Source organism: Desulfosporomusa polytropa (assembly GCF_055380075.1).
In genome coordinates this window covers 54,807-110,958 of record NZ_AP042399.1, presented here as the reverse complement: position 1 = coordinate 110,958, position 56,152 = coordinate 54,807, and the positions used below count along the sequence as shown (strand labels likewise).

Annotated in this window: 75 protein-coding genes (2 of these 75 only partly in view); 45 read left to right on the top strand and 30 right to left on the bottom strand. The window is 40.2% G+C overall.

Going from position 1 to position 56,152, the window contains the following annotated elements; all coding sequences use genetic code 11:
* The 30 genes from ACZ449_RS00765 to ACZ449_RS00620 form a co-directional block, all read right to left on the bottom strand.
* Positions 1-2,352, bottom strand: the 5' end (the start) of a protein-coding gene (locus ACZ449_RS00765) for a hypothetical protein (RefSeq protein WP_464256889.1). 3,837 nt of this gene lie to the left of the window's left edge; 2,352 of the gene's 6,189 nt are visible here — the first part of the coding sequence; its start codon is at positions 2,350-2,352; the stop codon falls past the left edge of the window.
* Between the two features lie 14 nt (positions 2,353-2,366).
* The gene (locus ACZ449_RS00760; protein WP_464256888.1) at positions 2,367-3,173 is read right to left on the bottom strand and encodes a hypothetical protein; all 807 of its coding nucleotides are present in this window, start codon (positions 3,171-3,173) and stop codon (positions 2,367-2,369) included.
* Between the two features lie 13 nt (positions 3,174-3,186).
* Entirely contained in the window at positions 3,187-3,516 is a 330-nt protein-coding gene (locus ACZ449_RS00755; protein ID WP_464256887.1) for a hypothetical protein, read from the bottom strand.
* 65 nt (positions 3,517-3,581) lie between these two features.
* Entirely contained in the window at positions 3,582-4,211 is a 630-nt protein-coding gene (locus tag ACZ449_RS00750; protein WP_464256886.1) for a hypothetical protein, read from the bottom strand.
* Between the two features lies 1 nt (position 4,212).
* Positions 4,213-5,955 carry a hypothetical protein gene (locus ACZ449_RS00745; protein ID WP_464256885.1) on the bottom strand — a complete coding sequence of 581 codons (1,743 nt, stop codon included), beginning with the start codon at positions 5,953-5,955 and terminating at the stop codon, positions 4,213-4,215.
* Entirely contained in the window at positions 5,952-7,538 is a 1,587-nt protein-coding gene (locus tag ACZ449_RS00740) for a hypothetical protein (RefSeq protein ID WP_464256884.1), read from the bottom strand. The genes ACZ449_RS00745 and ACZ449_RS00740 overlap by 4 nt, the downstream gene beginning before the upstream one ends.
* A gap of 99 nt (positions 7,539-7,637) precedes the next feature.
* Complete coding sequence (locus ACZ449_RS00735; RefSeq protein ID WP_464256883.1) at positions 7,638-8,264, bottom strand: hypothetical protein; 627 nt, start codon at positions 8,262-8,264, stop codon at positions 7,638-7,640.
* Positions 8,265-8,320: 56 nt separating this feature from the next.
* Positions 8,321-11,221, bottom strand: a complete 2,901-nt coding sequence (locus tag ACZ449_RS00730; protein ID WP_464256882.1) for a hypothetical protein — start codon at positions 11,219-11,221, stop codon at positions 8,321-8,323.
* 23 nt (positions 11,222-11,244) lie between these two features.
* Positions 11,245-11,877: a hypothetical protein gene (locus ACZ449_RS00725; RefSeq protein WP_464256881.1), complete on the bottom strand. Its 633-nt coding sequence runs from the start codon at positions 11,875-11,877 to the stop codon at positions 11,245-11,247.
* 16 nt (positions 11,878-11,893) lie between these two features.
* On the bottom strand, positions 11,894-12,907 hold the full coding sequence (locus ACZ449_RS00720; protein WP_464256880.1) for a hypothetical protein: 1,014 nt from the start codon (positions 12,905-12,907) through the stop codon (positions 11,894-11,896).
* Positions 12,904-13,356, bottom strand: a complete 453-nt coding sequence (locus tag ACZ449_RS00715; protein WP_464256879.1) for a hypothetical protein — start codon at positions 13,354-13,356, stop codon at positions 12,904-12,906. The genes ACZ449_RS00720 and ACZ449_RS00715 overlap by 4 nt, the downstream gene beginning before the upstream one ends.
* A gap of 6 nt (positions 13,357-13,362) precedes the next feature.
* Positions 13,363-14,010, bottom strand: a complete 648-nt coding sequence (locus ACZ449_RS00710; RefSeq protein WP_464256878.1) for a hypothetical protein — start codon at positions 14,008-14,010, stop codon at positions 13,363-13,365.
* Positions 14,011-14,781, bottom strand: a complete 771-nt coding sequence (locus tag ACZ449_RS00705) for a fibronectin type III domain-containing protein (protein ID WP_464256877.1) — start codon at positions 14,779-14,781, stop codon at positions 14,011-14,013.
* Between the two features lie 11 nt (positions 14,782-14,792).
* Positions 14,793-15,320: a hypothetical protein gene (locus tag ACZ449_RS00700; protein WP_464256876.1), complete on the bottom strand. Its 528-nt coding sequence runs from the start codon at positions 15,318-15,320 to the stop codon at positions 14,793-14,795.
* A gap of 77 nt (positions 15,321-15,397) precedes the next feature.
* Positions 15,398-16,627 (bottom strand): phage major capsid protein, encoded by a 1,230-nt coding sequence (locus ACZ449_RS00695; protein ID WP_464256875.1) that lies wholly within the window; start codon positions 16,625-16,627, stop codon positions 15,398-15,400.
* Positions 16,628-16,711: 84 nt separating this feature from the next.
* Positions 16,712-18,322 (bottom strand): hypothetical protein, encoded by a 1,611-nt coding sequence (locus ACZ449_RS00690; protein ID WP_464256874.1) that lies wholly within the window; start codon positions 18,320-18,322, stop codon positions 16,712-16,714.
* A 15-nt stretch (positions 18,323-18,337) separates the two neighbouring features.
* Entirely contained in the window at positions 18,338-19,651 is a 1,314-nt protein-coding gene (locus ACZ449_RS00685; RefSeq protein ID WP_464256873.1) for a hypothetical protein, read from the bottom strand.
* Between the two features lie 4 nt (positions 19,652-19,655).
* The gene (locus ACZ449_RS00680) at positions 19,656-21,794 is read right to left on the bottom strand and encodes a hypothetical protein (RefSeq protein ID WP_464256872.1); all 2,139 of its coding nucleotides are present in this window, start codon (positions 21,792-21,794) and stop codon (positions 19,656-19,658) included.
* A gap of 18 nt (positions 21,795-21,812) precedes the next feature.
* Positions 21,813-23,429, bottom strand: a complete 1,617-nt coding sequence (locus ACZ449_RS00675) for a hypothetical protein (protein ID WP_464256871.1) — start codon at positions 23,427-23,429, stop codon at positions 21,813-21,815.
* Between the two features lie 115 nt (positions 23,430-23,544).
* Positions 23,545-25,098, bottom strand: a complete 1,554-nt coding sequence (locus ACZ449_RS00670) for a terminase large subunit domain-containing protein (protein ID WP_464256892.1) — start codon at positions 25,096-25,098, stop codon at positions 23,545-23,547.
* Positions 25,099-25,183: 85 nt separating this feature from the next.
* Positions 25,184-25,540 carry a hypothetical protein gene (locus ACZ449_RS00665; RefSeq protein WP_464256870.1) on the bottom strand — a complete coding sequence of 119 codons (357 nt, stop codon included), beginning with the start codon at positions 25,538-25,540 and terminating at the stop codon, positions 25,184-25,186.
* Positions 25,541-25,572: 32 nt separating this feature from the next.
* On the bottom strand, positions 25,573-26,034 hold the full coding sequence (locus ACZ449_RS00660; protein ID WP_464256869.1) for a hypothetical protein: 462 nt from the start codon (positions 26,032-26,034) through the stop codon (positions 25,573-25,575).
* Between the two features lie 191 nt (positions 26,035-26,225).
* On the bottom strand, positions 26,226-26,477 hold the full coding sequence (locus tag ACZ449_RS00655; protein ID WP_464256868.1) for a hypothetical protein: 252 nt from the start codon (positions 26,475-26,477) through the stop codon (positions 26,226-26,228).
* Between the two features lie 20 nt (positions 26,478-26,497).
* Positions 26,498-27,439 (bottom strand): hypothetical protein, encoded by a 942-nt coding sequence (locus ACZ449_RS00650; protein ID WP_464256867.1) that lies wholly within the window; start codon positions 27,437-27,439, stop codon positions 26,498-26,500.
* An 11-nt stretch (positions 27,440-27,450) separates the two neighbouring features.
* Entirely contained in the window at positions 27,451-27,963 is a 513-nt protein-coding gene (locus tag ACZ449_RS00645; protein WP_464256866.1) for a hypothetical protein, read from the bottom strand.
* A 5-nt stretch (positions 27,964-27,968) separates the two neighbouring features.
* Positions 27,969-28,757 (bottom strand): hypothetical protein, encoded by a 789-nt coding sequence (locus ACZ449_RS00640; protein ID WP_464256865.1) that lies wholly within the window; start codon positions 28,755-28,757, stop codon positions 27,969-27,971.
* A gap of 11 nt (positions 28,758-28,768) precedes the next feature.
* Positions 28,769-29,125, bottom strand: coding sequence for a hypothetical protein (locus ACZ449_RS00635; protein WP_464256864.1), 357 nt, complete (start codon positions 29,123-29,125; stop codon positions 28,769-28,771).
* Between the two features lie 28 nt (positions 29,126-29,153).
* The gene (locus ACZ449_RS00630; protein ID WP_464256863.1) at positions 29,154-29,852 is read right to left on the bottom strand and encodes a hypothetical protein; all 699 of its coding nucleotides are present in this window, start codon (positions 29,850-29,852) and stop codon (positions 29,154-29,156) included.
* Positions 29,849-30,130 (bottom strand): hypothetical protein, encoded by a 282-nt coding sequence (locus tag ACZ449_RS00625; protein ID WP_464256862.1) that lies wholly within the window; start codon positions 30,128-30,130, stop codon positions 29,849-29,851. The genes ACZ449_RS00630 and ACZ449_RS00625 overlap by 4 nt, the downstream gene beginning before the upstream one ends.
* 108 nt (positions 30,131-30,238) lie before the next feature.
* Complete coding sequence (locus ACZ449_RS00620; RefSeq protein ID WP_464256861.1) at positions 30,239-30,814, bottom strand: HD-GYP domain-containing protein; 576 nt, start codon at positions 30,812-30,814, stop codon at positions 30,239-30,241.
* 166 nt (positions 30,815-30,980) lie between these two features.
* Between ACZ449_RS00620 and ACZ449_RS00615 the strand changes: the two genes are divergently transcribed.
* The 45 genes from ACZ449_RS00615 to ACZ449_RS00395 all read left to right on the top strand — a co-directional run.
* On the top strand, positions 30,981-31,829 hold the full coding sequence (locus ACZ449_RS00615; RefSeq protein WP_464256860.1) for a ParA family protein: 849 nt from the start codon (positions 30,981-30,983) through the stop codon (positions 31,827-31,829).
* Positions 31,792-32,817 (top strand): hypothetical protein, encoded by a 1,026-nt coding sequence (locus tag ACZ449_RS00610; protein ID WP_464256859.1) that lies wholly within the window; start codon positions 31,792-31,794, stop codon positions 32,815-32,817. Before ACZ449_RS00615 ends, ACZ449_RS00610 begins: the two co-directional genes overlap by 38 nt.
* A gap of 289 nt (positions 32,818-33,106) precedes the next feature.
* A complete protein-coding gene (locus ACZ449_RS00605; protein WP_464256858.1) occupies positions 33,107-33,256 on the top strand; it encodes a hypothetical protein in 150 nt (49 codons plus the stop codon).
* A 264-nt stretch (positions 33,257-33,520) separates the two neighbouring features.
* A complete protein-coding gene (locus ACZ449_RS00600) occupies positions 33,521-33,679 on the top strand; it encodes a hypothetical protein (RefSeq protein WP_464256857.1) in 159 nt (52 codons plus the stop codon).
* Positions 33,680-34,109: 430 nt separating this feature from the next.
* Entirely contained in the window at positions 34,110-37,808 is a 3,699-nt protein-coding gene (locus tag ACZ449_RS00595; protein WP_464256856.1) for a hypothetical protein, read from the top strand.
* Positions 37,809-37,886: 78 nt separating this feature from the next.
* The gene (locus tag ACZ449_RS00590; protein WP_464256855.1) at positions 37,887-38,093 is read left to right on the top strand and encodes a hypothetical protein; all 207 of its coding nucleotides are present in this window, start codon (positions 37,887-37,889) and stop codon (positions 38,091-38,093) included.
* A gap of 508 nt (positions 38,094-38,601) precedes the next feature.
* On the top strand, positions 38,602-39,369 hold the full coding sequence (locus tag ACZ449_RS00585) for a hypothetical protein (RefSeq protein ID WP_464256854.1): 768 nt from the start codon (positions 38,602-38,604) through the stop codon (positions 39,367-39,369).
* 75 nt (positions 39,370-39,444) lie between these two features.
* A complete protein-coding gene (locus tag ACZ449_RS00580; RefSeq protein ID WP_464256853.1) occupies positions 39,445-39,738 on the top strand; it encodes a hypothetical protein in 294 nt (97 codons plus the stop codon).
* A gap of 1 nt (position 39,739) precedes the next feature.
* The gene (locus ACZ449_RS00575) at positions 39,740-39,997 is read left to right on the top strand and encodes a hypothetical protein (RefSeq protein ID WP_464256852.1); all 258 of its coding nucleotides are present in this window, start codon (positions 39,740-39,742) and stop codon (positions 39,995-39,997) included.
* Positions 39,997-40,449 (top strand): RNase H family protein, encoded by a 453-nt coding sequence (locus ACZ449_RS00570; protein WP_464256851.1) that lies wholly within the window; start codon positions 39,997-39,999, stop codon positions 40,447-40,449. Before ACZ449_RS00575 ends, ACZ449_RS00570 begins: the two co-directional genes overlap by 1 nt.
* Positions 40,446-40,979 (top strand): hypothetical protein, encoded by a 534-nt coding sequence (locus tag ACZ449_RS00565; RefSeq protein ID WP_464256850.1) that lies wholly within the window; start codon positions 40,446-40,448, stop codon positions 40,977-40,979. The genes ACZ449_RS00570 and ACZ449_RS00565 overlap by 4 nt, the downstream gene beginning before the upstream one ends.
* Before the next feature lie 37 nt (positions 40,980-41,016).
* A complete protein-coding gene (locus ACZ449_RS00560; RefSeq protein ID WP_464256849.1) occupies positions 41,017-41,157 on the top strand; it encodes a hypothetical protein in 141 nt (46 codons plus the stop codon).
* Positions 41,158-42,542: 1,385 nt separating this feature from the next.
* Positions 42,543-42,827: a hypothetical protein gene (locus ACZ449_RS00555; RefSeq protein ID WP_464256848.1), complete on the top strand. Its 285-nt coding sequence runs from the start codon at positions 42,543-42,545 to the stop codon at positions 42,825-42,827.
* A 2-nt stretch (positions 42,828-42,829) separates the two neighbouring features.
* Complete coding sequence (locus tag ACZ449_RS00550; protein WP_464256847.1) at positions 42,830-43,171, top strand: hypothetical protein; 342 nt, start codon at positions 42,830-42,832, stop codon at positions 43,169-43,171.
* A gap of 10 nt (positions 43,172-43,181) precedes the next feature.
* Positions 43,182-43,550: a hypothetical protein gene (locus ACZ449_RS00545; protein WP_464256846.1), complete on the top strand. Its 369-nt coding sequence runs from the start codon at positions 43,182-43,184 to the stop codon at positions 43,548-43,550.
* A gap of 16 nt (positions 43,551-43,566) precedes the next feature.
* The gene (locus ACZ449_RS00540; protein ID WP_464256845.1) at positions 43,567-43,746 is read left to right on the top strand and encodes a hypothetical protein; all 180 of its coding nucleotides are present in this window, start codon (positions 43,567-43,569) and stop codon (positions 43,744-43,746) included.
* A gap of 14 nt (positions 43,747-43,760) precedes the next feature.
* Positions 43,761-44,036: a hypothetical protein gene (locus tag ACZ449_RS00535; RefSeq protein ID WP_464256844.1), complete on the top strand. Its 276-nt coding sequence runs from the start codon at positions 43,761-43,763 to the stop codon at positions 44,034-44,036.
* Between the two features lie 11 nt (positions 44,037-44,047).
* Positions 44,048-44,251, top strand: a complete 204-nt coding sequence (locus tag ACZ449_RS00530; protein ID WP_464256843.1) for a hypothetical protein — start codon at positions 44,048-44,050, stop codon at positions 44,249-44,251.
* A gap of 125 nt (positions 44,252-44,376) precedes the next feature.
* Positions 44,377-44,553: a hypothetical protein gene (locus tag ACZ449_RS00525; RefSeq protein WP_464256842.1), complete on the top strand. Its 177-nt coding sequence runs from the start codon at positions 44,377-44,379 to the stop codon at positions 44,551-44,553.
* A complete protein-coding gene (locus ACZ449_RS00520) occupies positions 44,550-44,891 on the top strand; it encodes a type II toxin-antitoxin system PemK/MazF family toxin (RefSeq protein ID WP_464256841.1) in 342 nt (113 codons plus the stop codon). Before ACZ449_RS00525 ends, ACZ449_RS00520 begins: the two co-directional genes overlap by 4 nt.
* 134 nt (positions 44,892-45,025) lie before the next feature.
* Positions 45,026-45,406: a hypothetical protein gene (locus ACZ449_RS00515; RefSeq protein ID WP_464256840.1), complete on the top strand. Its 381-nt coding sequence runs from the start codon at positions 45,026-45,028 to the stop codon at positions 45,404-45,406.
* 725 nt (positions 45,407-46,131) lie between these two features.
* Positions 46,132-46,395: a hypothetical protein gene (locus ACZ449_RS00510; protein ID WP_464256839.1), complete on the top strand. Its 264-nt coding sequence runs from the start codon at positions 46,132-46,134 to the stop codon at positions 46,393-46,395.
* A gap of 54 nt (positions 46,396-46,449) precedes the next feature.
* Complete coding sequence (locus ACZ449_RS00505; protein ID WP_464256838.1) at positions 46,450-46,623, top strand: hypothetical protein; 174 nt, start codon at positions 46,450-46,452, stop codon at positions 46,621-46,623.
* A gap of 4 nt (positions 46,624-46,627) precedes the next feature.
* A complete protein-coding gene (locus tag ACZ449_RS00500) occupies positions 46,628-47,059 on the top strand; it encodes a hypothetical protein (RefSeq protein WP_464256837.1) in 432 nt (143 codons plus the stop codon).
* A 334-nt stretch (positions 47,060-47,393) separates the two neighbouring features.
* Positions 47,394-47,840, top strand: a complete 447-nt coding sequence (locus ACZ449_RS00495) for a hypothetical protein (RefSeq protein WP_464256836.1) — start codon at positions 47,394-47,396, stop codon at positions 47,838-47,840.
* A gap of 181 nt (positions 47,841-48,021) precedes the next feature.
* On the top strand, positions 48,022-48,213 hold the full coding sequence (locus ACZ449_RS00490) for a hypothetical protein (RefSeq protein WP_464256835.1): 192 nt from the start codon (positions 48,022-48,024) through the stop codon (positions 48,211-48,213).
* Between the two features lie 395 nt (positions 48,214-48,608).
* The gene (locus tag ACZ449_RS00485; RefSeq protein WP_464256834.1) at positions 48,609-49,040 is read left to right on the top strand and encodes a hypothetical protein; all 432 of its coding nucleotides are present in this window, start codon (positions 48,609-48,611) and stop codon (positions 49,038-49,040) included.
* Positions 49,041-49,289: 249 nt separating this feature from the next.
* Positions 49,290-49,598 (top strand): hypothetical protein, encoded by a 309-nt coding sequence (locus ACZ449_RS00480; RefSeq protein ID WP_464256833.1) that lies wholly within the window; start codon positions 49,290-49,292, stop codon positions 49,596-49,598.
* Positions 49,561-49,950, top strand: coding sequence for a hypothetical protein (locus tag ACZ449_RS00475; RefSeq protein WP_464256832.1), 390 nt, complete (start codon positions 49,561-49,563; stop codon positions 49,948-49,950). The genes ACZ449_RS00480 and ACZ449_RS00475 overlap by 38 nt, the downstream gene beginning before the upstream one ends.
* Positions 49,951-50,093: 143 nt before the next feature.
* On the top strand, positions 50,094-50,609 hold the full coding sequence (locus tag ACZ449_RS00470) for a hypothetical protein (RefSeq protein WP_464256831.1): 516 nt from the start codon (positions 50,094-50,096) through the stop codon (positions 50,607-50,609).
* 132 nt (positions 50,610-50,741) lie between these two features.
* Positions 50,742-50,945 carry a hypothetical protein gene (locus ACZ449_RS00465; RefSeq protein WP_464256830.1) on the top strand — a complete coding sequence of 68 codons (204 nt, stop codon included), beginning with the start codon at positions 50,742-50,744 and terminating at the stop codon, positions 50,943-50,945.
* A complete protein-coding gene (locus ACZ449_RS00460; RefSeq protein WP_464256829.1) occupies positions 50,942-51,136 on the top strand; it encodes a hypothetical protein in 195 nt (64 codons plus the stop codon). Before ACZ449_RS00465 ends, ACZ449_RS00460 begins: the two co-directional genes overlap by 4 nt.
* 13 nt (positions 51,137-51,149) lie before the next feature.
* Positions 51,150-51,455 (top strand): hypothetical protein, encoded by a 306-nt coding sequence (locus ACZ449_RS00455; protein ID WP_464256828.1) that lies wholly within the window; start codon positions 51,150-51,152, stop codon positions 51,453-51,455.
* A gap of 17 nt (positions 51,456-51,472) precedes the next feature.
* Positions 51,473-51,748 (top strand): hypothetical protein, encoded by a 276-nt coding sequence (locus ACZ449_RS00450; RefSeq protein WP_464256827.1) that lies wholly within the window; start codon positions 51,473-51,475, stop codon positions 51,746-51,748.
* Between the two features lie 27 nt (positions 51,749-51,775).
* The gene (locus ACZ449_RS00445; RefSeq protein ID WP_464256826.1) at positions 51,776-52,417 is read left to right on the top strand and encodes a hypothetical protein; all 642 of its coding nucleotides are present in this window, start codon (positions 51,776-51,778) and stop codon (positions 52,415-52,417) included.
* A gap of 6 nt (positions 52,418-52,423) precedes the next feature.
* On the top strand, positions 52,424-52,855 hold the full coding sequence (locus ACZ449_RS00440) for a hypothetical protein (protein ID WP_464256825.1): 432 nt from the start codon (positions 52,424-52,426) through the stop codon (positions 52,853-52,855).
* A gap of 16 nt (positions 52,856-52,871) precedes the next feature.
* The gene (locus tag ACZ449_RS00435) at positions 52,872-53,129 is read left to right on the top strand and encodes a hypothetical protein (protein ID WP_464256824.1); all 258 of its coding nucleotides are present in this window, start codon (positions 52,872-52,874) and stop codon (positions 53,127-53,129) included.
* A gap of 41 nt (positions 53,130-53,170) precedes the next feature.
* Positions 53,171-53,545 carry a hypothetical protein gene (locus tag ACZ449_RS00430; protein ID WP_464256823.1) on the top strand — a complete coding sequence of 125 codons (375 nt, stop codon included), beginning with the start codon at positions 53,171-53,173 and terminating at the stop codon, positions 53,543-53,545.
* Between the two features lie 12 nt (positions 53,546-53,557).
* Positions 53,558-54,139, top strand: coding sequence for a DUF4241 domain-containing protein (locus ACZ449_RS00425; RefSeq protein WP_464256822.1), 582 nt, complete (start codon positions 53,558-53,560; stop codon positions 54,137-54,139).
* Positions 54,140-54,153: 14 nt separating this feature from the next.
* Positions 54,154-54,501 (top strand): hypothetical protein, encoded by a 348-nt coding sequence (locus tag ACZ449_RS00420; protein ID WP_464256821.1) that lies wholly within the window; start codon positions 54,154-54,156, stop codon positions 54,499-54,501.
* A 329-nt stretch (positions 54,502-54,830) separates the two neighbouring features.
* The gene (locus ACZ449_RS00415) at positions 54,831-55,031 is read left to right on the top strand and encodes a hypothetical protein (RefSeq protein WP_464256820.1); all 201 of its coding nucleotides are present in this window, start codon (positions 54,831-54,833) and stop codon (positions 55,029-55,031) included.
* A 4-nt stretch (positions 55,032-55,035) separates the two neighbouring features.
* A complete protein-coding gene (locus tag ACZ449_RS00410; RefSeq protein WP_464256819.1) occupies positions 55,036-55,278 on the top strand; it encodes a hypothetical protein in 243 nt (80 codons plus the stop codon).
* A gap of 4 nt (positions 55,279-55,282) precedes the next feature.
* Entirely contained in the window at positions 55,283-55,645 is a 363-nt protein-coding gene (locus ACZ449_RS00405) for a hypothetical protein (RefSeq protein ID WP_464256818.1), read from the top strand.
* A 54-nt stretch (positions 55,646-55,699) separates the two neighbouring features.
* Complete coding sequence (locus tag ACZ449_RS00400; RefSeq protein ID WP_464256817.1) at positions 55,700-55,909, top strand: hypothetical protein; 210 nt, start codon at positions 55,700-55,702, stop codon at positions 55,907-55,909.
* A gap of 65 nt (positions 55,910-55,974) precedes the next feature.
* Positions 55,975-56,152, top strand: partial view of a hypothetical protein gene (locus tag ACZ449_RS00395; RefSeq protein ID WP_464256816.1) — the 5' portion only. 116 nt of this gene lie beyond the right edge of the window; the window shows 178 of its 294 coding nt (coding positions 1-178); it begins with the start codon at positions 55,975-55,977; the stop codon falls past the right edge of the window.

The following is a 56,152-nucleotide window of genomic DNA, read 5'->3' as shown; positions in this document are numbered from 1 at the left end:
GGTAGCTTTAAACTTGGTGGAGTCATTTATGCTCTTAACTAAGTCAATTGGAGTTACTGCTTTTTGCATATGTATCCAGCTGTTGTATTTTCTGCGGCCAGCTATTTCTGTATTACGACTAGCATACCCATCTGTCATCGACAATTTATCTTTGACCATGTTAACTATCGTACTTCGAAATTCATTACGGGATTCGCTTTCTTCGCCGTTATTGAATAGTTCTTCGGTGTCGGCTATTGTTTTCCACATTCGATTCGTATCGTGGGATTGAGTGTAATCAGCTCTAGCTGATATGCCAGTTATATTTTGGAAAGCAGCCCAATGACCTAAACGTTTGGCTTCCGTTTTTTCCTTACCTGTTAATCCAGACTGATTAACCAAATCTACTATCGCTTGATGTAGCCCATTTTCACCGTATCTTTGTTCATTGGCTTTGGCATGTTGCAAAAACATCTCTTTACCGAGTTCCATACGCAGGATATCGTGGAAGTTCGCAGTTTCATGGCCCCCGCCGTAACCCCCTGGCTCGAAACCGGTGCGATCTGTTTTTAATGTAATAGCGTCAAGAGATTTTTTAGGATTGGCTACAAAATCATGGATAAGCGAATCTAAGTCGGGGTTAAGCCTACTCCCCTCATGTCTTAAGGACGATCCTTCGCGAGCTAAAAGAGAGTTGACTAATTCTTCGTCGTTTAGCGATAGTCTTTCAAGGATATCATGGGCTTCGCCCGTTGTGTGCGAAAGCATTTTCTTAATAGCTTCAGGGCTTAATTCATAATTGTTCTTACTCAAGAAAGTATTAAACTTACGCATTTTACTTAAATAGTCGACTGCATAATTGCGATCGCCTACAAGTAGATTCATTGCATAGTTGCTTCTGTCTTCATTTGTTGGACTAAGCAACCTTTTAGCGATATTCCCGTACCAAGTGTCGTCGCTGTATTTGCGAACAACTGATAATCCTTTTTTTAAATAAGTATCTTCTCCGTCTTGGTTTATATCGAAAGCGCGAGCTACTATACTATTAGCTCTTTTATAATCGACGTGCCCCATCATTTGACGTAAGAGTTTAGATTGGGAACCATAGTTGCCCGATATTAAAGTTAAATTATCGGCTTCTTTTACATGCTCCAGGCCACTATCAGTAGTACGATATACTTTATTTAATACTCGGAAGAAATGATCATTCGTTTGAGAGCCTTCTGCCCGATTTGTAAGAGCAGCTAGAATAGGATCAGTTTCACCTTTGCCAATAAACTGCAGAGCAGGAGCCTTTTGTCCATACTGCACATCTCTTAACTTTAAGATCTTACCAGGGAGTGTCCCGGCTAGAAAATCCAATGCACCATCAACTATCTTGGAAGCTGCTTTGAATGAATGTATATTGCCATTTTCATCTTTTCGCAATACACCGGCATCAGGGGTAAGATTAAGAAAACGTTGTTCAAATTCATCGCCCATCCCCTTGTATTTTTCGCGTAGGCGATCAAGAGAAGCAATCGTGTCTTCATATCTTAATTCTTTACCATCTTTGTAATAGTTCCTGGATTCCCGTATCTTTTGCCTGTTGGCCAAAAGATCCCCGATGGTGGCTGCTTTATCTCCAAGAATTTTGTCCCTACGAGAATCTGAACCAGTAGTACCGTATACTTCTTCTAAGTTGTCGAGGTTTTCCGCTAAGTCTGCTACCTGCCTTACGATACGTTCATTTGCTTCTTTAAAAGAGTGACGCTCTGATGGAGTATCTAGCCCTTTCATGTGGGTGACGACTTGGTCAGCTATTAATTTTTCTTCATCTGTGAAGTGCGATATATCTATATGATCATACACAGAAATGTCATCGTTGATTTTGGTAGCTAAACCATCAAGAAAGCTGAACATTTTATTTTCAAAAGCTTTGTTGCCATTTGATAGGTTCTCTTGAAAATGAGCAAGTGTAGGATTGATAAGTTTTTCTCGATTATACATTTCTGAAACGTACTCACCAGGATTACGATCCAGCCTAGTTATCTCGCCTAATATGTTAAATATGCTGCGTTGGTCATCAGTTCGAATATCGATGCTTCGTTCTCTAACATCGTCACCTATGCTATTCCAGGTTCTTCTTAAACCTCTGGTTACATCTTTTATTTCGTTGGTATTCCAATCTTCCAGCGACCGGGCCGATATTTCAGTATGTGCATGAGAAAGAAACCTGCTGGTTCTCTCCAATCCGCCAGATAGATATTTTGCTCCGCCAGATCTGTAAAAAAGGGCAGCCCCGGCTACAGTGCCAAGAACCGCCTCTCCTACTCCTAATAGTTTATCTGTTAGAGTTTCTTGATTTTCTTCCTTTAATTCATCGGTGGCCATATGTTATCAGTCCTTTAAAAGCCCGGTCTAAGAGCCGGAGATGTAACATCGATAGATTCTTGTTCAAGTCCGTCTATGCCTTTAAAACCATCGTCTGCTTCCCAATTGATTTCAGGAAACTTTGCTTTTAATTCATTCATTTCTTTTATTTTTTCTGGGGTGAGCTTTTCTCTTTTACCCCCTCGAATAGTTTGCTCTTTGGCTTTTTCTTTTTTGACTGGTTGGATTTCTTCGGTCCTGACTGGCTCTTGTTGGTGGCTGTCTTCTCGCAACCTGGTGTCTTGCTTTTCATAAAAATCCCCCTGTGGTTCTACAAATTGGAGTCCGCGAAGGTTATGGAGTTTCCACTCTGCACGGCTTAAATACTTGGTTGTTTTGTCGATATCCCAGTTTTCAATTTCCTCAATATCGAACTGAGGAAACGCTTCATTAATAATGCAACTGATTTGATTGTCCAAATCCCACATCTCTTGCCGATAGAACTCAAGTACGTTGCGGCGGGATTCATCTTCGTCTAAATAGGAATTCTTGATAATAACTCGCATCAATACGGTCGGTATACCAGCTTCGTCACAGTCCTCGAAATCGTAATCATTTGGCCAGAGTGTACATGTCTGACATATTAGCTCTTCCTTCATCTCATTGGTAAATCGCTCGTCAGTAAGAATTTTCTTATACTCATTTCGTCCGAGTGAACGATAGATGAAGACTTGACTATCAATCTGGAATATAAACACATTTCGATACTGTTCTTTGAAGTTTAAGAATAGCTCGGTGATATCGACTTGTGGTGGAGCTACTTCTTGTGTACGTATTTTCATTTAAGGCACCGCCTTATAACTCTTCAGTATTTGTGAGATCAAATCCGGATTTGATAATGATTTCTTCGGCTACGCAAGTAGCGAATCCAGCGTTTTCTGTGATGAGCTCCTCGATGTTTTCTGGGAACAATGCTACCGCAGATACAATCAAGTCTTGTTTGGCATAGACCTTATCCCCTTCGGCTCCATCAGTAGCTTCTGGTGACATGATATACACATATTCCTTGCGGCGCAGTTTACGCCAAATAACGACATCATCACCTACAGATGTTTTGTAGATTTTGCCAAACTTGGCTTTCCACTCGTCAATTTGTTGTTGATTGATAGCTTCTTTCGTGTCCATAGTTAATAGCCTCCCAAATAGTTTTCAATCTGTTTATTACTTGATGAAATGTTTGTATTACACTTTTACTCAACGTTTTTTAAGTCTTTGGCAATAAAAGAATATATCTCCACGACTGGCGCTCCCGAAAGATCGAGGCCTATTCGAGAGTCTTTGATCATGACTCCTTCTAGGACGATATGTACTGGATTGCCTACTGAAGTTTTGTCACCAAAAATAACATCAATATCAAATTGTTGTGGCCATATCGGAGCGTGATCGTCAAGGGTTCTTCCTTTAGTGCCATCGTTTATATGCTCAGAGAGTGTAGCTTCTTCTTTGGTTTTAGTGATATTATAACTACCCATACTCGTAATGGATTCAGCGGCTGCTGTCTCAAGTATTCGAAACAAGTAATTTGGTGATGTAAAGTTTATTGCAAATTGACCTTGTATAATTCTAGAACCGAGCGCCACTTCATCATAAACATAAGAGTTATACCCAAATAAGGGCATTTGTCCTTGGATTAAATTCCACCCGATGTTAACCACTTCTTCGACGAATTCATTGCCAAAATATATTTCGGCATCCAAAGAACTATAATAACGCTTAAAGAAAGCGGAATCATATGAATATCCGTCTGAAGTTTTATGTTTCGAGTACCCTTTGATGCAATTGGTATATATAGGTCTTGAATCTACTGCTGTGCGTGCCATATTATATCACCTCGATATCGATGTTCCATTTTGAAATACATGGATTATATTTAGTAGCGTTAACGAATACGTAGCCTGATCTGCGATAAGTCTTTTTATCGAATGCCTGGTATATAAAATAGCTAGAACCTCTTGATTGTAGCTCAATAGCGCCTATGCCGGACTCATAATACTCGGTTGTGGTAATCTGTTGATTTAAGTCGATCCTGTCGACACATAAAATATACTTGTCGGTTTTCGGCGGGAAAATCAACTTGTTTATGGCCTTCTCATACTTAATTCCATTAGGAAAAAACTGCTGGTTGAATGCTCCATTGCTAATGTGATCTTCCATTATCGCATTTACAGCCCCGTTGAAATAAGAAGAACACTTGTTAACATTGAGATGGTTGATAAGATATTTATAAACATTCGCTGTATTAACATCAGTATCGCCTTTGGCTGTTTCCAGCAATTCTTTAATAGCATCTTTAGCGACTGGAATATAATAATCGATTGCTGTCATCAATCGTTTACTGTAACTATAAAGCTCAAGCTGTCTAGTATTTTCTTTGTAATCATCATAGTCAGTGCCTGTTAATGACAATAATTCGAGTTTGCTAACTAAATTTCTACTTTCGTCCTGAATATAGAAATAATAATCTTCCATGTCAGATAATAGATGCATCGCTTTGTTAAAGCTTACATTTGGCCCAGTTATTTCTTCAATTCTTTCAAATCCATTGGCAAACAATTGATCCTGTTCTTTTGCTACTACATAAAACTTGCCAAGAGCAGTTAACAACTCCGGATTTTCAATCATAATATTTACACTGTCTTTGGCGTTTATTACTCGTGGTCGGCTCACAAGTTCGTCGTACGGATTTATGGAGCTTTCTATTAATATTCTTTGTTGCTCTTCTTCCGTAAAACAAGAAAATGACGATGGAAGTTCAATCAATTGCTCTTTAGCGTCCGTCTTTTTATTTTTCGAAGTACGAAGCTTTGCCCACAACAATTGCCTAGTTGTATCGTTGCCGCTAAAATGAGTGTAAACGCCTACCAGGTTGTTTCTTGCATAAGCTTCAATAACGTACTTTTCGTTATCGACCAGTTGAAGATTTTGCTTTTTATCAATCTCGGTATGGATTGTCGAGCAGTACCTTAGCATCGAGCCAACTTTTCTATAAACGATAACTTTAGTTACCAGCGTTCCAACTTCAATAGTAACTTGTGGGTTATTGTTTATATAAACGGGCGATTCATTGTCTTTATTCATAAGAACGCTTCGATAGTTATCACAGTATTGAGCTATTGTGATTAGTTGAAAATATGCATTTTTCTCCTTAGCTTCTTGGGTTTTCAAACCCTTGTAGAGATCGATAAGATAATTTGCGGGTTTCATATCAGGATTGTTCTTTCCGTGCTCTCTAAGGGCTTCCAGTGCGTTCTTGTGATATTTATTTATATCATCTATATATTGCTCGATTCTATCAATAGCTTCTTTGGTCGTTTCTTGGAGAATTTTAATACACATCTTTACTGAGTTTGATTTTTCATTTTTTGTATAAAAACAATATTCCCCTTCTTCAAGGCCAGTGATTGTTATATATTGAGATGATATAGGAGATTCTTTAAAGTTATCTGCATCCCCAACTTTATACCAAACCAGTGACGAATGCCCTTCTTTAAGCGTGTTGCAGTATAGATCAAGCTTGTCATTGTATTGCCTAATAAAACAAATGGCTTGCCATAATTGATTCATTTGCTCTCCTCCTTTTGAGCGCTGAAGTATGCTTTTATTTTTTGAACATCAGATTCATATTTTTGGAGATAAACTTTTCTTACTATTTTTTCGTCGTTTGGTTTAGTACTATAGTCTCCTGCGGCTGCTTTTGTATCGATTTTAGCTATGACCGCAGCGTAATCTTCGGCTGCTTTAGCTAGGGATTCAGATTCTGTCATGTTGCCGTAGGGTTTTTCCTCAATAGTAGGGACAATAATAACTTCTACTGGTTTTGCAGGATCTGTTGTATCAACTTCCTCGGCCGGAACTCCAGGGGGTATGACGACAGGAATTTCTGGCGTTGAAGCAACAGGAATAATTTTTGCCGACGGCAATGGAGTAGATGTTATAGTAGCGACTTCTACTGCTCGAACAGATTTTGTTTCCTTATATCCAGTACAAGATGTTAAGTAATCTAGGTCTGTAGCGACAAACTGATAAGTATTTTCTGTAAACACATCGTTAACAGCCATAACTTGTCCTTCATTGATAATGCGAACATCATATAAAGCCAAACGAGCTGCGTAGCCGTATTCGTTGGCTGCACTGATCGTAATTTGAAATGGCGGCAATTCATCCATGAGAAAGTGTGCTGATCCTAAGTCACCTGCTTTGCGATATTCATCCATGATCTCATAGGCCCAGTGCTTATTGAATACTGCAAAGATCAAAGTACCTGCTATTGTTCGTGGTCCAAAAACATAATCTTTAGCATTCATGTTACCTATTGCCCTAACAGGCTGTTTGTCTTGATGAATAGAATACGTTATCGTTTGAAGACTGCCTATTACCCTAACAGCTTTGGTGCTGTCCGGCATAGTAATATCGATTGAGCAAACCATGTCGGTTCCAGAAAAGCTCGCATTGGTCTTTTGATAATCAGATAGAGGTATTTTGCTTTTTGTCGCCACTGGCTTTGTTGTCTCGTCGTTAGTTACAGGAGTCCATGGGTACTTATTATTAACTTTTCGTGGTTCCATCTCCATGGAAAAGTCATACGCATTTTGCACCAATACTTCATCTATGTAGGGGATCGTGTAATTGGTAATGTATACTTTTGCTTGTTCATCCAACCCATCTAATCCGACTATCATTTGATTCATTTGTGTGGTTAAGTATTCAGCTACCATCGCTCTGGACGGAGTGTTTCCTGTTTTAATGGAATTAGACATGAGTTCTTTCATTTTTTTGTAGAGACTTGTCTTAACTTCTTTTAATTTGCTGGAACTATTTTCGACCCATTCGTCTGTTACAGGTACGCCAGGGAATTGACCATTTACTTCGCGTTTCTTCGATTTAAGAGAAGATTGGTAGGTGCCAAGTATTGATGTTTTACTATAATTGTTGATATAATTATGAAGGATACTAAATTCATCACTTGTAAATGAATAGGATTGTTCGAGTAAATTTTGAGTATAATAAAGATCGATACCGCTAAGAAGCCCTTCTTGCGTAGGGGTATTGCCACTTCTTTCGGATTCTTTTATGACCTTCACCGCATATTCATGTACAATAGTTTTCATTTTTGACATTGCTTCTGTTAATTGGGTGCTATTAGCCATGTATATATCTCCTCCTATATGGGCACAATAAAAAAGAAGGAATCAGCTTTGCGCCTCATCCTTCTTATTACACTCATTTTTTATGCTAATTACTAATTATCATTGGGTATCAGTAACCTTTTTCATGTACTCGACTCTGCGAGCAACGAATGTACAGGCTTTTTCGGAAGTTACTGAGTCTATCGAGAACCCTGAACCTTCATTCAAGATTTCACAGCCATAGATGACTAGAACAGCCTTTTGCCCATATTCGTTCGCGAAAGATACGGTAATATCAAACGGAGGAATTTCATCGGCATACCGAGGTTCTGCAGTTGCTGCTATTTTTTGGGTAACGGTCGCAGCTTCTGTTGAGGCAGCGGCACCACTTGTAACCGTACTGGTCATTTGCTTGTCCCAGTCTTCGATACTGATGGCCTGCATATTAAGATCGCCACCGACACGTTGGAAAGAAGCAGATTGAGCTATATGCTCTTTGAGTCCTTCGATAAGCGCGTCATGGTCAAAAACAGTGAACACAAGATTGCCGGCTATTCCGCGCTTCCCGCGACTAAAGGACCGAGGCTCTGCCGACCCCATTGTATATATGGGAGCTTTCTCTCTACTCACCGAATAAGTGATAGCTTGTAGTTCTCCGATGACAGTATTGCCGAACGTGCATACTATATCGCAGCCCGAGAAGGAAGTATACGTTTTGGTGTATTCAGATGCTACAGTACCTGACATATTGTTGTCAACTCCTTTATTGTACTAAGAGACGGGGGCTTTCGCCCCGCTCTTCTTTACAGAGAATCTTTTACGCTGATACGATTACGAACTTCGCGGATCTCGTAGATCGGTACGACTTTGTAGTCAATATCGATATAGGAGAACTTCATGACTTTCTGGTCGACAATCATATTGAAGTCATAAGCTTCAACCAAAGTCCCTATGATCTTGTCGAGATTGGATTTGATTGCAGTCTGCAAGCTATTTCTGTTTGCAGCGTGATTTTGCTTGCCGATAAACGGTTCAGCAGCCTGACGGATCAAGTCTTCTACCGCACCGATGATACGGCTAGCACTTAACCGACGGAATACAGAAGCCGAGGGCGCCATTGTAATACCATCAGTAATAACAAGTCCTCTTGTAAAGGATTGTTTGATAGTGACGATACCTTTAGCTGTTAACCTTGTTAACTGGTAGTTAGTCAGTGTAAACGTCGGAATTCCGATATCGATCGGCTGATTGGTAGAGCTTTGGTCGAGAGGCAATGTGGAAACCATACCGCCGTAACCAGCTGCGCCAGTTGCTAAGAATCGATAATCATCATCCATAATGACGTAGTATTGGAAAAAAGTGACGGAGATGTTTTTACCGATCGGATACGGCATGTTATTGCGGTCTAGCATATTTCGGCCAGCATCGTTTTTCGCATAGAGATCGAATTCAGTGTCGAGGATTTCTTCGATCCTGTTTGCGATACTGCCAAGGCTCGTATCCAGCAGACGCCGGCAGCCGATCTTGCCGAAGGTTGGGGAAGTTTTCATCTCGGTGTAGACACAGTGTTGAGCAAGTTGTCGAGCGAAGTTGTCTGTGGTCTTATAGGGGATATACAGACTGTAGTCATAACTTTTACTCCGGTCGAAAGCCAACGTATATTCAGGAATATCCAGGCCAGCGGCCGCCACTTCCGAAACAAAATCGTCTTTTAGCTCTACGCCTTTATCTGTTAAGGAAAAGGTGAACAACTTACCGAGAACTTTATGCTCATTCATGAAGTTAACAAACTCTTCCATAGTGATAGCGTCCAAAATAGCTGATTTTACAAGAACAGGATTCGATTCAAAACAGTTACTTTGTGCGTACACTAACGATTTTTCATCGTTATCGGAAAGCATGGTTTTCAAGTCACCAAGAGGTTTGACTTGAGCGCTTGGATTGTCGACCACCTGGAATACGAATACATGACCTATGGCTTCGCCAAGAACATATTCTTTGGTCTGGAATGTTGCTAACCCGCCAGTAGTCGGAACAACCGTTGCTTTGCCGAATAATGTTTTACCGGTAGCGGCGTCTGTTGCGCCAATGAGGATATTTTCGTTTACGATATACATATCTCCAACAAGACCTTCACCGGTGAGGATGTCGTAACTGTCAGCGCCTACACGAATAAGAGTACCTTGACCAGTGATGGCGTCAATCAACATCACTTTCGTGCCATTTGCGACAGCTTTAGCGTCCAGCTCAGTCAATGAATTGATTGAAGAAATTACGGGCATTACAGTTTCGGTGTAAATATCGGAAAGATTATCAGATACGGTACTTGTTAAGTTCTCGAATTTGAATTTGTATTCTTTCGCGGAAGTTGCATCACTAGCAACGATTTTCGGAGTTACAAGAACCAATCCGTCAAGAACCTTAACTTCCTCAGCTACAGAGATCAAGAAATCAGCCGGGCGGGGAAGTTTGCCAGAAATGGTATCATCGGCATGAGCGCAATTGATAGCGCGATATTTAACAGCTGCATTCTCCAACATACTATAGATGCCGTCTTTGATAGCTGCTATCCGGTTAGCATCATCCATTGGGGTTTCTCTGATTCGAGGAGTAAGCTCTTTACCGCTGCCATCTACACGACGTTCTGCTTTTGCAGTAGTTGCAAAGCCACTACCCAGGCGCTTATAGATCTCGAAGGTGCTGATATTAACTTCCTCGTAGTCTTTGGTATCAGGAGCAAACGCACGATCAGATAGACCGGCTGTCTCAAGGAAATCGAATTCTTTGATCATTGAGATGTTAACATCATGAAGGATTTCTCGAAGATCGGTTAATGATTCCGAATAAATAGGCAATGCTGCCGTTATATCCGTATTGATTACGAGTTTTTGATAATAGACACCGTCAAAGTGAGAATAAGGTTTAGCGGAGCTTGCATTTTCGATTAGTTTAAATTGAACGTCAGTAAAGCTCGTGCAATTTGAAACGTCGCGGCCGATAAAGTAAACGCCTGAATGTAATGCTCCAACTGCTACTTCATAAGCTTCAGTTGAATTAGTAACATCAATGCCCTCGCTGTCAACAACTGAGAGTCTTAACACGTTGTTGTAAGTATGTTCGTTCACGAGACGAATTACCTCGACTAATCTGCTGTCACGGTTAAATCCATAATCCTGGTTCAAACGAATTTCATTAACAAGAACCGAGTTGTTAGAGACTACCAGGCCTTGCTGTTTTTCAGCAATAGTAGCGCGGCTTGCAGGTTTATAAATCTTGATGGTTTCTGCACCAGGAGTGCCATCGTAGAGCATGTATACTTGCTTGCCAATATTAGAAGGGTTTGCAGCAGCAACTCGGATTTTCATACCGATGTCGACACCGAAGTCAAAATCTTTTTGTAGTGCAACCCCGCCAATACGCACTGCGTAAATTGTACGGCAGCCACGATTCCAAGCATCTTGAATACCTGGCACTAGATTAGCTTCCAGTCTAGTTTCGCTATTGTAAGAGTTCCCAAAAAGATAAGAGCCATGTTCTGGGCTATATACCGGGGTAAGAACTCCTACTGGGCCGTCGAAGGCTGTACCGACGACAATTTCTGAGTCGGTAGTACCGAATAGCGATGTATCGTACCCGTACGAGTAATCTGCCTCGATTTCGGTAATTACACCAGGAAGGTTGTTATCATTACTAAAAACACCCATGTTTTTGCCTCCTTATACTGTGGTTAAATTATTGAGATATCTTCAATTTCGGATTCAAACACGGCTATTAATTTCTCAATCTCCAGGTAGTACTGAAGGCTACGAGCAGATAGCGTTTGTCTGAACATGTCCAAATTTTTATCTGTAAAGTGTTTCTCAAACAATATCTCAGCTACACCGTTTTTCTTAAAATAAGGTGTATAACTGAAGATCAAGCTTTCAAAATCATTCATTACCGCGTTGACTGTACTATAATCACATGCTAAGAAATTAAATTGCACAATTGCGCTAAATTTTTGGCCCCAAATACGACCTTGCCGATTGCTACCTTTGTCGGACGTAGTTTCCACGATAGACTCGCGCTCTCGTGGTTTGCGTTCCATCTTAGGTTTGCGTTCGATTACCTCGAAAAATATGTACGGATTCTCCAGTGTTTTAGAAGGATCGACGATTGGCCTGGCTCCTTCATCCGGTTTGAATATAACATTGCGTTTTTTCATTGTTTTAGAAACTAACATAGCAACCATTTCGATAAAATCCTGAAGAGATGCATTTTTATTAGCCTTTTGCTGATCCATATCAGCACTTGCTGAAGTATAATTAATCGGCAAAATATTTTCGCCGTTATCTTTTGTCATTTGAAGCAACTGGGCCATGTCTCTTGTGTCCACCTTAGACCTCAACTCCTATCTCGATAGAGCATTTTTCGATTGAATTAATGGGCCATATATCAAATCGGTTCAGCACAATAACTGTACCGGCTGTATCATGGTAGGACGTAATCGACTTTATATAGTAGTCTTCTAGGATATATCCCTTGAGCGATTTTAAAAATACCTTGAGCTTCTGCTCGATACGCAGTTTTTGATATCCAGTGAATAGTTTGCCTTTGAATTCAGAGAAGTCCAATTCACGCTTGATATACTTGATAATCCGGTCGATCGTAACGATTTTTTGTGGTCCATTGTTTTTAAAATTAAGCAGATTCTCTATCGAAGTTTCTGCTATAGTGTTATTCTTAAAAAACACCAAATCGCTAGAAATGTCAGAGGAGTCAAAAGTAAACACGGCTTGACCAACATCTAATGATGGATATATATCTAAATCGCATACACATAAAGCACTTGCTAACACAACATTAGCCAATGGATAGTTAACAAGGTTATTAGCAACGAAGATAAGATTTTGGCCCTGTAAACTTTTTGTGATACTGCTGTTAAATGTCTTGTTTAGCTCTTGCATCTCGTCAATGAAAGCATCCAGATCTTCGTATAGGGAAGCGTGCTTATCTGTCACTACGAACGTAGAATCGTTAAATGCTCCAATCTCTTCGAGAAGATACTGAACGTACGTAATTTTTTTGTTTCCACGGTAAGCGTCATTGTATCCATCAGACAATAGAATTTCTACGGGTACGATATAAGCAAAGTCATTTTGCCTTAAAGTAGTAACAATATTGAAATAATCTTTTTGGCGTTTAATATTCATCAGAAATATGTTCTCTACACCGAAACCTTTGGCTGTAATAAAGGCGTTTGTGAGTTTGCAGTTCCCGTAGTTTTCAAGTACAGCTTTGGAAGTTTCAAAATAGGTAACTTCCCCGAGTTTATAGTTTGTTTCACCACTTCCTATTAACAGCATGTTTTTATGCTTATTGATTGCTTGTGTGGTATTCGCTTCACTCATAATTGGCCACGCCCTATGATTTTATTGAAATTCTGTAAAAATGTTTTAATATTAGTCTTTTTAGGGTTGGATTCACAGCGGTAGTACACCGGAGATGGGCCATTACTTCGCATAGCATTTACCCGCTGCACAACATCCACTTCATTGCCGTTCACAATAATGTTGTCTTGATAGATGGGCGTATCCCCTTTGGCAAAATATGTGCTTGTGGTTGCTATTTCTCCTGCGCCAGTTCCACGGAAAGAGGTTTTATTATTTTGGCTCACGGCCGCAATCTTTTTAATGTAAATCTTCTTTCCGGTTCCTAAGCATTTAGGGCACGAATCAACTGCTTGCTTAGTAGTAAAATTAAGGCAACTGCAGTTTATATCAGCATCTTGCTGAACGATAAACATTTTGTAAGCACATTTGTTAAGGATTTTGAGTATATTTTCATCAAATGATTTCATTTATCATCACTCCTGAGCTCTAGCACGAGTAATGTCATTTAAAATAGAGTCAATAGTGGTCTGCGTAATATCACTGTTAGTGCTTGCCTTCATACCAATCTTAGTTGCTTTCGGTTTGGCTCTGCCCTCTCTTTCGAAACCACGGACTGCATCTTCCCATTTCTTCAACTCATCTTTCAGAGCTTTGATCAAATCCTTTATGCTTCCGAAGTTTTCGGAGTTTTCGAAGGTAATATCTCCTAATGTCCCTTTTGCTCCACTGTCTGACGCTTTTTCTATATAAGCCTTAAGCAAAGCATCGAGGCACGCTTTCGTTTTGACGAATTGCTCTACTTCAAAGTCCACTTTTGTTCTAGTCTTTGAGGTATTGGATAAGTAATCTGCATACCGCGAAGCTTCGCGTATATAAAATAGCAACCGGTCTTCAGGAATATCAAAGACTTCTACTAATGCATTAATGCTTTCGACAGAACAATACGAAGGTGTGAGTTCTGTGACAATTTTTGCTTTAAGGACATCCAGCTTTTTGTTTTTATTAAGAGCTCTTAGCCCTTTGATTTTAATTTCATATATTGAATTGGTTTGAAGAGCTTCCTCAGGAGTAATTTCCAGAAAGTTATCAAATACTTTAAATGTCTGTTTGACTATTTCCACTCAGATCGTCCTCCTTGTTATGACGATCTCGATGCCGTCCATGTCCAAGTCTTCGTCGAACTCAAATAAAAACGTATCGGGAGTTTCTCCATTAATAGGCGCTGACACAACGACTAATTCCTCGTCGTAAACCGGTTCGTCATCAGTTGGCATCGTTCCTGAAGCATCATTAGTCTTGTATAAGAAGGTTACTATATCACTCCAACGGCCGCATTGATCTCCGTTTTGAGCTCTCACTCGCATGTAATACTGCCCTTCTGGAATACCTGTTAATACAACTTCTTTCTTGTCGTATACAGTTGATGCTCGAACGATGTTATAGAAAGCGTTTTCGTTAGCAACTTCAATATAATAAGCATTAACAAGCTCTGCATTTTTATCAGCTGGTTTTTCTGTCCAGGCTAATTTCAACGAGTTTACTTCTTCATGCTCACAAGGGCTTGTTATTACAACTGTCGACGTAATCTCACTTAAAAAAACGATATTTCGCTTAAGAGCTGCCGACAGAGGCTCTTCTGTGATCGATTTTACTTGTGTTTGGATAATTAGCGAATATTCAACGTTTGGCACTGGCCACTCTTTTAATTGCAACTCGATTATTGAGCCGATTACAGCTAAATCGTAATTAAGGATGCGGTTCGTACTTCGTTCGGTTAAAGTGATTGTATCGATTGTAACTGATAGTTCTTCAACGTCCAGCGTACATTCGATATATACCTTCTTGTCCTTCATGGAGGTATTGATTCCTAGAAGGTCGAATTTCTGGTACATACAATCACTCCTTATTGATTAGCTTTTGGTTTGCGTTTGTTTTTTTTAGCTTCTTCTTCTACGGCTTCAGCAGCGACTTCTGTTTCTTCGTCAACGGCAACTTCGGCTACTTCTTCGACAATAGGTGCTTCTAGCTGCGCTGGAATGATATCTACTACACCAGACTCTTCCGCAGGAATAACAACTTCCTGGATAGGAGCAATTGGCGCAATTTCTACTTCTGGGGTCAAGATAGACTCTATTTCTGGAATCATAGGTTTGATTACTACGGGGGCAGGAGCTTCGGCCGGCATAACGGCTTCTTCACCAATAAATTTATTTCCCCTTTTATTGAGTTCGATTTTTTGACTCTCCCCTAGAGAACCGGCTAGCAAACGCAAACGTCTTGATTTTACGGACCGGCGAAGTTGTGTACAATTAGTTCCAGCAAGAATGTCTCTTTGCGGATCGCTCGCAGTTAAATGGATGTGACTTAGGTCATCATAATAACCGACTTCACCATAGTTCAGTCGAATAACGGCAATAATTTCTTTACTCATTTTTCCCTCTCCTAATCTGGATAAAATTTTTTATAAGGGTAAAATAGCGGCTAATATTATAGCCGCTATTAACTCACTTAGTCTTGCTGGACTTTGATAGTCGGAGGAACCGGGTACGTAGGAGCAACGCTTAAGTTTCTGGCTACGGTGATCCCACGACCATTTGAGGTGATCCCCACGCCATATCGTTCTTTGCATTTCAGCATGCGGATATCTCTTTCCGGGTCGTTCCAATTATCGGTAGACAGAGCTTCTTTTTGGACGATAACGCCAACTTCATTTCTGTCGATGCAATACATGTCAAATTTCTTATTAACTTTATCGAAACGTACAAACGGGCTAAAATTGATAGTTAACGGAACAGGTAGACGGTTTTGAACTTGACCAGGAGTCATGATCAATTTTTGTGGGCCTTGTTCAGCAGACAAACCACCAAAACCAGGAGTGCCTTGCGTCGCTCCCCACGGATGCATTTGACTTCCACCGAATGCGCCGAAGGAAAGACCATTACCAATCATGGAATTACGAGCGAATACTACCCAGGTCAACGGATGCATAATAATGTCCGAAGGTACCATATCATTGCCCATCAATCCAAGAACCAAATCTAGAAAATCCTCAACAGACATGGTGTCATTGAACGATCCGTCGGCAGCGCGGCCGGTTGTTCCAGCCTCAGGCATTTGCTCACGGAGATTATTATCAAATAACACATGCCCGTGGGAGCTGAAATTTTCGAAGCAAAGCTCTTCCTTATAACGTGCCATTGCCTTGCCCATTTTACGGATATTGATCCCGAGGATATCCCAAGAACTGTCTGTAATTGCTTCTTCAGTAATGGAAACTTTCAGGCCAATTTTCTTTACGCGGACTTCTAATTGACCATTTTCGATGGTATTGAAGTCAACATAATCTTCGTTATACCTGGTTCCCTCTCCAACTTCTGTTGCTACAAGCTCACCGACAACTGGCACTACATATACGGCGGTTGCGCCGCCTTCAACGTGGATTGTACTCATAAAACGAGTAGCTAGATACTCAGGCTCAGCAGCTTCACGTAGCTGACCTTCAATAACTTTAGGGATCATGCGGGTAGTATCAGTAGAAGTAAGAGTTTCTGCGATACTTGCGCGACCTTTGCCGTAGTCACCATATAGGTTACGAACCATTTTTTCCATGAGATCAAAAGTTTCTGGTTTTACAGTTGGCGCTTTTGCACCTTCTTTGCCATCTTTGAAATCTTTTGCTTGTTGATCAGCGGCTGTGCGCAAATTTCCAATATGCTGAACTGTTTCAACGAAATTCATTACGGATTGCCTCCTTGTTAATGCGATTTTATTTGCTATATTTCGAGATTAGGATAAACGGGGGATTTTACTCCCCCGGCTTATTTATTTTGTCATAAGAACTTTTACAGAGCCGCAAATCCCGTCCCAATCTAAGAACGTTGGAATACCCGACATGCCGCGTTTCTTGTACTTAAGTTTTACCTCAACACCTGCCGTAGCAGTGGGCTGAAGCAGAGCGTCAGCAGCGGTTTTATCAGCTACTTCGAGAACTACGATACCTTGCAGCTCATTCGCGTATTTAACTTTAAACGCACCTGCGATGGTTGCGCCTACTACGCAGTTTGTGAGAGCTTGGCCGGCAATGGAGATCTGAAGAGAACCCGGTTCAAGGTTAACATCTAAAGTACGGAAGAACATATCAACATACTCTTTGCCGCCAGCGTAATGGATCAAGCCAGCTTTATGTTCAGGACAATCACGAAGAACAGCGTTAGCACCATCAGTCAAACCAGGGATACCAATATCACTGTACTGGAATTCAGGATTCATTCGAGCATCGTAGTTGTCTTTACGGCCAGTAGAGGCCAGCATGTGCAAGTCGTTATTCAGGTAGTTCTTATCGTATGGATAGCCAGGGTATTTGCCTTCGCTATTGAATGGGCTGCTATTAACAGCATCTTCACCACGACGATTATTTTGTTTATAAACGGAAGGATTAAAGCTTTCAAAGTTCAGGCGATCTTCCAAAGCCCAGGTTGCCCACTTAGCAGCGCCTTCAGGAACAAGATTGCTGTTAACTGAGTAAATCTGACCAATTACTTGCTGACGTTCTAATTCGTATTCGCCCAAGGTCATATCAGCCATTTCGGCTTCAAAGCTCAAAGGAGACACGGTTACGCGGCCATTTTCATCGGACTTAACAAGTGCGCCAGGGAAAAGTGCGCCATATGCGGAACCCCAAGGGTTTCCTTCTGCTTTGTTCTTGAACGCGAACCAGGGCAATTCGACCATAGAATCAGTTAAGATTGGACCAGCCATAATACCGTTGTAAGCATCATTGTCTCTGGTATATTCGTTCCGTTGCAATAAACCAACAGGGATATTACCGGCACGAACAGTGTTGATGTCCACTCCGCCTTTAGTGGTTTTACCAGTTTCAGGGCTGATAGCATAACCAGCATCTGTGAGCTGTTTGCCAGGGCCAGCTGCTTTAAATGGACGGAGACAAATGTCGGTGTAAGCCGTTTCCATACCGATAATTGGAGTCCACTCAGTTCCTACATTTTCGAGCTGCATGCCTTTAGCTTCAGTAGAAACTAGGCCAGTAGCTGTTCCACCAGCTTTGTACAAATCACCAGTTTTACGGATCGTTACAGGAACGCCGCCATTAGCAAGAGTCAAAGTATTGAACTGCTTTTTGCTTTCAAAATCAACTAAGTCCATGTTGCGATCTACCGCAACAATACGGCCCTTGGTAATTACCATTTGGTTAAAACCAAACGCAAAACCATATTTGAATAATGAAGGGAGGCGGTAATCGAACTCGTATTTGATGTTTGGAACATCATGTGCGCTTACGTTAAGCTTATTATTAGTTCGATTTATACGTTCAGCTCCATCCCGGTATCCAGGAAGGTCCGCTACGAAACGAGACCCGTCAGCGCCGGGCTGTAACCGTTCTTGCGAGTTTAGTGTACTAGGGTTAATTGCCATTATTGGTCACTCTCCTTATTTATGTGCGTTTGCTACAAGATCAAATAGGGTTTTCAGCCCTTCGTCTAAATCCATATTACTGGCTGAATTCTTCTCTTTAACATTAGTCGAATCATTATTTTCATCTTTTTCTACTAAACCAGGGGATTTTACCGATCCAGGCACTGGCATACCTGGCTTTAGCTCTTCTTTGAGATCCTTGATCGCATCTCTCAGCGAATCTTCGCTACGATTTTTTACGGCATCTTCAGTGAGCTCAGCCTTACCGGTTGCTTTTCGCATAACCTGTACAGTTTCAACCAAATTAGTTTTGGCTTCTGCTTTAACAGCAATCATCTCGTTTTCTAAACTTTCACGCATTTGCTTTTCCCTGGCAAGATCGCCTTCGGCGATAGTCTTGTTTTCAGTGAGAGTAGTAGCTTGAGCTGTTAATGTTGCATTGGTTTCGGTCAAGCCAGTAACTTTTGTTTCTAAAGCACCTTTTTCTTCAGTCAGTGCGGTTACTTTGCCTTCTAAGGCTGTCTTGGTCTCAGTCAGTGTTGCCACTTCGCCTTTTAGGGCGGTTTCTGATTCAGTTAAAGTCTGATTAGCTTCTTGGGCAAGTTTTAATTGCTCCTGCAAAGCTGCGATTTCTTCTGGTGTCATTTTTAAATTGCCTCCTTCATGTGCGCTTTCACTAATATTTGTTTTCGGTTTAGACTGTGTAGCTGGATAAGACCTTACGTTTTTAGCGTAGATGTCGCTTGGTACAATTACATAGCTAAGCTCTTTTGCTTCCATGCTGTAAATATCCCAATAACAAACTTCGCCGCTGTATACTTGCCCTCGATCATGCTCTGGGCACGGTCCTTGTTCTGCAATTTGATGACCGCAGATACTGCACCTAACATCATGCGCGATAATCCCGATTGATACAGTTTCAGATATTCCGTCTTGAACATCTGATTTTGCTTGCTCGCCTGGAATATTGGCAGTGAATAATAGGGCCGGGGTACCGGAAAGGGTTTTACTAGTAACATATTCTACCGCGCAAATCCTGCCGATTATCTCGCCATCTTTTTCGTTATGATGCTTAATTAACGGGCGTCGGTAGGGTTTCGTCCAAGTAGGAACACTTCTTTTTAAGCATTCAGGCATATAGCGTGTAAAATTACGTGTAGCATGCGGAAAAGCATGAATACCTTCGATGTCTACCATCAACGAGCTCGCTGATATTGGTTCACTTAGCAAGCTATCAACAGCTTCCTTAACATGTGTGCTGCTAAGTGGTACTTGATATTCAACTTCGAACTTGTCGTATCCACCATATTCGCGGATCATAATTGCCATAGTTTTAATCACCTACTTTCCTAATACCGATTTTGCAGTCACAGTAGGCGTTGAAAGCAGGAATGTCATCCAGGCTGAATTTACCTGTTTCGACTATGCGACTATGTTCCTTTCGATCGTCGCTACCATCAAAGTCGATGTAGACTTTTTTGATGCCCATCTGGGCACATGCTTTAACGTAGGAATACCAATAAGCTTTGGGAACGATATATTCTGTAAGGAATCTTAATCGGTATTCCATGGCATCGAAGACAGCTTCCATTTGTTGACGATCGTCTTCTTTTCCTTTGAGCTTACCTTGAATGTCTTTATACAGCCCAACAACGTTCTTTTCGGTTTCGTCATTAAGCAAGGCCAGTGTTAATTTTAGCATCTGCCCACCAGATTGGCCGTTGTCGGCAAACGCCTTCTGCGACCCTTCTTGTGAAGCCATGGCAATCTTTCGGTTAATTTCCTTTACGATGCCATCTTTTGACACTGGCAATATGATATCTGCCTTTTCATGGTGCTCACATATATCATTACGGGCTTCTTTGTACTTTTTATATACTGAAGAAAAATTTTTCTTGTAGTTATCTACATTTTTTTGCGTAATCGCAATCGGAGAGTCATCATCAGTTGATTCTGTGAACTCTTTTACCTTGGCCGAAGTAGTGCCATGCTGGTTCTGAGGGCGGTTTCTATTCGTAATAGCTCCACTCGTTTTAGGAGTTTTAACTTGTCCGTTTCCGCCGCTCCCGGTCGAACCTGCTTGGGCTTTAGCGCCGGCAATTTGCATTGCTCCACTATTTTTAGCATCGATCTGTTCAAGTGCGTTCTTTTGTTGAACCATGTTAGCGTAAAGCCTTGCTTCATCGACATTATCGCCGCGTTGACCCATTTGTTTACGCATCTCTTCAAATTGGATAGAGTTGCCTTGAAATTGCGTCATAGCATGGTTTTCCATCTTAACTTTAGTATCCAAGTTGATTTCTTCGAATTTAAAATTAACTATGTCCTGCTCGTTGATAATCGGATTATATCCACCTTCGAGCAATAACTCGTTAATTAAGCAATTTTCAATAAAAATTGTCATGATGTGTTGAACGAACTTAACGGTGTCATGCACCTGGCCTTCCATACTGTCTGCGTCTTGCTTAGAACCGCCCCGGCCCATCATTGCTTCGCTCATGTTGAGAGCAGCAAATACACGCTTCTCGAAGTAAGACAGGTATCCTGTGGCGTCTAAAGCCTCACCTTCTGCTCCTATCGCCACGAACGAAGTTCTCTCATTCGTAACCAGGACTCCATCAGGGGCCATTTTTTCGACCTCGTTTTTTGCATCAGTGATTTCTTTGTCTGTCGCCATGAATCCAGCTTCAGGCAAACCTATTTTCATTTGATATAGCGGAATCGCAAATCGATAGATTAAACTGAGTACACTACCTTCAATTTTTCGCAATAACTTAACATCTTCGAGCGCAGCTATTATTCTCGGTGTACCGAATGCAGCGCCACCTTCTCGATCCATATAAAAATGAATAACATCTGTTGATTTAAAAGATTTCTCTTCGCTATCCACTTTTTGCTTATATTGCTTAACTGTACCGTTTTTATCGCGTTTAATCGTAATTGTGGTTGGATCAACGCGAAAGTAGCCACCTACCGGTTTGGTATCAAGCACGCCCTTTGCTTGAATTCCACCCATTGGGGTACCGTCCATACGGGACTTAACAAGAAAGGCATTAGAATACTTAACTAAGTCATCGCTTATTTCCTGAAAAGTAATGTCCATAGGATTATTAGTAGAAAAGCTCATCAAACGTAGTCTTGCTCGAATATACTCAGCTGCTTGGTCATTTTGGCTAGTTACCGTATAACCAGCTTTAAACATGAGCTGCGCATATTTCTGCATGGAAATCTTTATGTACGAATCTGCATTAATAGCCGTTTTGACTTCGCTCAAATCGTAGTCTGGCGATTGAAAGTCCCCGCTGCTACTTCCACTTGCAAACCCTACCGCTTTAATGATGAAGTTTTTTAAGTTAGCAGGAGTAATCTGAGCACTTTTCCCGCCACCACCGCCACCACCACCAGCCGGGGCTTCTTTGATCTGTTTATTTTTTTGCTTCTTGCGCCAAAACATTAGATCTGTTATTTTCAAATGTCATCACCACCTGTACTAATCAAAAGTTTCAAAGATTGACACCGCTTGAGTACGAATGGCACTCCAGTATCCTAACACCGTGCTAATTCGTGTTTTGTGAATTTCGTATTCATTTTTAGCTGTCTGCATTCCGGCCGTCGGCGAGATTTTAATAGTTTCCAAGTCATACAAGTAAGTATCCGCACTGTAGCTATTCATATTTGCCATGACTTCTTTGGAAACTTTTGATGCTGTTTCCCATTTAGAAGCCAATATGTTGTAATTTACAGCAGACTTTACTTCTTCTGGAGTTGTTTTAGCTACTAATGTTGATAAAGAGCCGGTCTGCATGTAGTTCCATAATTCAACTAACATAGCACCTTTTCGTAGCACATCGGCTTTGACGGACATCGCATAATCATAAAACTCTTTATGGAGTGCCTTAAGTTGAGCTTCGACGCTATCATTTACCACTGTCGTTATATTTGTAGCCGCAGTTTTGGCTGCGGTACCGCTAGTGTCCGCTATAGCTCCAGTAGAATTCGATGTAGTGTTAGAGGGCTTCGATGCATTGCCGATAGTCGATGTAGTGCCAGTACCAGTAGAAACAGTTTTTTTAGCAACCGCTACCGTTTCTGCAGTGGCGTAGATGTTAACCCCGTTCTTTAACAGCATTCCTTTGGCTTGAGACTCCTTGAGTGACATTTTTAGCGTGTCATCAATAATCATTACCGACGCATTTAAGTATTTGTACATATCATAGAGAGTTTGATTGTACTTTTTATCATAAAGAGCTCGTGATTCGCGCAGAAGACTATTATTTTGTGTGTTTAAATAGGTTTCGCTATCTCCATATGTTTCTGCATAGTAACGTTCTCGTTGCTTCTCAGCCGCGTGCCAAGAACGCATATGCATCATCGTCTGATCGATATTATGCGTTTTCCTGAATAACCGGGTTTTCTGTTCTCTAGCAATCTGAGAACGGACTATATAATCGCCTAAGTGCTTGAGATTTGCGTTACTAATGGTTACGGCTGCTCCATCGTACTCTTTTGTTAGTTCCTCTATATCGGAGAGACCAGTTTCGGACATAATCATGATCATTTCTTGTAAATATTTCTGCATAACTGTTTGCAGCTTTTTAACATAGTCATTTTTCAAATCTACACTGTCATGGTTATAAGTATCACTAGCAACAGCTGCTAACGATTTAGGTGCGGTAACTTTGATCTTTATATCTGTCGACTGAGGCAAAATACTGGGCAATGCTGCATCGGCATACGTATAGTCTTCGATTGCTTCCAAGACATACGGAATTTCTGCTATTGGCTCTTCTACGCCTGGATCATACGTTTCTATTAGATCTATATCAAGTAAGCCATCTGACTTCCCATTGGGATACTTGATATTAAGCTCATCAAGCAGAGGTTTAAGCGGTCCATCAATAAGAGTAGGAAGATTACCAGGAAGAAATTGAGCTATTTCTTTAATTTCAAGAATATCCTCTATCAATTGGGTTATTTTATCGGGAACTGGTGTTTCAGTAGGAATTTCTATTTCTACGAAGGGTTGAGAAAGTATGGTTCCGTCAGATCGATAATCTCGGTCTGGTTGTAGGTCAGGTTTATAAAACAAATTTTCTTTATCGTCCACGTTGTAAATCACTCCTTGTAAAAAAGAAAAGTATAAAAATGGGACGCTAGATGGAGGGGGTATCTAGCGTCCCGATAGGAGGAAATATATAGTACCGGCTGGGAGTAACCGGAGACTACCATGTTGATCTGCCACCGCTATTGCCACTACGTGAACCACCACGAGAGCCCCATCCACCACCGCTACTTGCGGGGTTTTTGGCTCCAAGAGGGACTTTTACCCAACTTGGGCGGTCACCTTTTAGTTCAGTGGGGTCGTATTTAAGTTGACTGGCCCATGGATTGGCGGCGGGGCTACCCAGGTCTCTGAGAGCAGAATCTGCTCTTCCTTGACCGAGTTGGATCGGGGTTTGTATGATCTTAGTTGTATTAACTGGCTTCTTGATCGATTTGGTTAATTCCGGGAATTCAAGTACAAAAGCAAGATATGCCAGGCCTAATGCGTCGACAAAATGCTCATTGACGCTAGTAAATATTGGGGTTCCAGATTGACTAATGCGCTCGACTTCGTAGTCGATTAATTGCTTATGCAGCGTTTCGTCGAATGGAGATAATATCATTTTTTCGCGTTCAAAGGCAATAACTAACTGATTGACCATGAATGGTTTTAGTGGTTCTTTTGTGACAACCCTGGTTACCGGGTCCATAATTTCAAGGACATTTTTAAACTGAAATCCCTTGACTTTATTGCGAAGACCGGTAGATGGTCGCTGCTCACCAATGATATGCAAGCGTTCTATTTGATATTCGCCTGCTCCTCGGTCGCAGTAAATCCAGGATGGGTTATATATGTCATTTAGTTCCACTATAAGGTTAACAGCGTTATCGTAGCTATACTCGCCACGAGGAACCTCTACTCTACGAATTACCTTGAATTTTTTCCTTATAACATCATAGTCCAAAATTACTATCGAAGATGAGGCGGAGTATTTGTCCCAATCGACCCCCATACAACGGAACGGATTGCCATATGCACGTTCTCCAGGTTCATACATATAGAAATTTGGTGTGATCCCGAGTTCTTTCATCTTCTGTTCTTGGAAGTAATTGAGTTTAGCATAAGCATACATTTCAAATGTAGTAGCCATGTCGATTTTTTCTTTATCGAATACGCCAGTCTCTTGCGGGCCAAAGTCAGCAAGTACTTCATGGATGTATCCGAGTTCAGATAACTGAGCTCTAAATTCTCCTTCCATTTCCTCGTTCCAGTTTGGATTGTGCATAGAAGGATGATAGTGCTCCTTGAAATTCATTTTCTTGTTGGTGCAACATTCATAGAACTTAGAACGTCGACCAGTAGGCGTACTACTGACAAACATGCCGATATCTCCACGTTCAGCCGCAATCATCGCTACGGTATCGAAATCGCCATCGCCAAGATAATCCATTTCATCAAGATAGATATAGTCAGCCCTTTGCCCTCTTATACTAGCTCCTCCAGAGCCGCTTGCAGCCCCTGTAGTAAAGCCAATAATCATAGAACCGGACTTCCACTCTATCATATAAGGGTTTTGGGTCATCCTCTTAACTTCTTTCTTTAGAAGAGGAGACCCATCTATGAGTTCTTTTAGGCGGATAAAAATCAATCGCACCTGGTTCTCGTACGGAGTAACAAACAAGCACCTGTACATTTGCTTAGTAAAAGTGCGCCATAATGAATCGATACACATTGTCTCGGTTTTCAACCCGCCTGGGCGGCGGGCCGGACTATATCTTCTTTGACGGTTATTAGATCACGATTCGGGGTATTTATCTTTAGTAATCTATTTCGACAGTCCCGGTAGTAGGTTCGAATTCGGAAGAATCGAGCTGCTCCATGACGGCTCCCATTGCTGTAGCGAGTTTTTCTTGAATTTCTTCGAAAAATGCATTGGCTGCCGCAGCAGCTGTATCCATATTGTCGGTACCATCAAACTTAGCTTTTACCTTGAAGCTTGTCCGAATCTTCTTACTGAAGGAAATCGGGAAGCCACCAGTGTAGCTTTTTTCCATGGACACTTCTGGTTCGCCAAAGAGATCCAGAGCTTTTGTTTCGTTAGTGGTGAACCCAGTAGTTTCGAGTTCGATAGTAATTACACGTTTTTTGATGCTTTTCGTGTATTTTAATTGCATATGTATCAACTCCTAAAATTATTCCACGAAGACTAAGCTGTAAAGCTTGCAGCTCCAGACTCAAAAGTGGTTCGTTTTTGCTTCAGTGCATCCATAGCGGCTGCGAGCGCTGCTTTTACCTTCTCTTCGAACAAAACGCATTTCGCTTCAGCCACGAGTTCTTTCGATTTCAGAATGACTTTAACTTCTTTGTCGTCGATCTTCTTAGCATCGACGGAGTAAGTTACTTCGAAACCGGACTTTACCTCGACCTTTTTGCTGTTAAGGATGAAAGCCACATCTTCACCAGCTGCACTATCTGCAACTACTCTGCGTTCAACAACGCCGAATTTGCCAGCAAAAGCAATTGCGCCAAGATCAATTACCGGAGCACCAAAGTCAGTAATGAGAGCTTCTTCTTCCTCTGCGGTTAAGTCAAATACGCCATAAGCGCTAAACTTGACGCTAGTGGTGAACACCTTATTTTCTAAGCTACGAGTAATGTTGAAATCCATATCAATACACTTCCTTAATTTTTATTTAACCGTCAAAGTGCCTGAGCATACGTCTCTGAACGTTCTTCTGCGGATCACTCCCCAGTGACTATCACAGAAGCTTCGCTGCGCCAATTACCCAAACTTTAACCTTATTACCGTCTCGCTGTTATTAGCAGCGCCCTTAGCATGTCACCATGATAAGTTGGTAGTTAAAGTGTAAGAGCCTTCCCGCAATTTCCAGGCAAAGGGCGAAATCCACCCGTACGTCTACCACATCTAGCTACTTTCTTTAAAGTTTTGTCCCGTAACATTTCAACCTGATACCATCGAGCGGTCCATGGTTCTATTTTTTTATTAACAGGATTGAATGTTTTTACAAAGGCTTTAGCCCATAATACGGGATCTTGTACAATCTCTCTCATTTTGATTTGTTCGACGAGAGACATTTTTTTTAGATCCATATAATTACCTCTCTTTTTATTTACATACCCGGCATAGGTGCCTGGCCATAAAGTTGACCATTGGTTTGTTGCCCACGGGTGTTTGATAGGGCTCCTACTAGCCCGGCGGTAACTAATCCGCCACCTGCTGCTATTTGGGGAACTTTATTACCCCACATATGGTCCATAAATTTAGCATCTTCTGTTGCTTTATTATTGAAATGGTCATACATTCTTTTTCGTAATTGTTCTTCTGTGTATTCTTCTTCCTTTTTTAAACCAAGATATTCACCGGCTGCTCCTCGGCCTTCTTTAGTATCAAGAGCTCTTGTATGCGCCTTATATTCACCATTTAGTCTTTCGTATTGATATCTCTCGCCGGCAGACATGTTTGACATTAACTTTTTAGCCGTTAATCTATCGAGCGATGGAGGATTGACCTTTGCCGGTTCTCCTGTTGAAGCTCCCGTTTGTATGTCTATCCTATTTGTATATGCTTGTGCCTCCGGATGAGCCGATTCACCGAGTCCATAAGAATCCGAATACTCACTAGGGACATATCTTCTTCCTTCGCCTTTCATTTTCTTGATCCTAGATCTTTGTTGCCAATCCTTGGTTTGTTGTATTTCTTTTGAAGCTTCGGCCATTTCTCTTTTATTTTCAATTTGATTAGCCCAATTTGAATTTGCCGCGGACTCAATATCGTGTTGAATATATTCAGGGGAGTTTACCCACGAATCGTCTACTACAGGTTTTTTACTTGACATTACTGAATTGTAATGCCCTCGCAACTCTTTTCCTAGTTGTTCGGAAGTGTATTGTTGCACTTCGCCATCGACTGGTGCGCGAAGACGATTTGCAAGACTTCCGATCTCGCTTTTACTAAGTAAATCTAGTTCTGTGTCGTTGCCGGCAATACGAGCTAACTCTTTCGTTATGCCTTTTCCTTTAAATAGACTTGTTGCACTTTTTAATTTGCTCATGTGATCACTTCCTACCTATGCATATATTGAGCTTCGTTGCCCAGCATGGTTTGTTGGAGATTGTATTTCGACTTTTGCGCTAGAGCCATTCCCGCCTGACGCATAGTAAATGTTTGTTGCGTTTCGTTGAATTTTGCATTCATAAAAGGTGTTTGTCTATTCTGCTTAGCCAAGCTGCGTCCATACTGGTTGTAAGATTCGACTGCGCTAACGGCTGCGCCAGGTAATTCGGTTGCCGCAAGATAACCGGCGTACGCCCAGCCACCCATTAACATTGGAAGAGCTGCTTCGCCTACTGCACTGGCGAGTGATGAGACAACGCCATTGCCTTGTTCGCGGGCTGAATTATATCCGTCATAACCGAAGTAAACGCCCATACCTCCATTGACCATTGCGCCAACGCCTACACCTCCCATTTTCCCGCTTCCTTTGGCGCCAATTTCGCTGCCGGTTGTAGCCATTTTGCCACTTATCTTACCCCCAACTTTTTCGGCCATTTTAGTGGCTGCTCTTATTAAGCTCATTTATTTCACCCTCTTCGATTGGCGTTTAATGCGAAAACCAAATCGCCGGTTGCTCCAGCATCATCTTTGTAAGACGGAATTTGAGGTGTATTTGTAGCAACAAAACTATCCATCATTCCCATTCGGCTCTGTTCGAAAGTATCCATTGCTTTCATAACTCCCGAATACAATCCCACGCCAGCTACGGCGGCCTTGCCCCAAGTGGATAATTTCATTCCGCCACCTTTAGATTCCATTATTCCTTTTTCGGCATTCCAGGATTGTGCTCTTGGAGTGTGAGTAATTAGCCCTTTGGATGCTTTCGCAAACTTATTGGCAATGCTTCCGACTGGATTCATAAAATTACTGGAAACGGTGTTTGCAAATCGACTAGCGGCATTCCCGCCAGCGAATGGTCCGGTAAAATTAGAAGCTCTTAATGCTCCTTTTCCTAACCACGAAGCTCCACGAGCTGTCGCAAAGGCTGCCTCGCCAATTTTATCAAGATTGTTTACTACTCCCCATCCGGCTGCTACTGCTAAACCAGCGGCGGGAAGAGCTGCTGCGCCCACTGCCGCACCGGCTACGGCTCCGTCTGCAATTGTAGGGCTGGTATTAGAAATCGAGCCATAATAACTACCTGCACCGGCACCGGCTACACTTAGGCCACCGATTGTTGCTAATCCGCCAACACTACCAATGTTGGGTAACATTGAGCTACCTGCGCCAGCAAAATCACCTAGTCCGGTTTTTAAACCTGCATTAAAAGCTCCACCTATGTTTTTTGCTGCATCTTTGATTGATCCCCAGACCATCGCTATTCACCTCAGATCAATGGAACGCCGATCACATCGGTATTTCCGTCTTTATCTTTATAGAGACCACCACCGGTTGCGATACGAGCAGCTGCGGATACACCCATGTAAGAGCCAGCTATTTTTCGACCGCTATATCCACCAATCGTATCCCAAGCTTTTGGATCGCCACGATGCGCTTCTTTAATACCATCAAATATGCCCATACGAAGTTTTTCCGTAGAGTCGGCAGGCATCGGGCCTTGCAATCGCGGTCTACGAAAGATGTTATTTATCGATCCGGTAACCCCGTCAAATACGCCTCCAAGGGAGCCACTGATCTTTTCATTAGATCGCAGTATTGTTTTGACTACTCCAAGTTTGCTCATTTTTTGCACCTCGTTTTTCTTCGCCTGGTTATTCTTCTCTTAGATGCTCTGGACGTTCTTCGACATCCATAAAACCTTCCTGAGAAACAGCTTCTGCCAAAATTTCTGTAACTGTCTTTTCTTTTTTTCCGTCATCTTTCTTGTTGTAACGGGTTGCCATCATGAGTTGGTAAGCTTCGTTGCGTTTCTTTGCGATCTTCTCATAAGCTTCCCACGCCTTCGACACGGCTGGCTGTTTAATTTCGTCACCATGTTCTGAAACGCCGGCGACGATCTCAATAACAGGAGTACCTTCTTTGGCCATAAGTGCTCTGCAGCGTTCGAGCATAATATCTAAACTAATGATTTCGTTTACTAGATTTCTATCAGTAAACGATGATCTATCTAAATCGAAATCCTGAGAATAAGCTACAGCCCTAATTTCTATCTGCGCCGTTTCGACTGGGCAATATTCGCCCTGAGGGGCCAGGTCGTACGGTATTAATTGGCAGGTTTCAGAGTATGGACAAGAATCGGCTTTACAAACTAACGGTATCCTGGCGTACATACCTGTTTTTGTACTCAACATCGTCATAGCAGCACGTTTAGCTTCTAAACCAGCTTCGGAGTGGCCCCATAAATTTTGGCTTACAATCATGTTTTCAAAGTTTTCGCGATTAGTGACCGCTTGAGATTTTTCAGCGGTTGTTATATCTATGGCTTTAACTTCTTCGCATTCATCGCTCATGATTGCTTCCTCCTATCTAGCTTTTTTACACGAAAACCGCCAGCGGTAAAAGTGTAGATAATATCGTCTGATTCAGAACCAAATGCTTCGTGTTTTACCTTAATATTGTTGAGAATAAAACGTTCATTTTCTAGTTGTGTAATCTCCTCGATGTATTCTGCGGACTGGAATACTCCCGAAATTGTAATCTTTGCAGGCTTGCTGAGGTCGTCCAGCTCAGAGCTAAAAGAGAATTTTCCTTCGACAGTTTGCTTGCCATTTATCTTAACAAGAGACATATTTGATTCCTCCCTATATAAAGACTGTCTCTATCAGATATTACTGTCGAAAATGCTTATATCCAAAGATATACAAAAAAAATTAGGTCGGCTCAGCACCGACCTCGATTATTCCTTACATATTTCTTTAAAAGCAAGTAACAGATCCGGATCAAAACTCTTGCCTGAGTGATCAACCAAAAACTTAATAGCTTCCTTGTGCGGAGTCGGTTCTTTATAGCTCCTCCTGGATCTCATTGCGTCGTAAACATCGGCAATAGCAATGATTTTGCCATAATCGCTAATCTCGTTTGCTTTCAATTCATGTGGATAACCACTTCCATCTAAACGCTCATGATGATGTAATGCGCCTATGCACACATCCATCGGAAACCTATATTCTTGAATCATTTCGTAGCTAAACATTGGGTGCTCTTTTATGAATGCCCATTCGAGTTCGTTTGGTTTATTCGGCATCGTCCAGATGTAATGTGGTATTTTGATTTTCCCTATGTCGTGAAGTATCGCAGCTATGCCAAGTTCTTCTAGCTGCTTGTTACTTAATCCGTATTTCTCACCGACAGACATAGAGAGTAAACAAACATTGATGGAGTGATGAAAATGATACGTATCGATTATGTCTAGTTTTCTTGCTATATCTATTGCTAGGTGTTGTACGTCGCGAAAAGATTGTATGATTTTCATTAACATCACCTACCTATCATAACTTGCACGCCTATGTATTACCTCACGCATGAATGTTATTACGTAAGTGCAATATTTTTTAGGATTACTAGTTTTTTGAAGGATATAAATAATTAAGTGCAGAAATAAAGCATAAGCAAATTTTTATAATGGAGTGAAACAGTATATGGCGGTCACTAAAGAAAAAAGAGCAAAAATCATTAGCTTTGGTATACAAAAAGGTGGGGTCGGCAAAACAAGCACATCATGCCTTGTCGCGCACATACTTGCCGAAAAGAAGAAAAAGAAAGTATTACTGATTGATATCGATTCGCAAGGCAACTCGACATTTTTTCTGACTCGCCGCAGCATATATGATTTCGAGCACTATACAACGTTAGAATTAATAGCGGGTGTTAGAGATCCACATGAATGCATCGTTAAGGTCACAGAAAATCTGCACATTTTACCAGCTGAGGATCATTTGAGTGACTTAGAGTTATACGTCTATGTTGATTGGCGCGATGAGAATAGACATCTGTTTGAAAAAGATGTGCACCTCCAAATGCTTAAGAGCAAAATCGAACCGCTAAGAAAAGAATATGATTACATCATTCTGGACTTACCGCCAAGCACAGGATTGGCAACGAGAATGGGATTAGTAGCTAGCGATTATGCGGTTGTCTTAATGTCTTGTGATATGCTTTGCTATGAAGCTGTTAAAAGATACTTCGGATTCTCGAATGGTATTCAAAAGGGATATAATCCAGACCTTAGAATACTCGGCATAGTTCCATCACTATTCAATAGTAGATATGGAATCAATCAAGGATTCTTACAGAAAGCAAACGACGAATATGATGCAATGGTATTTGATGCGACAATTCAAGCAAAGGTTAAGATTCAAGAGTTCGCAGCCGAGGGCATCTCAATGAGAACAAAAAAAGATATGGACGCTCTTGGCCAATATATAGATTTAGTAGAGGAGGTTCTTGCCCGTGTCGACATCTACGAATCGGCAGCCCAAAACAAATAGTAAGTTAGCCAAATTTGCAAACATTGTAGTGCCTGTAGATAAAAATGCGCCAACTATAAGAGATATAGGAGGCAGTCTCAGGCACAGAGAAGATATTGCAAATGAACAATTGAAGACTGTTACTCCTCTTCCTGGAACAGAACTTATTAAAGTCAGACTCGATGAAATTGAGGATGCTCCAGAAGATTGGGATTTTTTTGGTGTTCAGTCAGATGATCATATCATGAACTTAGCTGTATCGTTACTTAATGAAGGACAACTTTCACCAATTATCGTAAGAGGCTACAAGTCTCCAGATAATCCAAAAATCAAATGGCAAGGCTTAGCCGGCCGCACGCGCAGGAGCGCAGCCCAATACTTAGTAGAAGAAGGATACGCAGAATGGCAAGAGGTCTATGCGTTCGCTTATCCGGATGGTAAGTGTGCAGACATAGACGCCCGTCGGATCATCGTACACTCTAATACAGAGCAACGCATATCCATGCCTCCAGAAGTAAAGCTTAAATGCTTCTTGTTCGATTATCTTGATGAACAAAACGCAGACCGCAACCAGAGTGCCGCGGTCCTCACAGAGAAGCTGATGACTAAATACAGCATTAAGAAGTCTCAAGCCTACAACTTCAGACTTATGGGCAAAAAGCTAATACCTAACTTCTTGAAGATGATTCAGGAAGGGAAGCTATCAACAAGGAATGCTTTGCACCTCACTAAAGTAGACAAGAACTTGCAGGAGTATATCTACGACAACTACAAAGACAAATTGGAAGGTAAGAACTTCAAAGACTTTATAGGCAAAAAGAAAGAGCAGCTTGATAAGCTATTTGCCATAATCAATACAGATGGCGGAGTTTCATCTAATTTGAAGATCGTCGACGAGTCAGATAAGGATATAACCTTCACCGTAAAGATATCTAAGAAGGCAGAGGAGAGCTTCCGTAAATCTATGCACAGAATCTATACGAAGTACGGGATACCCTTCCAGCAATAGAATTCCAACCGTTGGAATAATGCCACTCAGCTCAGTAAATACGTGGGGTTTTACCTTTTTCGTTAGAAACTTTCTGACAATTTAATAGCACAAAAATAGGCCACCTAGTATAAAAGCTAGGTGGCCTATTTCTATTTGTAAAAATGCTATAGGGGATTTGAAAATATAAAAAATTTCTGGGGGTACTAGGTATATATATGAGTTTTCTTAACAAAGAATTGGAGCCCCCGGGTATCCAGTTCGATGGCCAGAACTGCGGGTTGCAGCTGAGCCTAAATGGAGGCATATCATGAATATCGTTACTCAAGAGCAAATCATTAAGTTTGAAGTACGTGGATGGAATATTCTCCGCATAGAACAGGGGTCTTATGTGCGCGTATATGCATGCATGGGCACTACTTGTTTACCACTAGGTAGTTATCAAAGAATGGCTGCCTAATAGCTCTATAGAGCACATATAGCACTACTACACTAAAGATAAAGGGGTTGTTTAACTATGTTTGAACAATATGCGGAGGAATTCATCAATGATCTTGAATTTGACTTAGATGATACTGATCATTCCCTTATTGATGAGTTTCTCAAAGAAGAAGAAGACTGATTCTGTATGCGTTGCTTCTGTGGCTTTGCTTATAAGTATAGCCACAGTATGGAGTGCATAGAGCACTACTATTATAGGGCTATGCCCATGGAGGTTCTTATCATGACTAACTTAATTAAGGCTGTAGTAACACTGCTAGTAGTAGGTTATGTAGCCACTGCTGTTGTAGAGGCAGACAGCTATGAACAAGAAAAGGCCGCCCACATAGGGACGACCCATTCTCAGATGATTGTTGATAAAAAGGATTGCCTAGACCGCTAGTCCTTATCTTAATCATCTTTATTACAAGTATGCATTGTTAGGGCAGCTATTAGCGTAGCTGTCTTATAGAGTGCATATCTATGTACTACTCTCTATATAGGAGGTGTTGTATCATGCCGCCAGATTGTTGTAAGTCTGGTAGTGTACAGTACAGTTGTCCAGACGGGACTGTACACTACCAACACGTAACCATAGTATACCACCAGATTACAGCTTTATTGTACCATAGCCCCGATTCTTAATCAATAGGGGTAGTGTATCGGCAGTCCTGTACTGAGCGCCATATAGGGGTTATGCAATATAACCCTTAGTTTAGTTAGTTGTACTTAACAACGACGATATTGCATTAGCAGCAAGATCAGGCGAAATTCGCATTGATTTTGGTGCTTTTTGTTTTGTCCAAAATTCAACTTGTAAAGGGGTAATTATCATGACTAAAACAACTGCAAACCAAAATACTGCTTCCGTTTCTGAAAACAAAAAGGGGGAATTTGTTATGAATGAAAAACTCGAATTGATTGCTGATAAAATGATGGCGCGTTACTATGTTGATAGACGTACAACTTTTGAAGCCTTGCGCCCAGAATTCAATAAGAAAGAGGCCATGGTTAATATCGTGCTTCTGAAAGTCTTCGAATCCCATATAGAAGAGTCTGTTGTGCCTGTTGGCTACAATATAGAGACTCCACATCTGACTATCGAAAACAATGTTCTTGTTAAGTTTGGTAAGGTTGTTCGCATGATTGATCGTTTCTGCCCTGAAATGATTAATGTGGACTTTAGCAAGTTCAATGAAAACGCTGAGATCTTTGGTGATCGCATTTTCATTGTTAATTACAATGGCGGCTTTGCTAGAAAGATCTATGTTGCTAATCTGGATGGTAAGACTGTCTATGATATCAATGAACTCGTAGACGTGGATGCGTCTGTAGTTTATAACGCAGATGGTTCTATTAAAGCTGGCGTATATGCTTACTCTGGCATTGAGGGAGGCCAAGGTGCTAGTGCTAGCCAAATGCGTAAGGGGGCAGTTACACTCTATGCTAACCAAGATCTAACTCATGCTTCAGAGCTTCGTAACATCGCTTCCTATGGAGCAAGTGATATTATCCTCGGTCAAGAGATGACTGCTGATGAAGCCTTTAAGTTTGGTGGCGCTCGTCTTAATCAATACAAGTCTCCAAGCAGCATGCATGATGCCAATGTTAGCAATTTTGCTATTTATTGCGATGAATGGGTCGATGAGTTCGGCAATCCTTGGTATGATGGTGGCAGTTTTGTATCGGCTCGCTTCAAGGCATCTGTTTTCTCTGGCGACAAGTATGTTGTTGCTGAACGTGCCGTGATTGGTACTGCCGACCAGGATCGTCCCTATAACAGCAAGACTCAAGAACTTGCTACTGAACAAGATTTCGTTACTGAGTTTATTAACTTTGGTGGTAACAAAACTATATTCCTTTGCCGCGAAGATGTGACTGCTGATGATCAGAAACACTTCAATATGTTGTTCCGCAAGTCCACTAAGAAACAATCCAAGTTCTTCGGCAAGAATCTAGTTATTACCGACACCCATCATGAAGACTTGTCTAAGATTGATGTATATGCCGATCTGAACGCTGTTAAGATGACACATGATCTTCGTCGTGCATCCGGCTATAACTTATTGGATATGGCTAAAGTAACTGACGAGTATTCTGTTGGAGCTCGTTCTTCCATGCAACCATTACAATCACTGTTCTTTGTTGATCCTGCTGCTGCTAGTGCATGGCTTATGAAGACAGCTATTAACCACATGGATACTGCCCTTGACCAAACTATGAACCAGGATGCTTCTGTTCCTTCACTGGAAGAGTTTAAGAGCTTCTATGCAGCGAATACCGTACAGAAGATTGCTCCAGTGTTCTCAATCGAAAAGTATGCCAAATTGGCTCACACTATTATCGACAATCATATTAAAGGTATGATTCGTGACATCGGTAAATTAAAATTCTATACTGCTGGCGCTCACCTCAAGATTGTTCCTGATATGAGCATGGCTTTCATGAAACGCTTCTTAAAGAAAGGTGAAGTGTTTTCGCCGGCTGCTGAGGAATATTTCATTTCGATAGGCTTAGACAAATCCGAATGGTATATCGCTATGTTTAAATTCCCTAAGATGCATCCATTGGAATACGGTTGCGATCGCGTTGTGTCTTTTGCTGAAATACTTGAACGTATCGAAGCATCTGATCTTGATACCAAGAAGAAATGGTTACTTCGTCGTCTATTTAAGACTTTAAGCTCAGCCGTCATCATGGTGCCTGCTATTGAGATTAACAAGAAGAAGCTAGCTGGTATGGACTATGATGCTGATGCTCTTGAAGCGTACTTCGATCCTGAATTTGTTAACATCCTTCGCAAGAGAGAACCTTTGGCTATTAACATCATTAATGACGCTGCCAAACAAGCTGAAGTTGAACAAAAACCTTTTACTCGCAATGTTGGCTGGAAGGTATTCATTAGCATGATTCGTAATGCTAACAAGTCTGTTGGTGAGATCACAATTATGAATGATATTATTGTTGGTCTACTGATTGGTCTGCTTCAAGATAAGCTTGAACAAGATGCTGCTTATGTTCTTGGGCGTATATTTGAAGGTAGCCATTGCCTCGAAGTATATGAAAGCCCACTCAATACCTATATGGATAAAGAGGGCCATGGTGTAAGTGTTCAAGATATTAGCGATGCTACTACTGAAGATATTGTTGATAGAGCTAAAGCCACTGCTCTTACTAAAGACAATATGATTGCTATACTGTTAGACCTGGCTACTGTTGAGCGTATGCTACAAGAACGTACTATCGATAGTGCTAAGACTCGTGATAAGGTTGTTGTTCCTTACGATATGACTGGTATTCATCTTCTGAGCCGTAGCGATATGGAATTACGCATTCGTTGGGGCAACTACATTGACGAAGAAGATTATGGTGCTATCGATGAATCAGAAGAGATTCAAACTAAGGGAAATGTTAAATTCTTAGTTAATACCAAAGCCGGATTACGTTTTATTCAAGGTGCTAACGGAGAAGAAGAACATTACTATGTAATGGACCAATTCCATGAAGTACGCGCTGAGCTCATGCGTAAACTCTATGCGACTGCTACTAAACTTTCCAAAATTGATCCTAAGTTCACTGATTCTGAAATAGCTGATTTCAAGAAGATTACTGCTAGAGCTGACATTGCTCCTGTCTATGGCGCCATCGTTGAATGCAAGAACATGTACTCTGATATGACTGGTATTATGCGTCGTGAAATCGTTGACAAAAGCAAAGAAGAGATCCGCTTAATCAATGATGAATACAAACGCAACATCGCTGAACTAAGCAACCAGGTTCGTATCCTTACTCCTGGCCTTGATCCTGTTACACGTACCAAACTCTTGATCGAAGCAGGCAGAGAAAGCAATTTTGCATTCACTGTATGCCCGGAAGAGTTCGTACATTATGTGGTTGCAGAACAGGCTGAAATCAATTTCGCAGGTGAAAAGCTTGATCGTTGCGATTTCGAAACAGGTGAGATCGTATCCTTTATTGGTGGTCTTGCGAATGTGAAAGGTAAATTGGCTCGCACCAAAGCTAACCTTACTGGTGAATTCACTATTCGTGAGTATGCTAGTAAAATGTTCGCCACTAAGCTTATTACTGAATTAGTTCCTGTACCGGCTACTAACACTTCCACGATCTTGTTTAAGACTCATGCATCTGAAGCTAAGAATGCAAGAACTATTATAGAGAAACTCAACACTGGTGATGTAATTACTCTAAAACCATTCCAAAACAATGCCGTTATGCTTGAGGGTGAACAAGTATGCAAGTTCCATTGTGCATCCAATAAGGCTATGGCCAACATGTATCGTAATGCTCAAGGTGTTGTTAAGCAAGTTATCTGCGGTGGCACTGTCGGTAATAACAAGAATCTCCGTTCTGTCGTTATCGTAGTCATCGAAAATACTGTTAACCTTGAAGTAACCGAAGCAGAACTCACAGCCAGCAAAAAAGAACGCGAAGCTAAGAGATTACAAGCAAGAAAGGCTGCTAGCAATTCTTTCAAACAATTCATCAAAACATCTGATTCTGTCGCATTTTAATTAATGTGGCTTTTGTTATTTACAGGGGGCGTTACTCAATATGGGTAGCGCCTTATTTTATTTTAAGGAGCGATCGTTATGACTAAGTATGAAATCAGTGGTATCAAGGTCTACCGAAAGACTGACAATAATTCCTCGTTTTGCGAGTTTACTGTAGCCGTATCCAGGAAGCAAGCTGTTAACAATATTAAATCTCGTTTGAAAGGATATGATCTGCGTGATGTATCTATTATACCTATTCAAGAAATGCCAGATAAACCAAAACAACTTAGGCTGGCATTTTAATCCCCTTCGGGGAGATCCGCGCGCAACCTCCTACGGAGTGCCACGAAGGCCAACTCACAGTCCCCGTGTACACATGCGAGACCAGTGCCGTTGCACTAACTAGTGGCATCTCGAAAAAAGATTGCCGCAGGGGGACACGAGCTCGCTGCGCTCGCTTTCTCCACGTGCCTTTTACCGGTAATTAGACTTATACATTAAAAATACGGGTGGCATCGCACGAGCCTGTGTAAGTCTATGTAATACCAGGTTACCAGTTACGAGAATGAGGCTTTTTTCTCCACGTACCTCTTGTTGGTACTTTAGTTGTTCTATTTCCTTCTTTTCTTTTGCATACTTCATAGTTTTAACTTTCGTTACTGCAAAAGAAGCTAGAAGCTATTAAAACAACGGCACATTGCTTTGTGGCGCTTAACTGCATCGCATCGAGAGTGGCGTTGTTCGGTGTCCCGCCCAGTAAGACCTGACTATTAGATAAAGTAGCAGGCTAGGCACGAAAGGAGTCCCTACTATGTTATTACCAAGAAGCTTTAACAGCCGCGTACAAGTTATTACTTCCAATGCTGGTACTGTAGGCAGAATCAGCTACAATCCTAAAGCTCCTGCGAAAATCAATGAAATGCAGGCTGAAATGGAATGCGATAAAGAAGTGGCTGCACTCAGGACTATTGCGTTCTCGCTGAACCAATTCGCTGAAAGTAATTTTACCGGTGAAGTCCTAATCATCTCCTACTCAGGCAAGAGTAAAGAGGGACGTTTGACTGGTCCTATTGTTCGCTGCTGGGAAATGGTTAAACAAGTTAAGGCTGGCGCCGATCCTCGCACTACCATGCTCAAAGACTGGATGTATGAAGATGAAGAGCATGAAGACCTGGTTGTTGCCATCGAGGAGCTTATCGCAGCTTACGAAGCATGTGAAGCCAAAGTTAGCTTTGCACCAATCAAATCAGCTACTGTATGGGAAATCAATGCTCAGGGGCAAGAAATCCCTATCGGTGCCGAGCTTGTGTTTGATGCCATTACCGGTGAAGCTACTACCTTTATTACAAAAGATGAGGAAGGCAATGAAGTAACAACTGACCTCACTGTACCAGTAACTGCAGAAATCAAATTACGTGGTAAATACAAAGTTACTACGTATGCCGGTGATCTGCATGTTGAACGTCCTAACAATAGCAAAGAGATGATTGATGTACTCACTGCTATTGAAAGAGCCAAAGCCCTGATCCCTGAACTCTCCGTCGAAACTGCACAAGTCGTTGCCGGCGAAGATTTCTAATCACAGTAATTTACAGGCTCACGCAGAAATGTGTGGGCCTTTCTCATTTTAAATAAAAAATTGGAGGCTACTAATATGAAAATTGCATTGTCAAAAGAAGAAAGCCAAGCCGTCGAGGATCTAGCCCGCATGTTCGATATTAAAACAAATGACGTTAATGCAACTGTTGTTGTGGACACCTCAAATGGTGATGTACTTGTTAATATAGAACCAGGTTTCGTTGTCGATTATATGGGTCTTATCAAGACAGCAGCCCCCTTACTTAAAAGTGTTTATGGACATGCTGTCAGCACATTCAAAGCTATTGAAAGTATGGGTAAAATGTTTGATCAAAAATGGTCAGGCAAAGTCACCAAAGAGGTGGCATAGCATGAGTTTCACAGTAGTTAGACACAATAGACCTAATCGTTCAGCCACTCATGGTGTTATGGAAAATTCCGGTTTCGGCGCGCTCACTATCTATCGTAAAGATGGCGCTATCATCGATGTGCCTCAAAAACTCATTAACAGCTCTGGGTATGTTAAGTCTGGGTTAGTTAAAGATCTTCATGAATTAACTAAGGAAAACGCTATGTCATTAGCAAAGCGAGGTGTTAAAATCTATATTGGAAAGGCTGAATTACAATGATGAGAGAAGTAGTAATTCGCACAGACGGTAGTTGTCTTAATAATGGTCAACCTGACGCCAGAGGTGGCTGTGCCATCTGTGTCTATGATAAAGGTTCTAACCAAATGATCTATCGCCGCATGTTCAAACCCAATGTCGAAGGTAAGATAACCAACAATCGTTGTGAGGCTATTGCATTTAATGGCGCACTTCAGTTTATTTTAGAAAACAAAGAAGTGAAGGCATTGATACTATCGGACTCAAAGACGACTGTTGATGGGATCATCGGCACAGCTAAACGTAAATCTAATCGTGACCTATGGGAACCAATTGAGAACACTCTGCCTCTGGTTTATGACAGAATTTTAGGTATTGAGCATATACCTACGGAAGAAAACAATGATGCTGATCATTTAGCATTCCAGGCAGCAAATGCGCTGTACATTAATGAAAAGGGAGAGTGGCTCGTATGAGTACACCTGTAATTATACCTGAAGTTCAAATTGACTTCGATACTGTTCATGATGCTAAGACTATGGAGAACTATTGCAAAGTAGAACTTAGTCTTAGTGCTATTGTAATTGATAACCCGCCCATGTTATCTATCTATGATGTTCCTGAATCTGCCCTTAGTTCTATTCGTCGTCGTTGTGCAATAGAAAACTATAGCCGCGGTACCGTTCGTGTAATCAATAAAACTCGTGACGCTATTATTGGTGCCGCTGACTTCGCTGCCTATCGTGTCGTTGCTCCTGTAGCTCAGGCTGGTATCAAAGCAGGCACTGGTATTGTTAAAGTAGCAGCTAAAACAGCATTAGCTACTGGCGCCACTCTAATTGGTTCCACTCTTGAAAATGCACGCCGTACTAAACAAGAGCTGCAAACTGATCCAGAAGTAATCCATGCTAAAGAAGAACTCAGTGGAGCATACAGCTCTGTTAAGAACTTCTTTGGCTTTACCGGTTCTAGCGACAATATACGTGTTGTCACTGGCAACAAATAAGTTTAAAATAGTATTAACTATTTGAAGAGGTGATACTATGACTAAAGAAGACAGAATCATGGCAGAAGGACTTATTAAGATAGCAACCACAACATGTTCGCTCGATGACAAACTCGATGCTATACTATTGGCATTAGCGCACATCATCAAAAATGGAGAGAAACTTGGAAATCAATGATTTCTCCCTATAAGTGGTAGAACTACGGACTCTAATAACAGCAGGGTGCAGACGTGGAGCCGAACCACGCATTTTTAGCCGATGCTGTTAGCCATATCGAAGTAGAGACTGCGGTCTCTCCTTTTGTAGTGTCCTTAAGGGTAACTACTTTAAGGGTGCTACAAAGGGGCTTACAGAGCTTCTCAGTGCTCCACGTTCCTTTATTCCCTTTCTTCTTATTTTCTATTCTATTTGTATCCATTCATTACGCATTCTCATCTAACTTAGTTAAGGAACAGTGCAGGCAGAACTATGAGCTATTAGCTACAAAGCGTCGGCCTATCACTGATTGCTAAACTAAAAAGAAAGAGGTGCGTTCAAGATGTTAATGCATTTAGTTAACAGCGTAATGAGTGACACAGCTATAGAATCAAATACAAGTAAGAATAATGCGGATGCCTTTTGTAATACTACCCATGGTTTAGCTATAGCTCCCAATTACCCTGTAGTTCACAATACCTTCACGAGCGAGCGCCCCTACACCGCACCCTCACCTTCACACGCGAGCGCAGCGAGCGTGGAATGCCAAAAGCGATTAAAAAGAGCGAGAGGCATTCATGTGCCTGCAGATAATACTAGTGTGAGTATATTCTCTATGCAAATAGAATCATACGAACACTTTTCTGCAGCACCTACGGCGAGCGCAGCGAGCCGTATACTTAGTGAGGCTTCAGCCGAACGAATGGATATTTATTCACATTTTCGAGATTCACCCCCTGGTGAATTTGATATGAAAATGCATTATGATAGAATAAATATTCAGGTCTGATTATATGAGCGAGTATCTCTAGATGCGAGCGCAATCTACTAATCAAACACACAAGACATATTGACTATGACTACAGCATGTACACGGCGAGCGTAGCGAGCCGTTAACCCTGGTGTACGTCACCAAAGTCAATCTATGTCGCTAGTATGTCTCTACGAACGTCTAGTGAGGTCTAGGACATGCGAAAAGCGATTTGATAAAATCGCAAAAAAACAAACAATCTCTCTAGGTCTACCTAGTGCTTAAGCGATGCAAACGGAGTCAAAGGGGAGTCGTGAGCAGTAGATTATCGTTTCGTTTTTACTATATCGACTGTCCAGGCCGCTATACCCCCACTCTATAAGCTATAAATCTAGCGTTTATGCTAGAAGTGCGGTATTTGTTAATATATCTCCTAATATTTGTAAACAGACAAGTATAGAGATATTGTTACCGTCACTTTCTTATATTTACACATGCACTGTAAGCTCACGAAATACCCGTAGAGCATCATTAGAATAGTTTATGGGTAAAATGAAGGACATCTATGTATATATCTCGTATAAGTCATTATAGGACAAAATAAGGAGATGTTGGAATGCTACATAGTATTAACGCATCATTAACAGATGAAGAACTTACTGATCGAATTGATGCAGCAAAAAACATGGCAATATTAACTGGAATGGATAATATAGAAGCAGCACATTCGGAATTAATAAGAAAAGACGGTAATGTAGAAGTTAATCGGTATATGAATAACAAATACGATACTTTATACTACATCATATCTGTTAATGGGAAACCTGTAGAAGTACATAGCCGGTACAATGAAAGGGATATGTCTAATAGTTTTGTGGCATTAAGTATTAAGGAGCGATAAATATGTCTGTAGATATACGTTTGCATATAATAACTGAAAATCAAGTTAATAATAAGGCAGAGGCTATTATTCCCATAGCTACATATGATTTTGAAACTTGCAGTAGATTAAAAAATATGGTAAGACAAGCAGAAGTATTTCCTCTGCATTCCAACGTCAAATATAAGGACGAAGTATTGCATGAGGATAAGTACGGCGGAAAGCTTTTCTATTTGCCATGTAAGTCGATCATTGATATTGTATATAGCTTAGAAGAAAATGATAGTGGCTATGACAATATCGATATAGCTAAAGAGATAGAAGATAAATGGCCAGATCATTATGCTGTATTATTCTGGTGTTAAGGAGATTATCATGAATGTAGAAAAATTAATAACTGAATTATTTAAACTGCCTAAAGATGCTTTGGTGACTGTGGATATGGGCGGTATTTATCCTATAACAAAACTAGAAATGCGTAAAAATATGGTTGTACTTGTAGAATCTGATTACGAAATAGATAAGCTTATTGAATACAGTGAAATACCGAAATACGGTAATCATATGACTATTGAAAAGTTTATCGATATTGTTGATCGGGGTGGTATTATGGATGACGATGGCTTTGGTTACTATGCTACGGCTTCCCAAAAATCAGACAAGTACGTAGACTGTGATGTCGATATATTAAACGAAATAAAAGCCGACGGCGTATTTACACACGTAGTATGGTATAACAAATAAGGAGGTAATGTTAACTATGGGTAACATAGCAGACTTAATCATAAAAGGCGTACTTTGTGAACAATGTGGATGTCTAATGGAAGATTTGATTCAGCCAGGTACAAATCAATTAAAAGAAAGCCCGGGATATCCTCGAAGTTGTCCTGATTGTACTCCTTCAAATGAGCTTAATGCAACGGAACAAAATAAAGGATAAATGGACTGGACATTATGCGATACTGTTCTGGTGTTGAAGGAGCTGCCTATATGAATGTGCATCGTCTAAGTAATAAAGAAGTACAAAGGCTTACATATAACTGGAATAGAACAGGTGAGCTAGATAAGCTATGTCCTAAATGTGGTAAGATGATGTATTGGTTAGTTGGTTCAAAATGCTATACGTGTCATACCTATGGATGTAACTATTACCTTGAGCGGATATATCCGGATGAAAAAGTAGTGATACAAGATAGTTCTACACCACCTATCTGGTTAAAGAAAAAATGAGGAGTGATCTAATGATTGTATTACAGATAACTCTATCTACTGGTGCTGTAGTAGCTATTATAGAAAAGGGTATCAACACCGTAGCTGAGTTTAATAAACGATTAGCTAGTGTAGGATGTTATACTGTTACGTTGATAGATAATACAAAGGTTGATTTGCGGCTCGAGAATATCGTAGATATAAAAACAATGAAACCGATAAGGTACAACTACTAGGAAGTACCGAGTATCACAACCGGATATTATAGAATGTAGAAACACCTATTGTGCGGCCGCCCACTTGTAAGTTAGATAAAATCAGGTTATACTATAGCCAAAGAAATGCGTAAGGAGGCGATGGCATGGGAGCAGTAGTAAGGAAAATCGTAGCTAAACCTGTGGAGCATAAATCAATTTCAGGCCAAATTCGAGCTATGGCAAAACGTAATGTAGTAAATGGCGTAATCATGCTTGATCCTAATAACCCTTCTGACAGAGAGTTCTGGGAAGAAGACGAAGCGGGTGACTCTCGCAAATGATTATCGGTGATATCTACACATCAGAATTTAGTTTTGGCGATCCGGTTATAACTAAGGAAAGACCAGTTGTGATTGTCGATATTGACAAAGCTGCTGGTCTTTATTATGTTATGGAAATTACTAGTATTGGTCCGCATGAACCGCCAAAATATCATGACCAATTTAAGGTGCCTATACTTAATTGGAGGTCGGTAGGCCTCAATAAACCATCGTGGACTAAGGTCACAAATGTTCACGAAGTTGATGAAAGTGCATTGTATAATTATAGAGGACATATGAGTAGAAGCGATTCTTTTAAAATAATGAATGTTTTATTAATAATCAATGAACAAAGTTAATGTAGCAGTTACCGTCAATCACTATAAAGATGGTACTATGGAACCATTAGCTATCGAATGGCACGATGGTAGAGTCTTCGAGATTGATAAAATCATTAAATCTTATATCGGTCCAGTCGTGAGAAGTGGTGGGTATGGCCATATATTTATTTGTCGTGTCCGGAATAAGGAAGTATTTTTATATCACGAGGAAATGGACAACAAATGGTATATTGAAACAGATAAGATTAAGGAGTGATGATGCCATTAAAAAACTAGCTTTCTCTGTTGTATTAGAATTAAGTAGTTTGAGCTATTTTTATGATGAAACTATCAAAAGCTGTATTGAGGCTATTTGTTATAAAAATGATTTACAATTAAGCGAACTTGAAAAGCAGTCTTTGTATACTGAGGTAGTAGCAACATTAAGGAATATAGCAGCATTAAGATGTATGAGTGATAACTTTAGTATAGGTCATGCTGTTACCTATGGTTATATTGGAGAAGTAGTTAAGAGTACCGGCTTAAATAACTAACTATTACAGTATGTAGAAGGGTGGTTATTATGCGGCCGCCCCCCAACTAATAATTAAGGAGTTGTTAACGTGAGAATAAAAGTTCCTGAATTTATTTCTATAAGCGTTAAAAGAAGATTTTTTATCATAGTAGCTTGTATTGTATCAATCGTAAGTCTTGGTATCATTAAGGTAGATTTACGAGACGATGAAGGATTCAAGTATAAAACGTATTAAGCTAAGGTCTTAGCGGCCGCCCACTCATATATATCACAATTCAAGAAGAGGTGATATTACGGATTTATTAGAAGTACAAGCTGAACGTCATATTATTATGATGCACATGTTAAGGTCATGGTTAACAAGGCATAACAAGGCTGTTAAGTGTGGTCTTGATATTGCAGGTTTAGGTGAAATTAACTCGTATCCGATATTGTATTCCCGGGAGTATGATATAGTTCAGAGCTATATTGATATTGACAAGAAGATGATTAAGAGATATCCTCATTTAGTGGGCCTTGGTTATAGGATAATAGAATCGATGTATAATGCTATGTGTAGCTCGAATGATCCAAACATTAGTATTGCCCGCGGCCGAAATGTATTGGCTAGTATTATAGTTAAATCTATATCATCGAAATCTAATCCATGTGAGAATTGTTCTAGTAAGCCTGGGCCATGGGCGGGAATGGAAAGTTACTATGATTGTTATATGTGCCAACATATGAATTAGGGAGAAAAATATAATGAGAAATATAACCGTCGTCGATGAAAGCGGAAACAAAATAGATATCGAGCACGAAATTAGCTTCAAGCCGTTTATTCCTAGAATCGGTGAAAGTATTAGTATGGTTCGATATTTAAAAGGTGATCAAGATATTGGCAGGGGCTATTATGAAGTTGTAGATAGAGTTGATAAGTATAGTGTTATAGATGTTGAGCATATTATTTATCCAACTTTTAATAGCTGCACAGCGATAGATGTAAACATAATTGTTAAGTTATTATAATATGCGGCCGCCACTTATATTTTTTGGTAAATAAGTCTTGTGTGGGAGTTTTGTATGATAGATAAAGTGTTAATCGAAAAAGTCCTTTTAGGCATTGCTATTCTGGTAGCAAGTAATTGTGTATATCATATTGTCAGCCCAGAATTCCAGTTCAAGGTAGTTTTTGTCGGCGGCTATATATGCTGTCGTGGCATGGACCTGTGGGAAAAGTCTCAAAGGGAGGCATAATAACATGAGTGATAATGCTCCAAAGATGTTTGTACGCTTTCTCGGTGAACTCAATCCTGGCGTACATGAAGTGAACGAGATCGATTTCGAGAATCGTGAAGTATTCTTCTTGCATGGTGATGGCACTAGAGCAGGAATAGTAGCATCGTTTGATGATGTAGAATTTTTGCCTTGTATCGACTATACGAATTCCGTAGAATTCAAATCAGAAATACCCGTAGTACCTGCCGTTCGATGCGTGAGGGATAATAAGCTCATCGAGATAGAAAACTGTATGGAGTGCAGTCATTGCGTGAATCGTACGCAGATTATTGCTAATGGCGGCCTCAATTACGGCAAAGTATATTGCAAGTATTGGGATAAAGACATAGCTGAAATGCAAAATAAAAAAAGAAGAGAGAGTGGTATTTCACCATGGTACTACAAAGAGACATAGTTGTAGAGAAAATGAAAGAGCGCGGATTTACTGTTTATGCTGCTATGGGCGATACAAAAATACATTTCGTATCTGAACGCATGTATGATTTCAGTTATGAAAGCAGAGTACTCCCAAGGAATCGTGTACCCGTTATTAATGTGGTAGTTAATCTAACCAACGATGAATTCGAATGTACCTTTAATGTGCCTAGCAGTATAAACCAATTAAGGTGCGGTCCGTGTGGTTCAGTTATGAGCGATGATCATTTTGACAATATCGTTGCTAAGTTCGAGTCACATGCTAAATGGTTATCTCGATTAGTAGGATAATTATATAAATAAGGAGAATTAACATGACAGAAAAAGAGCTAGACAAACTAGTCGACGAATTTCAAAAAATTGAGTCGCTATTTGAAAATGGAATTACCATCGGTGAATTTGTTCGATCAAACGGGGAAAGATTCCAGGAACTATTAACAAAGCTAACCGAAGAAGAAAGCCAAGAAACCTATAATTATAACACGGCAACTGTTGCACTTTCAGCATTGAAATCAGGAGTGATTTCAGAGAACGCAAAATTCGAAGGAATCTTCGGTGCTCAAATGTTCGGAGGTACCGCTTATGTTTCTAAGGAATTAGATGAATATGAAAGCGCAGAAGACATGGAAGGTACTATCTTCTTTAAAGATAATGATGTCCTTATTGCTGTGCTTTTTGACGGAGACTCAAACGATTCCATTAAGATCGTTGCAAGCAGTACAGATGTGGTTCTTTGCAATGAAACCGACGAGGGTATTTAGTCTAGATTATTGTTAATACGTTATTAATTAAAGGTTATCTCAATTGGCAGGGTAGGGAGCAATTCTGCATAATACACAAATATGATTACGGGCGGCTGAAAGGAATAATATTATGAAAAAGCAAATCCAAAAGCTAGTCTATATATTATCTACTTGTGACTGTTGGAAGAGTTATTCTTCTATGCAACTGATCGGCGTATTTACTAAGGCCAAACTCTTGTCTGTCATAAAGCAGACTATCGAATCTGGTAATTTTAATTTCAATCGTGATATGGCAGACCTTGATCGTCTCGACATTAGGGATATAAATATCTCGTTAGAATATGGTTTTATTGAGCCGGTTATTATCGATGAATGTAGATTAGGAGTGTGAGTCGTATAACTACCATAGAACATAAAAATGCTTTAGAACTAATAGCTACAAAAATGTTGTTTAATCATCAGAAAATTGTTCTGGTCGGACTAACTTTTAAAGAGACTCGCGATTATGCAAATAAGGTAGTAGACTATATTAAAGAATTTACTGATGGAGCCTTAAGTCCTAGCAGTCATAATCGATCCTATATAGCGTTCCCTAACGGTGGAATTATATATACGCGTTCATTCGGCAGAGGAGATATATCATGCATGGGGCTAATTGGCCACGTATTCTTTATTGAAGCAGATAGATGCAACCAACGTGCAATCGACAGCATAAGCTTATGTGCATACGCCGATCAATATACCGTAACGAACATCAAACTTAATTAAATAGGGGTGAGCTGTAAAATGGTATGGGATGGTTTTTGCCCTGAATGGAAAGATGAAATAAAAGCTACAAGAAATGTGAATGCTCTATTAAACTGTAAGGCACCTGAGAAGGTATGCGAAGTTTGCGGTAAAGAAATAGGTGAACTCGAAGGCTGTTATTTGGTATATACAAAAGGCAACAGAAAATACAGGAATCAACAACTTTTAGTTGACTCTGAAGTTAAGCCTTCTCCATGGACTAAACTAAGCGATAAGCTGCCGCCTTTGGAAACTCCGTTATTAATTAAAAAGGTTAGCGGAGACCATGTAGCTGGCGCTATGGATATTGAGCATCCTTCATTCGAAGAATCATTTAAGCCGTATAATTACTTCTCTGATGAAGAAGGTTGTGAGATCGAATGGGAAGACATAGAATACTGGATGGTCATACCGAAGTTAGAAGGGGAGTGATCAAATAATATGAGTAAGTTCCATCGTAATTACTGCGTGCCTAAAGATTGTGAAACTTGCGACATCAAGGAGACATGCGAGGAGAGGGCCTTATTCAACACAGAAAAACAATGCCCAGACTGTGATGTATGGTTTACTGTTACACGATTATTGTTTATGAGTGCAGCACATGACTGTAGAAAGTATCATGGATGGTAATACCTAAAACAAATAAGGAGTGACCTATAGGTATGGTTAGGAGTGTAGTATATGTCTACCGAAACAAAAGGTAATGAAACGTGTGGATCTAATCCGAAGGGGCTATTCTGTATCTGCTCAGGCTGCGCAAGCACTAATAAGCGCGATATACAAATATGGGCAGAAGGATATAGAGCGTCAGGCGATAGCAGTGGCGCTACATACATGGGGACTGAATTTGCTTCTTCATTAAAAGAGGCATGCGATATGTTGGCTAAGCGCGATCAAGGGTTCGCAAAATATTACGACTCTAAGAGATTGACTCATTGGGGGTGCGAGCTATTTGATAACGAAGCCGATGCCAGACGACATTTTGGATAAGGAGGAATATCTTATGGCTAAGTTAAAAGATCATGATGGATGCGGCTATTCTGTTATCGTAGGTAAGCAAGAGATTGTTGGTGCTGATCCAAATACTAATAGGGTACAATTACTGTCGTACAGAGATGCTAAGGTTATTGCTGATGCATTTAATAATAGTGATACAATCGATAGGGCTATTGCAATGGCAATTCAGTATGGCGGCATCGACGGTGCACATCATAAAACGTGGGTTATAGATCAAACGCTACGTATTTTAGCGGGCGATCGATATGGTGAGATCATAAAAGCAGCGCGTGACGGCGAAGACGGTCCGAATACATATTCATGGGATTGTGGTATAGCACCATAAAAATTACGCAACGCCCGTCTGAAAGAAATAAATGTATGAGCAAATCAATAGCTCTATATGGCGATGATATTATCGAATAACTTGTTGCTAACTTGTTAAGTATCATGCTATATTATAGCAATAGGTTGTTAAGGAGTGATACCATGATTATGATTAAATCTAATGACATATATTCTATGAAATTATATGAAGCATGGGGTTTGGCATTACGTCCGTTTCTAGAAAGGACGACTAAAGAATTTTTGTTTAAAAATATTAAATCACTTAACGAAAATGAAGCGATTGTTGTTGCCGATATATGCAGCATTATTTCAAAAGGAATAAATGCAATATCTTTAAACAAAGAAGCTGTATATAAAGATAATGTTAAATTAATATCCGCGCCTATCGTTATAGAAAAATGTGATGAATACATAGTCGTCAGATTTAACGAGGAAGCTTGCTCTTTATTCGCATTACGTTATCTAGGAAAAACCGACAATCGCTTAATAGAACGTATGTTTTTTGGTGACAATGTATCTCATGGATTTCTGAAGATGCTCAATGATGTAGTTTATATTATTTTTTCTCGCTTCCATAAGTTATTGGATGGCGAAAATATGGGCTCTGATTATTACGGCAATTTATTTAGTTATTATTCTAGGGGCGATAAAAAATAGCTGAAAATTTTATCAAAGCATTTCCATATTGGAAATCTGCTTTAATAGTCTGTACTGAAGCTACAGTACTCGGTCTTATAATAAGCTTGATTTGGCTTTACGTTGAAAGAAAAATTTACAGGAGGTAGTCTCATGTCCGTCAAAACTAAAACCAAAGACTGCCGTTGCGCTCCTGTATGTGACTTCTGTATCTATATGCTTAAGGATGAAGACTTCTGTACTGCAGAAAATACTGAAATGGATAGAACAGATGTTATCTGCGAGAAGTTCGCATGTGGCTTATGCGGCCGGAACTATAATTCATTTATATTTAAAAGCAAAAATGAGCCGGCATGATTAAGGACGATTTTTTTACTAAGAAAAATTGTGACAGATGTGGTGCTGAATTAGGCACCAGAATTATGTCTTGGTTTAATAAGGAAACCATATGTCTTAACTGTGCTGACAAAGAAAGAACTATTAGGGTTGAGCTGCACAAACAAGGCAAAACTGACCATGAGGGTTGCGGCTATATTCCTAATGTATAAAGGAGAAATACAATTGAATAACGAAAAGAAATCATGCAAAACATGTAAGTACGGCACTAAACCTCCATGCGATGATATGGTTGATGATTGTACTAATCGTGGAGGCTGGGAACCGATAATGAGTGCTACCGAAGCCATTAAATTATTGAAATCGCATAATCCAATTATTAACTACAATAAAAACACTCAGTATATGTCATTAGAGGGATGCTTTAATGTTAGGGCTGCATGGGAAATAGCTGCCCTCCTTGAATTGCAAGAAGAGCAACTTAAACAAATGAGAGAGCAGATCGGTGTGCTTAAGCCAAATATACAGTAGAAAGGAAAAAACAAAAGATGGCGAAGAAAACCATTATTAAAAGTGGCCCTATTCCTTATGATTCTTTCGAAGAAAAAGGATTTACGGCCATTACAGAATGGTATGAAACTATCGGAACCACCGATGTACGTAACGTGCATATCAGCCCTGCTTCGGCTAAAAAAATGTGCGATGCATTGACAGTATTTCATCCCAGCAGAGAAGCTGTCAATATAGCTTTTTGTATGTATGGTCCATCAGGATTTCATGAGGATGTGCCTGACGATGAATATCGCTACATACCCGGACAATAAAAGAATATTAAAAGGAGCAATTCCAATATGATTATTAGACAGACTGATATATTACATCCTATTGTTGGCCGTCAATCTGAAGAATACAGAAGCAAGGCTTACGCTGTGTTTCAGGAAATCGCGGACGCGCCTGGCGTATATAAGGCCATAAAGCATAGAGATCCTAAGTCAGATACATATACGTTTAACTACATTAAGAATTTAATTGCTGAAGGTCAGCTTGTTATAATCGTACACAAGGACAATATATATAAAGTTCTCTTAACTAATTTCGACATTACTGCAAGTTGTTATTGCGACCTTGTATGTGATTTCTGTTGTCATTATCAGTCAGATCATAATTTATGTCAGTTGCATCAAAAAGAAAAAGATCCAACAGATCCTGCCTGCAAAGCTTTTGGATGCTCTAACTGTGGCAGAACTTATGATTCATTTATAAAGCAGCCAGCAGCACAATCAGCAAATCGCAGTAATCGTCAAAATGGCGGCGAAAAATCGAAGATTGTTATTATGGGTGAGTACAGTCCTGAGCTTATAGAGACTCTTATTAAAAGCATGAATACTAAAGTTACTATTCCCGATATAGATGCAGATGTACGCTTAGACTCAGAAAACTGCGAGAAACACAAAGCTTATATCCGTAAGAAATTCGGCCCTAAAAAGGAGTGATTAACGATGATTATTCGTAGCCGCAATAAAGCAAAAGCTAAAAAGGTACAATCTAAACTTCATAAAGGACACTGTCCTAATTGTCATACGAGTTTTGACAAGAGCTATAATTTCTGTGTTGGTTGTGGTTTTCAGCTCAGAATAAATCCATATCGTAATACCATGGAAGCTATTGAACGTGGTGTTTATCCTGATAATTCAAAAGTTGTTACTTATCTTAAAAAAGAGTATGAAAATCCCGAACTTAAAGAAACACCCATGTCTATTGAAGCATCGTATATCGTTACTCGTGATAAAGGAGCATGTCCTATATGTCGAGGTACTGGTGAGTTTACTGGTTCGGAAACAACAAAATGTTTTAATTGCCGTGGCACCGGTATCATTGATATAGTTAACATTATGAATAAGAATTGCATAGCAAAAGTAAATTTACCCTAGTTATTAAGGAGTAGGTATGGATAAATCCTTTTATAAAACTTGCTCTGGCTGTGGATTGCCTATTTATCCATTACATGGTTATCATACGATACAAAAATCTACCGGTGATGAATATAGGCATCAACAATGTATCCATAAGCCTATGGTTAAAAACATCAAAATGGAATGTTTCGGCTGTCCCGATAAACAAGGTTTTGCTTGCGATGGCTGCTCGTTGGAATACGAATGTTGTGAAGTGTGTCAAAAAATTAGAGCTTTTAGGGATATTAAGTAAGAATAATTAACGTTGTCTAAATCCTAAAAGGAGTGATTATAATGTTTTCTCGTAAAGAGCTTGAAATTATTAATAGCTATATACCAAGCTCTGAAATAAAAATAAAGAATAAACTAAATAAGATATTGGTAAAGCCATTAAGCGTTGAAGAAATGTTTGAAATAGCTAAAACTATTACCTATATAGAGTTTGTAGAGAGGTATTTAATCTCAGAACTTGAGAAATCGTTGTTTAGCATGATTAATAAAGCTGGTCAATGCGAAATTCAACCGATTGTTGAAGCTTTATATTATAATAACGATTATACTAAAAAAGATATTGCCTCCGCCATTAAACGTCTTAAAAAACAGAATATTATCTGGGATATAAATGAAATGGAAAACTGGATTGGCGGCGATCTTAGATTTAAAAGATAAGGAGTGAATGCTATGAAAAACAATAATTTGCAAGAAATACAACTGGGTGATTTTGAAGTTACTTCTGGAAAACTAGCCGTCTCTGATCCATGTTATAGCATGGACACTTGGTGTAAAGGTATTCTCGAAAATGTTAAAAACGGTACTTGGAAAGCATCTGTACTTAGAGGAGAGTACAGAGAGTGGGGTGTTCGTAATCATGTATTAACAATCGTACATAAGGATTATCACGAAGTCGAGCCTCATGCTGACCATACTCTCAATGCCGATATAGGTGTAGATTCAGGTCAAGCTGGATTTTTTGATTTACCTGTATTTGAAAACAAAAACAATGCGCCGGCCGATACTAAGCTCCCAGACTGGATAGGAAATAAACCAAATTCTGAAGGACGTTGGTATAGTATGTGTTGCAACGCTACGTATGATGAAGACAATAACGAGCATCCTGGAGCTGGAATTATCCCCGGCGGTGTCGTTACTTCATCTGGTGTTGGCGACGGAAGCTATACGTGCCAATATTACACTAATGGTTTTGGAGAAGTTATCAAAGCAATTATTGATTTTCATCTTTGTGACGAAGAAGATGAAGACTAAGGAGTGAATTAGGTGTGAACAAGGCAATTCCTAAGGAACCGTGTGAGCTATGCAAGGAATGGAAAATAGACCAATGCGATGAAACTGGTCAAACAGGTTATTGTAAATTTCATGATAGTTATTTCAAGAGACTTAATAGTTGTTTTGAATTTGGGGCTAACACAAACTTTACTAAGGACCAAGCGTATAAGCTAATGCAAAACGGCCATAAAGTAACCCATAGATATTTTGGCTCCGATGAATATATTTACATCGATGAGCAAAACCGTATGTATGCAGAAGACGGCTGCCGGTTTGAAAGAGGTTGGGAAATGAGAACGGAAGACTTTTGGAAAGATGGCTGGGCCGTTTACAAAAAGTAAAAAATTTGAATAATACAAAGGAGCGATTTATTTGATTGAGCTCTCAGTTGAGTCTTTAGGACTTATAATTGGAATTGCTATGGCCATAAGTTGGTTTGTTGGCGCATACGCACCCACTAAAAAGAAACCGGGAGCGTAGATGAATTAATGGAATGTAAAAACTGTTGCTATAGTCATGTGTCCGATAAAATATCGGAAGATAATTTACTATGCCTTTACAAAGGGTTTCCGTATGTGTTTATGTATTTACACGGTAAATATACAGGTGAATACAATTGGTGCAATAATAAATATTTCCGCAAAAAGAAGAAAAATAGGGGCGAATAAACGTGCAAGAAGCAAGATTAGGTTATTGCGAACGCTGCGGCGGCCAGATCAAACCAGTATTTTGTATTGACGATACAACTGGTAATCGCGTACTTAGTCATGGTGAATGTGAGTACTGTGAAAAACCTTTGAGCGTATCAGAAATGACTATGAGAGAATACCGGCAATTACCGGTGCAACCGAAGCCAATTAGAAAGGATTGAGATTATGTTATTTGAATTCTCGGCGATGGCCGACGATCACACCACTATATACGGAGTTATAGAATCTGACAATAGAAGCAATGCAGCGGCGGCAGTATCGGAATTTGTTTCTAAAACTGCATTTATTGATTTAGGTTTTATTATCAATCTAAGTGAGTTGAAATTAACGCCCAATACTCCTTGTGTGATTGCAACCACAACTTCTCATGTTCTATTCTCGATGGGAACTCCAAGGAGTATAAAATAAGCTTATGCATATAATCGAAGAAAAACCAGTAATTCGTAAATTTATCGACCATCGTGGTAGTTGGCGACAAGGATGGAATATACTACGTAAGATCTCAGTTAAAGCCTACGATAATTACAATCCGCCTTACTATGGTATCTGTATAGAAACTGCTAATTATATGTCATGGAATTATAATACATTGTGCCGGATCTTAGAGATGCCGGATAACTATTTGGAATCTAAAGTAATTCAATATTGCGGCGAAGTTGCTATTTGGAACAAAGACTCTGGAACCCGGCATATTAAGTTTTATGATAAGGCATTAGCTAATCAGTTTTTAATTGGTATCATCGAACCTATCTTAAAGAAATTTAAAGAAGCGTAGTGAGCCATGAACAGAGGCTGTTCATATATAGATACTGGTAATAGGGAGATTAATATGCGTTCAATTATCGAAAAGAAAAACATCACGCTAGAGTTAAAAGCTACGTTGCCCCATTCTGAAGATGTCGAAAACTATAGAGCTGTCGGTGCTTGGGGTTGCGGCAATTGTGGAAAACAATTTATAGTTCCTAACGATGATCGTGTTCAACCTCGTTATTGTCCATTTTGTGGTGATCATGATTTACTAAGACATGATAAGGCGTGATTGTTTTTAGGTAGACAAATCAACGCTATTGCCGATATGTTTAAATATATGTAGGGGGTTTAATAATGAAAAGAAAAACCATGTTTGTCGGTATATTATCTGTCTTGTTGATCTCATCAATAATAGCAGGCTGCGGTCCAAAACCAGGAGAGTCGCTCGGAGACGATGATGGTTTAAACAGATTTGTTATCTTGGAGCGCATCGACAAGAACCATTATGTTATTGCCGATAAAAAGAATCGAT

Bases quoted from the DNA above. Each gene is read 5' to 3' on its own strand.
- ACZ449_RS00760 (WP_464256888.1), bottom strand. From the start codon at position 3,173: ATGAAAATACGTACACAAGAAGTAGCTCCACCACAAGTCGATATCACC.
- ACZ449_RS00755 (WP_464256887.1), bottom strand. From the start codon at position 3,516: ATGGACACGAAAGAAGCTATCAATCAACAACAAATTGACGAGTGGAAA.
- ACZ449_RS00750 (WP_464256886.1), bottom strand. From the start codon at position 4,211: ATGGCACGCACAGCAGTAGATTCAAGACCTATATATACCAATTGCATC.
- ACZ449_RS00745 (WP_464256885.1), bottom strand. From the start codon at position 5,955: ATGAATCAATTATGGCAAGCCATTTGTTTTATTAGGCAATACAATGAC.
- ACZ449_RS00740 (WP_464256884.1), bottom strand. From the start codon at position 7,538: ATGGCTAATAGCACCCAATTAACAGAAGCAATGTCAAAAATGAAAACT.
- ACZ449_RS00735 (WP_464256883.1), bottom strand. From the start codon at position 8,264: ATGTCAGGTACTGTAGCATCTGAATACACCAAAACGTATACTTCCTTC.
- ACZ449_RS00730 (WP_464256882.1), bottom strand. From the start codon at position 11,221: ATGGGTGTTTTTAGTAATGATAACAACCTTCCTGGTGTAATTACCGAA.
- ACZ449_RS00725 (WP_464256881.1), bottom strand. From the start codon at position 11,877: ATGGCCCAGTTGCTTCAAATGACAAAAGATAACGGCGAAAATATTTTG.
- ACZ449_RS00720 (WP_464256880.1), bottom strand. From the start codon at position 12,907: ATGAGTGAAGCGAATACCACACAAGCAATCAATAAGCATAAAAACATG.
- ACZ449_RS00715 (WP_464256879.1), bottom strand. From the start codon at position 13,356: ATGAAATCATTTGATGAAAATATACTCAAAATCCTTAACAAATGTGCT.
- ACZ449_RS00705 (WP_464256877.1), bottom strand. From the start codon at position 14,781: ATGTACCAGAAATTCGACCTTCTAGGAATCAATACCTCCATGAAGGAC.
- ACZ449_RS00700 (WP_464256876.1), bottom strand. From the start codon at position 15,320: ATGAGTAAAGAAATTATTGCCGTTATTCGACTGAACTATGGTGAAGTC.
- ACZ449_RS00695 (WP_464256875.1), bottom strand. From the start codon at position 16,627: ATGAATTTCGTTGAAACAGTTCAGCATATTGGAAATTTGCGCACAGCC.
- ACZ449_RS00690 (WP_464256874.1), bottom strand. From the start codon at position 18,322: ATGGCAATTAACCCTAGTACACTAAACTCGCAAGAACGGTTACAGCCC.
- ACZ449_RS00685 (WP_464256873.1), bottom strand. From the start codon at position 19,651: ATGGCAATTATGATCCGCGAATATGGTGGATACGACAAGTTCGAAGTT.
- ACZ449_RS00670 (WP_464256892.1), bottom strand. From the start codon at position 25,098: ATGTGTATCGATTCATTATGGCGCACTTTTACTAAGCAAATGTACAGG.
- ACZ449_RS00665 (WP_464256870.1), bottom strand. From the start codon at position 25,540: ATGCAATTAAAATACACGAAAAGCATCAAAAAACGTGTAATTACTATC.
- ACZ449_RS00660 (WP_464256869.1), bottom strand. From the start codon at position 26,034: ATGGATTTCAACATTACTCGTAGCTTAGAAAATAAGGTGTTCACCACT.
- ACZ449_RS00655 (WP_464256868.1), bottom strand. From the start codon at position 26,477: ATGGATCTAAAAAAAATGTCTCTCGTCGAACAAATCAAAATGAGAGAG.
- ACZ449_RS00650 (WP_464256867.1), bottom strand. From the start codon at position 27,439: ATGAGCAAATTAAAAAGTGCAACAAGTCTATTTAAAGGAAAAGGCATA.
- ACZ449_RS00645 (WP_464256866.1), bottom strand. From the start codon at position 27,963: ATGAGCTTAATAAGAGCAGCCACTAAAATGGCCGAAAAAGTTGGGGGT.
- ACZ449_RS00640 (WP_464256865.1), bottom strand. From the start codon at position 28,757: ATGGTCTGGGGATCAATCAAAGATGCAGCAAAAAACATAGGTGGAGCT.
- ACZ449_RS00635 (WP_464256864.1), bottom strand. From the start codon at position 29,125: ATGAGCAAACTTGGAGTAGTCAAAACAATACTGCGATCTAATGAAAAG.
- ACZ449_RS00630 (WP_464256863.1), bottom strand. From the start codon at position 29,852: ATGAGCGATGAATGCGAAGAAGTTAAAGCCATAGATATAACAACCGCT.
- ACZ449_RS00625 (WP_464256862.1), bottom strand. From the start codon at position 30,130: ATGTCTCTTGTTAAGATAAATGGCAAGCAAACTGTCGAAGGAAAATTC.
- ACZ449_RS00620 (WP_464256861.1), bottom strand. From the start codon at position 30,814: ATGAAAATCATACAATCTTTTCGCGACGTACAACACCTAGCAATAGAT.
- ACZ449_RS00615 (WP_464256860.1), top strand. From the start codon at position 30,981: ATGGCGGTCACTAAAGAAAAAAGAGCAAAAATCATTAGCTTTGGTATA.
- ACZ449_RS00605 (WP_464256858.1), top strand. From the start codon at position 33,107: ATGAATATCGTTACTCAAGAGCAAATCATTAAGTTTGAAGTACGTGGA.
- ACZ449_RS00600 (WP_464256857.1), top strand. From the start codon at position 33,521: ATGACTAACTTAATTAAGGCTGTAGTAACACTGCTAGTAGTAGGTTAT.
- ACZ449_RS00595 (WP_464256856.1), top strand. From the start codon at position 34,110: ATGACTAAAACAACTGCAAACCAAAATACTGCTTCCGTTTCTGAAAAC.
- ACZ449_RS00590 (WP_464256855.1), top strand. From the start codon at position 37,887: ATGACTAAGTATGAAATCAGTGGTATCAAGGTCTACCGAAAGACTGAC.
- ACZ449_RS00585 (WP_464256854.1), top strand. From the start codon at position 38,602: ATGTTATTACCAAGAAGCTTTAACAGCCGCGTACAAGTTATTACTTCC.
- ACZ449_RS00580 (WP_464256853.1), top strand. From the start codon at position 39,445: ATGAAAATTGCATTGTCAAAAGAAGAAAGCCAAGCCGTCGAGGATCTA.
- ACZ449_RS00575 (WP_464256852.1), top strand. From the start codon at position 39,740: ATGAGTTTCACAGTAGTTAGACACAATAGACCTAATCGTTCAGCCACT.
- ACZ449_RS00570 (WP_464256851.1), top strand. From the start codon at position 39,997: ATGAGAGAAGTAGTAATTCGCACAGACGGTAGTTGTCTTAATAATGGT.
- ACZ449_RS00565 (WP_464256850.1), top strand. From the start codon at position 40,446: ATGAGTACACCTGTAATTATACCTGAAGTTCAAATTGACTTCGATACT.
- ACZ449_RS00560 (WP_464256849.1), top strand. From the start codon at position 41,017: ATGACTAAAGAAGACAGAATCATGGCAGAAGGACTTATTAAGATAGCA.
- ACZ449_RS00555 (WP_464256848.1), top strand. From the start codon at position 42,543: ATGCTACATAGTATTAACGCATCATTAACAGATGAAGAACTTACTGAT.
- ACZ449_RS00550 (WP_464256847.1), top strand. From the start codon at position 42,830: ATGTCTGTAGATATACGTTTGCATATAATAACTGAAAATCAAGTTAAT.
- ACZ449_RS00545 (WP_464256846.1), top strand. From the start codon at position 43,182: ATGAATGTAGAAAAATTAATAACTGAATTATTTAAACTGCCTAAAGAT.
- ACZ449_RS00540 (WP_464256845.1), top strand. From the start codon at position 43,567: ATGGGTAACATAGCAGACTTAATCATAAAAGGCGTACTTTGTGAACAA.
- ACZ449_RS00535 (WP_464256844.1), top strand. From the start codon at position 43,761: ATGCGATACTGTTCTGGTGTTGAAGGAGCTGCCTATATGAATGTGCAT.
- ACZ449_RS00530 (WP_464256843.1), top strand. From the start codon at position 44,048: ATGATTGTATTACAGATAACTCTATCTACTGGTGCTGTAGTAGCTATT.
- ACZ449_RS00525 (WP_464256842.1), top strand. From the start codon at position 44,377: ATGGGAGCAGTAGTAAGGAAAATCGTAGCTAAACCTGTGGAGCATAAA.
- ACZ449_RS00520 (WP_464256841.1), top strand. From the start codon at position 44,550: ATGATTATCGGTGATATCTACACATCAGAATTTAGTTTTGGCGATCCG.
- ACZ449_RS00515 (WP_464256840.1), top strand. From the start codon at position 45,026: ATGGCCATATATTTATTTGTCGTGTCCGGAATAAGGAAGTATTTTTAT.
- ACZ449_RS00510 (WP_464256839.1), top strand. From the start codon at position 46,132: ATGAGAAATATAACCGTCGTCGATGAAAGCGGAAACAAAATAGATATC.
- ACZ449_RS00505 (WP_464256838.1), top strand. From the start codon at position 46,450: ATGATAGATAAAGTGTTAATCGAAAAAGTCCTTTTAGGCATTGCTATT.
- ACZ449_RS00500 (WP_464256837.1), top strand. From the start codon at position 46,628: ATGAGTGATAATGCTCCAAAGATGTTTGTACGCTTTCTCGGTGAACTC.
- ACZ449_RS00495 (WP_464256836.1), top strand. From the start codon at position 47,394: ATGACAGAAAAAGAGCTAGACAAACTAGTCGACGAATTTCAAAAAATT.
- ACZ449_RS00490 (WP_464256835.1), top strand. From the start codon at position 48,022: ATGCAACTGATCGGCGTATTTACTAAGGCCAAACTCTTGTCTGTCATA.
- ACZ449_RS00485 (WP_464256834.1), top strand. From the start codon at position 48,609: ATGGTATGGGATGGTTTTTGCCCTGAATGGAAAGATGAAATAAAAGCT.
- ACZ449_RS00480 (WP_464256833.1), top strand. From the start codon at position 49,290: ATGTCTACCGAAACAAAAGGTAATGAAACGTGTGGATCTAATCCGAAG.
- ACZ449_RS00470 (WP_464256831.1), top strand. From the start codon at position 50,094: ATGATTATGATTAAATCTAATGACATATATTCTATGAAATTATATGAA.
- ACZ449_RS00465 (WP_464256830.1), top strand. From the start codon at position 50,742: ATGTCCGTCAAAACTAAAACCAAAGACTGCCGTTGCGCTCCTGTATGT.
- ACZ449_RS00460 (WP_464256829.1), top strand. From the start codon at position 50,942: ATGATTAAGGACGATTTTTTTACTAAGAAAAATTGTGACAGATGTGGT.
- ACZ449_RS00450 (WP_464256827.1), top strand. From the start codon at position 51,473: ATGGCGAAGAAAACCATTATTAAAAGTGGCCCTATTCCTTATGATTCT.
- ACZ449_RS00445 (WP_464256826.1), top strand. From the start codon at position 51,776: ATGATTATTAGACAGACTGATATATTACATCCTATTGTTGGCCGTCAA.
- ACZ449_RS00440 (WP_464256825.1), top strand. From the start codon at position 52,424: ATGATTATTCGTAGCCGCAATAAAGCAAAAGCTAAAAAGGTACAATCT.
- ACZ449_RS00435 (WP_464256824.1), top strand. From the start codon at position 52,872: ATGGATAAATCCTTTTATAAAACTTGCTCTGGCTGTGGATTGCCTATT.
- ACZ449_RS00430 (WP_464256823.1), top strand. From the start codon at position 53,171: ATGTTTTCTCGTAAAGAGCTTGAAATTATTAATAGCTATATACCAAGC.
- ACZ449_RS00425 (WP_464256822.1), top strand. From the start codon at position 53,558: ATGAAAAACAATAATTTGCAAGAAATACAACTGGGTGATTTTGAAGTT.
- ACZ449_RS00410 (WP_464256819.1), top strand. From the start codon at position 55,036: ATGTTATTTGAATTCTCGGCGATGGCCGACGATCACACCACTATATAC.
- ACZ449_RS00405 (WP_464256818.1), top strand. From the start codon at position 55,283: ATGCATATAATCGAAGAAAAACCAGTAATTCGTAAATTTATCGACCAT.
- ACZ449_RS00400 (WP_464256817.1), top strand. From the start codon at position 55,700: ATGCGTTCAATTATCGAAAAGAAAAACATCACGCTAGAGTTAAAAGCT.